The sequence below is a fragment of the Cupriavidus sp. PET2-C1 genome (assembly GCF_054515855.1).
The window spans coordinates 2156230-2213900 of the sequence record NZ_CM137260.1 but is presented as its reverse complement, the minus strand read 5'-3'; the positions used below and the strand labels follow the sequence as shown (position 1 = coordinate 2213900).

48 protein-coding genes and 1 pseudogene (2 of these 49 only partly in view) are annotated in these 57671 nt (G+C 66.5%); 28 read left to right on the top strand and 21 right to left on the bottom strand.

Annotated features, from left to right (window positions below; translation table 11 throughout):
- A protein-coding gene (locus tag ACX12D_RS29950) for a transporter (RefSeq protein ID WP_459374658.1) crosses the window boundary here: on the top strand, positions 1–532 show its 3' end. It extends 803 nt beyond the left edge of the window; the window shows 532 of its 1335 coding nt (coding positions 804–1335); its start codon lies beyond the left edge, outside the window; its stop codon occupies positions 530–532.
- A 58-nt stretch (positions 533–590) separates the two neighbouring features.
- Here ACX12D_RS29950 and ACX12D_RS29945 read toward each other — a convergent pair whose 3' ends face one another.
- From ACX12D_RS29945 to ACX12D_RS29935, 3 genes are all read right to left on the bottom strand, one after another.
- A complete protein-coding gene (locus tag ACX12D_RS29945) occupies positions 591–1961 on the bottom strand; it encodes a sigma 54-interacting transcriptional regulator (RefSeq protein ID WP_459374657.1) in 1371 nt (456 codons plus the stop codon).
- 125 nt (positions 1962–2086) lie between these two features.
- Complete coding sequence (locus ACX12D_RS29940; protein WP_459374656.1) at positions 2087–2557, bottom strand: hypothetical protein; 471 nt, start codon at positions 2555–2557, stop codon at positions 2087–2089.
- 591 nt (positions 2558–3148) lie between these two features.
- Positions 3149–4501, bottom strand: coding sequence for an NCS2 family permease (locus ACX12D_RS29935; RefSeq protein ID WP_459374655.1), 1353 nt, complete (start codon positions 4499–4501; stop codon positions 3149–3151).
- Between the two features lie 388 nt (positions 4502–4889).
- Here ACX12D_RS29935 and ACX12D_RS29930 point away from each other — a divergent pair, with 388 nt between their 5' ends.
- Positions 4890–5093: a cold-shock protein gene (locus tag ACX12D_RS29930; protein ID WP_006159057.1), complete on the top strand. Its 204-nt coding sequence runs from the start codon at positions 4890–4892 to the stop codon at positions 5091–5093.
- A gap of 1689 nt (positions 5094–6782) precedes the next feature.
- Complete coding sequence (locus ACX12D_RS29925; protein WP_441632574.1) at positions 6783–7877, top strand: replication protein RepA; 1095 nt, start codon at positions 6783–6785, stop codon at positions 7875–7877.
- Positions 7878–8097: 220 nt separating this feature from the next.
- Here the strand turns inward: ACX12D_RS29925 and ACX12D_RS29920 are convergent, their stop codons facing one another.
- Positions 8098–8301, bottom strand: coding sequence for a cold-shock protein (locus tag ACX12D_RS29920; protein WP_043352637.1), 204 nt, complete (start codon positions 8299–8301; stop codon positions 8098–8100).
- A gap of 365 nt (positions 8302–8666) precedes the next feature.
- Between ACX12D_RS29920 and ACX12D_RS29915 the strand changes: the two genes are divergently transcribed.
- Positions 8667–9326 carry an AAA family ATPase gene (locus ACX12D_RS29915; protein WP_006159055.1) on the top strand — a complete coding sequence of 220 codons (660 nt, stop codon included), beginning with the start codon at positions 8667–8669 and terminating at the stop codon, positions 9324–9326.
- A gap of 2 nt (positions 9327–9328) precedes the next feature.
- On the top strand, positions 9329–10342 hold the full coding sequence (locus ACX12D_RS29910) for a ParB/RepB/Spo0J family partition protein (protein ID WP_459374653.1): 1014 nt from the start codon (positions 9329–9331) through the stop codon (positions 10340–10342).
- A 61-nt stretch (positions 10343–10403) separates the two neighbouring features.
- Here ACX12D_RS29910 and ACX12D_RS29905 read toward each other — a convergent pair whose 3' ends face one another.
- Positions 10404–12119, bottom strand: a complete 1716-nt coding sequence (locus ACX12D_RS29905) for a phage integrase family protein (RefSeq protein ID WP_459374652.1) — start codon at positions 12117–12119, stop codon at positions 10404–10406.
- Between the two features lie 499 nt (positions 12120–12618).
- On the opposite strand from ACX12D_RS29905, the gene ACX12D_RS29900 reads away from it, so the two are divergent.
- The 13 genes from ACX12D_RS29900 to ACX12D_RS29840 all read left to right on the top strand — a co-directional run bounded on the left by ACX12D_RS29900 (position 12619) and on the right by ACX12D_RS29840 (position 29274).
- Positions 12619–13479, top strand: coding sequence for a response regulator transcription factor (locus ACX12D_RS29900; RefSeq protein ID WP_459374651.1), 861 nt, complete (start codon positions 12619–12621; stop codon positions 13477–13479).
- Positions 13480–13712: 233 nt separating this feature from the next.
- The gene (locus ACX12D_RS29895) at positions 13713–14162 is read left to right on the top strand and encodes an ANTAR domain-containing protein (protein WP_441632583.1); all 450 of its coding nucleotides are present in this window, start codon (positions 13713–13715) and stop codon (positions 14160–14162) included.
- A gap of 99 nt (positions 14163–14261) precedes the next feature.
- On the top strand, positions 14262–14573 hold the full coding sequence (locus tag ACX12D_RS29890) for a hypothetical protein (protein ID WP_459374650.1): 312 nt from the start codon (positions 14262–14264) through the stop codon (positions 14571–14573).
- Positions 14574–15235: 662 nt separating this feature from the next.
- Positions 15236–15904: a phosphatase PAP2 family protein gene (locus ACX12D_RS29885; protein WP_459374649.1), complete on the top strand. Its 669-nt coding sequence runs from the start codon at positions 15236–15238 to the stop codon at positions 15902–15904.
- A 126-nt stretch (positions 15905–16030) separates the two neighbouring features.
- Positions 16031–17440 carry an undecaprenyl-phosphate glucose phosphotransferase gene (locus ACX12D_RS29880; protein WP_459374648.1) on the top strand — a complete coding sequence of 470 codons (1410 nt, stop codon included), beginning with the start codon at positions 16031–16033 and terminating at the stop codon, positions 17438–17440.
- 127 nt (positions 17441–17567) lie between these two features.
- The gene (locus ACX12D_RS29875) at positions 17568–17819 is read left to right on the top strand and encodes an acyl carrier protein (RefSeq protein ID WP_043352647.1); all 252 of its coding nucleotides are present in this window, start codon (positions 17568–17570) and stop codon (positions 17817–17819) included.
- Entirely contained in the window at positions 17816–19015 is a 1200-nt protein-coding gene (locus ACX12D_RS29870) for an acyl-CoA dehydrogenase family protein (RefSeq protein WP_459374647.1), read from the top strand. Before ACX12D_RS29875 ends, ACX12D_RS29870 begins: the two co-directional genes overlap by 4 nt.
- A gap of 10 nt (positions 19016–19025) precedes the next feature.
- Positions 19026–20027: an amino acid--[acyl-carrier-protein] ligase gene (locus ACX12D_RS29865; protein ID WP_459374646.1), complete on the top strand. Its 1002-nt coding sequence runs from the start codon at positions 19026–19028 to the stop codon at positions 20025–20027.
- Positions 20027–21019 carry a DUF1839 family protein gene (locus ACX12D_RS29860; protein ID WP_459374645.1) on the top strand — a complete coding sequence of 331 codons (993 nt, stop codon included), beginning with the start codon at positions 20027–20029 and terminating at the stop codon, positions 21017–21019. Before ACX12D_RS29865 ends, ACX12D_RS29860 begins: the two co-directional genes overlap by 1 nt.
- 11 nt (positions 21020–21030) lie before the next feature.
- Positions 21031–23655, top strand: coding sequence for a glycoside hydrolase family 2 protein (locus tag ACX12D_RS29855; protein ID WP_459374644.1), 2625 nt, complete (start codon positions 21031–21033; stop codon positions 23653–23655).
- Positions 23656–23935: 280 nt separating this feature from the next.
- On the top strand, positions 23936–24658 hold the full coding sequence (locus ACX12D_RS29850) for a Crp/Fnr family transcriptional regulator (RefSeq protein ID WP_459374643.1): 723 nt from the start codon (positions 23936–23938) through the stop codon (positions 24656–24658).
- Positions 24659–24699: 41 nt separating this feature from the next.
- On the top strand, positions 24700–27108 hold the full coding sequence (locus ACX12D_RS29845; RefSeq protein WP_459376562.1) for a polysaccharide biosynthesis tyrosine autokinase: 2409 nt from the start codon (positions 24700–24702) through the stop codon (positions 27106–27108).
- A gap of 315 nt (positions 27109–27423) precedes the next feature.
- Complete coding sequence (locus tag ACX12D_RS29840) at positions 27424–29274, top strand: alpha/beta fold hydrolase (RefSeq protein ID WP_459374642.1); 1851 nt, start codon at positions 27424–27426, stop codon at positions 29272–29274.
- 94 nt (positions 29275–29368) lie between these two features.
- Here ACX12D_RS29840 and ACX12D_RS29835 read toward each other — a convergent pair whose 3' ends face one another.
- The 4 genes from ACX12D_RS29835 to ACX12D_RS29820 form a co-directional block, all read right to left on the bottom strand.
- Positions 29369–31612 (bottom strand): polysaccharide biosynthesis tyrosine autokinase, encoded by a 2244-nt coding sequence (locus ACX12D_RS29835; protein ID WP_459374641.1) that lies wholly within the window; start codon positions 31610–31612, stop codon positions 29369–29371.
- Positions 31609–32073, bottom strand: a complete 465-nt coding sequence (locus ACX12D_RS29830) for an arsenate reductase/protein-tyrosine-phosphatase family protein (RefSeq protein WP_459374640.1) — start codon at positions 32071–32073, stop codon at positions 31609–31611. The genes ACX12D_RS29835 and ACX12D_RS29830 overlap by 4 nt, the downstream gene beginning before the upstream one ends.
- 11 nt (positions 32074–32084) lie before the next feature.
- On the bottom strand, positions 32085–33179 hold the full coding sequence (locus ACX12D_RS29825; RefSeq protein WP_459376561.1) for a polysaccharide biosynthesis/export family protein: 1095 nt from the start codon (positions 33177–33179) through the stop codon (positions 32085–32087).
- 360 nt (positions 33180–33539) lie between these two features.
- Positions 33540–34481: a response regulator transcription factor gene (locus ACX12D_RS29820; RefSeq protein ID WP_459374639.1), complete on the bottom strand. Its 942-nt coding sequence runs from the start codon at positions 34479–34481 to the stop codon at positions 33540–33542.
- An 889-nt stretch (positions 34482–35370) separates the two neighbouring features.
- On the opposite strand from ACX12D_RS29820, the gene ACX12D_RS29815 reads away from it, so the two are divergent.
- The 7 genes from ACX12D_RS29815 (at position 35371) to ACX12D_RS29785 (ending at position 43580) form a co-directional block, all read left to right on the top strand.
- Positions 35371–36231 carry a class I SAM-dependent methyltransferase gene (locus tag ACX12D_RS29815; RefSeq protein ID WP_459374638.1) on the top strand — a complete coding sequence of 287 codons (861 nt, stop codon included), beginning with the start codon at positions 35371–35373 and terminating at the stop codon, positions 36229–36231.
- On the top strand, positions 36228–37415 hold the full coding sequence (locus ACX12D_RS29810) for a glycosyltransferase (RefSeq protein ID WP_459374637.1): 1188 nt from the start codon (positions 36228–36230) through the stop codon (positions 37413–37415). The genes ACX12D_RS29815 and ACX12D_RS29810 overlap by 4 nt, the downstream gene beginning before the upstream one ends.
- 63 nt (positions 37416–37478) lie before the next feature.
- Positions 37479–38759: a hypothetical protein gene (locus ACX12D_RS29805; RefSeq protein ID WP_459374636.1), complete on the top strand. Its 1281-nt coding sequence runs from the start codon at positions 37479–37481 to the stop codon at positions 38757–38759.
- Positions 38756–39799 (top strand): glycosyltransferase family 2 protein, encoded by a 1044-nt coding sequence (locus tag ACX12D_RS29800; protein WP_459374635.1) that lies wholly within the window; start codon positions 38756–38758, stop codon positions 39797–39799. Before ACX12D_RS29805 ends, ACX12D_RS29800 begins: the two co-directional genes overlap by 4 nt.
- The gene (locus ACX12D_RS29795) at positions 39796–40968 is read left to right on the top strand and encodes a glycosyltransferase family 4 protein (RefSeq protein WP_459374634.1); all 1173 of its coding nucleotides are present in this window, start codon (positions 39796–39798) and stop codon (positions 40966–40968) included. Before ACX12D_RS29800 ends, ACX12D_RS29795 begins: the two co-directional genes overlap by 4 nt.
- Positions 40962–42302 (top strand): hypothetical protein, encoded by a 1341-nt coding sequence (locus ACX12D_RS29790; RefSeq protein WP_459374633.1) that lies wholly within the window; start codon positions 40962–40964, stop codon positions 42300–42302. Before ACX12D_RS29795 ends, ACX12D_RS29790 begins: the two co-directional genes overlap by 7 nt.
- An 84-nt stretch (positions 42303–42386) precedes the next feature.
- Positions 42387–43580 (top strand): glycosyltransferase, encoded by a 1194-nt coding sequence (locus tag ACX12D_RS29785; protein WP_459374632.1) that lies wholly within the window; start codon positions 42387–42389, stop codon positions 43578–43580.
- Between the two features lie 37 nt (positions 43581–43617).
- Here the strand turns inward: ACX12D_RS29785 and ACX12D_RS29780 are convergent, their stop codons facing one another.
- The 10 genes and pseudogenes from ACX12D_RS29780 to ACX12D_RS29735 all read right to left on the bottom strand — a co-directional run bounded on the left by ACX12D_RS29780 (position 43618) and on the right by ACX12D_RS29735 (position 53296).
- Entirely contained in the window at positions 43618–44880 is a 1263-nt protein-coding gene (locus ACX12D_RS29780; RefSeq protein ID WP_459374630.1) for a WcaI family glycosyltransferase, read from the bottom strand.
- A gap of 100 nt (positions 44881–44980) precedes the next feature.
- Entirely contained in the window at positions 44981–46063 is a 1083-nt protein-coding gene (locus tag ACX12D_RS29775) for a glycosyltransferase (RefSeq protein WP_459374629.1), read from the bottom strand.
- Between the two features lies 1 nt (position 46064).
- The gene (locus ACX12D_RS29770) at positions 46065–47012 is read right to left on the bottom strand and encodes a GDP-L-fucose synthase family protein (protein WP_459376560.1); all 948 of its coding nucleotides are present in this window, start codon (positions 47010–47012) and stop codon (positions 46065–46067) included.
- A gap of 91 nt (positions 47013–47103) precedes the next feature.
- Positions 47104–48324, bottom strand: coding sequence for a GDP-mannose 4,6-dehydratase (gmd, locus tag ACX12D_RS29765; RefSeq protein WP_459374628.1), 1221 nt, complete (start codon positions 48322–48324; stop codon positions 47104–47106).
- Positions 48311–49735 carry a mannose-1-phosphate guanylyltransferase/mannose-6-phosphate isomerase gene (locus ACX12D_RS29760; RefSeq protein ID WP_459374627.1) on the bottom strand — a complete coding sequence of 475 codons (1425 nt, stop codon included), beginning with the start codon at positions 49733–49735 and terminating at the stop codon, positions 48311–48313. Before ACX12D_RS29760 ends, gmd begins: the two co-directional genes overlap by 14 nt.
- Before the next feature lie 235 nt (positions 49736–49970).
- The gene (locus tag ACX12D_RS29755; RefSeq protein ID WP_459374626.1) at positions 49971–50303 is read right to left on the bottom strand and encodes a hypothetical protein; all 333 of its coding nucleotides are present in this window, start codon (positions 50301–50303) and stop codon (positions 49971–49973) included.
- Between the two features lie 509 nt (positions 50304–50812).
- Positions 50813–50908, bottom strand: a pseudogene (locus ACX12D_RS29750) (ABC transporter ATP-binding protein); the annotation flags it as partial.
- Positions 50909–50991: 83 nt separating this feature from the next.
- The gene (locus tag ACX12D_RS29745; RefSeq protein ID WP_459374625.1) at positions 50992–51738 is read right to left on the bottom strand and encodes a GntR family transcriptional regulator; all 747 of its coding nucleotides are present in this window, start codon (positions 51736–51738) and stop codon (positions 50992–50994) included.
- Positions 51696–53108 carry an AtzE family amidohydrolase gene (locus tag ACX12D_RS29740; RefSeq protein WP_459374624.1) on the bottom strand — a complete coding sequence of 471 codons (1413 nt, stop codon included), beginning with the start codon at positions 53106–53108 and terminating at the stop codon, positions 51696–51698. Before ACX12D_RS29740 ends, ACX12D_RS29745 begins: the two co-directional genes overlap by 43 nt.
- On the bottom strand, positions 53105–53296 hold the full coding sequence (locus ACX12D_RS29735) for a DUF4089 domain-containing protein (protein WP_174425783.1): 192 nt from the start codon (positions 53294–53296) through the stop codon (positions 53105–53107). Before ACX12D_RS29735 ends, ACX12D_RS29740 begins: the two co-directional genes overlap by 4 nt.
- 493 nt (positions 53297–53789) lie before the next feature.
- On the opposite strand from ACX12D_RS29735, the gene ACX12D_RS29730 reads away from it, so the two are divergent.
- Positions 53790–53915 carry a hypothetical protein gene (locus ACX12D_RS29730; protein WP_441632642.1) on the top strand — a complete coding sequence of 42 codons (126 nt, stop codon included), beginning with the start codon at positions 53790–53792 and terminating at the stop codon, positions 53913–53915.
- A gap of 77 nt (positions 53916–53992) precedes the next feature.
- Positions 53993–54436: a cyanase gene (gene cynS / locus ACX12D_RS29725; protein WP_459374623.1), complete on the top strand. Its 444-nt coding sequence runs from the start codon at positions 53993–53995 to the stop codon at positions 54434–54436.
- Positions 54437–54598: 162 nt separating this feature from the next.
- Here cynS and ACX12D_RS29720 read toward each other — a convergent pair whose 3' ends face one another.
- Positions 54599–55048 (bottom strand): nucleoside deaminase, encoded by a 450-nt coding sequence (locus ACX12D_RS29720; RefSeq protein WP_459374622.1) that lies wholly within the window; start codon positions 55046–55048, stop codon positions 54599–54601.
- A gap of 149 nt (positions 55049–55197) precedes the next feature.
- On the bottom strand, positions 55198–55803 hold the full coding sequence (locus tag ACX12D_RS29715; RefSeq protein WP_459374621.1) for a response regulator: 606 nt from the start codon (positions 55801–55803) through the stop codon (positions 55198–55200).
- A gap of 383 nt (positions 55804–56186) precedes the next feature.
- Here ACX12D_RS29715 and ACX12D_RS29710 point away from each other — a divergent pair, with 383 nt between their 5' ends.
- Positions 56187–57671 carry the 5' portion of an ATP-binding protein gene (locus tag ACX12D_RS29710; protein WP_459374620.1) on the top strand. It continues 570 nt past the right edge of the window, so 1485 of the gene's 2055 nt are visible here — the first part of the coding sequence; its start codon is at positions 56187–56189; its stop codon lies beyond the right edge, outside the window.

The following is a 57671-nucleotide window of genomic DNA, read 5'->3' as shown; positions in this document are numbered from 1 at the left end:
GCGCGCGCCCACCGGGCGCTCGCCGTTCGGCATCAAGCTGGTGTCGGCGAATGCCAATAACAACAACCTGATCATCGCCGACCAGTTGCCCACGGGCAACGGCGTGTGGGCCGTGACGGCCGGCTTGTCACTGCTCAAGACCTATGACCCCGTGGTGCTGTTCGTCAATGGCAGCTACACCTACAACATCAAGCGCTCGGTGAGCGATATCTCCTCGGTGCAGGGACAGGTCACGCCGGCCGATGTGAAACTGGGCGACACCATCGGGTTTGGCGGCGGCCTCGCGCTCGCGCTCAACGACCGCACGTCGATGTCGATGGCCTTCAATGCCGCCATCTCATCGAGCACGCAGGTCACCGCCGCGGGTGTCAAGCAGACTGTGATCGGCAGCCGGGCCAACATAGCCACCATGACATTCGGCTTCAATCACGTGATCACCAAAGGCTTGTCGGTGAGCACCGCGATCGGCCTCGGACTCACCCCGGATGCGCCGAACTACACGGTGACGCTGCGTTTTCCCTATACGTTCTGAACACCCCGAGGCCGGACAAGAAAAGCGGGCCGTAGCCCGCCTGTCCTTCGCCGGCCGGCTATTCGCCGGCGCCGGGATGCGCTTCGATCCGGATATTGTGCTTGTGCATCAGCCGGTACAAGGTGACACGCGAAACGTTGAGCTCGCGCGCGGCAGGTACCACGTGGAAGCCGTGGCTCGCCATCACGGTACGGATTGCCTCGCGTTCTGCCTCCTCGCGGATCGCATCCAGGGTCTTGCGTGGCGAGTCGCTGCCGCCGTGCAATTGCAAGTCCTCCGCGGTGATCTTGCGGTTATCGGTCATCACGATCGCGCGCCGTACCCGGTTGATCAGTTCGCGCACATTGCCCGGCCACTCGTATTGCATCATGGCCTGGGTGGAACATGGCGAAAATCCACGAATGCGCCGATGGGCCTCGTGGCCATGCTCGGCAAGCACCGAGTTGGCCAGCAGCAGGATGTCCTCGCCGCGCTCGCGCAATGGCGGGATCGACAGGGTCAGAACGCATAGCCGGTGGAACAGGTCGGCACGGAAGCGTCCGTCGGATTGCGCCGCCACCAGGTCCACGTGCGTCGCCGAGATGATGCGCAGATCCAGCGGGATCGACTGGTGCCCGCCAAGCCGGGTGATGGTGCCTTGCTGCAAGAAGCGCAACAGGGCTACCTGGCTTTCCAGCGGCAGGTCGCCGATTTCATCGAGAAACAACGTACCGCCCTGCGCCTGCTCGATCCAGCCGATCTTGCGCTGGTTGGCACCGGTGAACGCCCCCTTCTCATAGCCGAACAGCTCGGATTGCACCAGGTGCGGCGGAATGGCGCCGCAGTTGATCGCCACGAACGGGCCTTTGCGCCGGCTCGAGGCTTCATGGATGGCTTGCGCCGCCAGCTCCTTGCCGGTGCCGGACTCGCCGGAGATAAAGACGGGCGCCTCGTTGTGCGCGACCTTGGCGAGCGAGCGGAACATGCTGCGCATCGCCGCGCACTCGCCGATCATGGGGCCGTGGCCGACCAGTTCGTGGCTGCGCGCGCCATGCAGGCAGGCCATGCCGTGGGCATGTTTAAGCGTGTAGAGCAGTTCGCTGAACGAAAACGGCGTGCGCACGTAGTCCACGCAGTAGTCGCGTATCAGCCGCCTCACGCGTTCGTCCTCCAGCATGCGCGACGACGTGATCGCCACCCACATCACGTGCAGGTATTGCAGGCTCTGCTCGAGCTGCATCAGCTCGGCATCGCTGTATTCGGTCTCGAGATCGAGCACGCCGGCCATTGGCGCGCTGCCCCGCACCACCCGGCTTAGGTCCCGGATCTGCTGGATGTGGCGAATCTCCCAGCCGGAGCCGAACTGGGCCGGATCAAATCCATAGGGTTCGTGGCGAGATACGACCAACACCTGTGCGGTGCGTGTCGCCGCCTTGCACAGTCGGTCCATAACGTTCTCCCTGACATTGGGCATCTTGACTATTCCGGCTTGCACCGCGATCCCGCTCTCGTGCGGGCTCTGTGTGCGGTCAAGCTGAGTCGGTTGGGGGAGTTCCCCCACGCGCAACGTCGGCATTACGGCTTGGACAGACTGCGGGACTGCTCGCCAAGAATGGCGGTGTGGTCGCTACCGGCATGGAGCTGGTCGCGAATACGCCGGCGTACCTGGTCTTTTTCGCGCATCAACTCAGTGCGTGGCGCTTCGGGCGATTGCCCGGAATACCGGTAATAGAGCGCCTTGTAGGTCAACTGGCTGAGAATCCATTCCTGCAGCAGCGCGCGCTGGCGGGACAGCTCGCCATCCATCGATCGCTGCCGCTGCAGCACTTGTTCGATCGCGTCACGCACGTACGCCGGCAACGCCTGGTCCTGGCTCAGGAACGCTTCGACGGTACTGGCGGCAGGGTCGCCGCGCTCGCTGACGCGGCTTCGGCGCGGTGGCTCGGCGGCGGTTTCTCCCAAAGCCGCCCAGCCACGGTGAATGGAAAGACTGGCGGACTCGCTGATGGGCCCCGTGGAGGGCCGCCGGATTTCTCCTGCAGTCATGATTGATCCCCGTTGAACAACACCCCCGGCACTACACGTTCGCGATTACCACTTTTGTTTAGTCTTATTGTTTGCTCTTGTCGGGCGGGCGTGTCTCCGCGCGCTCCTTTCGTGGTGGCGAAGCCATCTTGGCGATGGTCTGCTCATTCAGTCCCTGCCCTCTTATTTAAGGTGGACTTGTTGTTGTCGCTATTGCAGGCCTGAAGACGCTGAGCCAGCTGGCGCGGCCCCGGAGTGCCGGAGTCAAGAAGGGGCGCCCTGAAGCGCCCCGCAATTTGCCACGCCTCTAGTTCAGTGCATTTAGGCCAGTTTGTCCAGTCCTCAGTATGGGTACTCAACCGAATATCATCCTTTAGTATGAGCACATTGGCACACACTATCTGCCATGCGAGGTAATTGGTCACTTACATTCCGCGCAGAAATGGGTACGCGAGTGTCATGCCTCAGTGTGCGCCGGACACGCAGAAACGGGTACGGCGCCGTCTGGAGGGGAAGGACAGGAGGGCCACGCCCAGCCACGCAGAAACGGGTACGCTTTTCTCGTCACCCGGCAAACGCTCGCCAACGCGGTCCTTCAAGCGGGTGTCAGGCTCAATGCCCCGGCAGGTAATAGAACTTGAAGATGAAGACCGCCGCGATGATCCACACCATGATTGGGACGCTCCTGGCACGTCCAGTCAGCAGCTTGAGCCCGGCATAGGTGATGAAGCCGAAGGCCACGCCGTTGGCCACCGAATAGGTGAAAGGCATGCCAAGCGCCGTCAGCACGGCCGGCACCACCTCGGTCGCATCGCTCCAGTCCAGATCCACCAGTTCGCGCAGCATCAGGCAGGACACGTAAAGCAGGGCCGGCGCCGTGGCGTAGCCCGGGACCGTGCCCGCGAGCGGCGAAATGAACAGGCATGCAAGGAAGAGCACGCCTACGGTGACGGCGGTCAACCCGGTGCGCCCGCCTGCCTGCACGCCGGAGGCGCTCTCGATGTAAGCGGTGGTGGAGGAAGTGCCCAGGAACGAGCCCGCCATGATCGCCGTGCTGTCGGCCATCAGCGCCTTGTTCAGCCGGTCCATCTTGCCCGCCTTGAGCAGCCCGGCGCGATTGGCCACGCCCATCAGCGTGCCGGTGGCATCGAACAACTCGACCAGGAAGAACACCAGCACCACATTGATGATGCCGATCGACAGTGCGGCGGAGATATCCAGCTTGAACAGGGTCGGCGCAATCGAGGGCGGGGCGGAAAACACGCCGTGGAAAGTGTTGTCGCCCACTGCGAAGCTGAGGAGGGTGGTCAGCAGAATGCCAATCAGGATGGCGCCTTTGACCTTGAGGTGGTCTAGCGCGACGATCACGAAGAAACCGACGATCGCCAGGATGGCAGGGGTCCGGTGCAGGTCGCCAATAGTGACAAGGGTAGCGGGGCTCGCGGTGACGATGCCGGCGTTCTTGAGCGCGACGATGGCAAGGAAGAGCCCGATGCCTGCGGTAATCGCCACCCGGATCGAGTGCGGGATGCCATTGACGATCATCTCGCGCACACGGAACAAGGTGACGAGGAGGAACAGGCAGCCTGAGATGAAGACGGCGCCAAGCGCAGCCTCCCAGGGAAATCCCATGCCCTTGACGACCGTGTAGGCAAAGTAAGCGTTCAGTCCCATGCCCGGCGCCATCGCGATCGGGTAGTTGGCATACAGGCCCATGATGAACGTGCCGATCGCGGCCGCCACGCAGGTTGCCACGAATACGGCGTCCTTCGGCATGCCGGCATCGCCCAGGATGCTGGGGTTGACGAAGATGATGTATGCCATGGTCAGGAACGTGGTCAGCCCCGCCAGGAGCTCGGTGCGCACGTCGGTCTGGTGCTCGCTGAGCTTGAACCAGCGTTCCGCCAGTGAAGTGCCGGCGGCGGCGGGTGGCGTGGGCTGGCTGATGGGTTCCTGTATCGGCATGGGGTCTCCTGTTATCGTGGTCGCTCCGTGCTTCCGGCTTGCACATGCGGCTGAGGTTGCGGGCCGTGCACCTAGGCCCGCCGAGCGTACTGTCGGGCAATTTCGCCCTCGGCACAGTACTAGCGGCGAATAGGAATCATCTGAAAAACGTGATGACCCGACGATGGCTCGTAGTGGATCCAGGCAGACATCCAGAATGACCCTACCTTGACGCTGACGCTAATCCGCCGTATAAACCCCGCTAGATTCAAGCGACGAGGCAACAGCACATTCGTTAGCCACCGTCATGGTACTTCCGTTGTCCATGGTGTCCTTTCCTTGAGTTGCTTTGCTCGGATATGCGTGAGCTATCCGTTTCTTTTAAATTTTTCCCAGGAAAAGCAATACCATGCAAACCGGTATCGTTAAATGGTTCAACGACGCCAAGGGCTTCGGTTTCATCAAGCCGGACGCTGGCGGTGACGATCTCTTCGCGCACTTCTCTGAAATCCGCTCCGACGGTTTCAAGTCGCTGCAGGAAAACCAACGCGTGTCGTTCGAAGTCAAGAACGGCCCGAAGGGCCTGCAAGCTGCGAACATCACGCCGCTGTAAGCAGTAGACTGGCACCCCACTAGGGGTGCGCCCAGTCAGGAAAACCCCGCCTCTCGAGGCGGGGTTTTTTTTTGTCCGGCAATCTTCCTGGCCTCGCCCGGACCCCGCGCCGCAGCGAGATCGCCACAGGGACGGCGCCGCTGCTCCCACCTGGCAGCGCAGTCGGCCTCCCCCCTCAAAAGCCACGCAGAAATGGGTACGCTCCGCTCTCTGCCGCGGCTTTGGCTCTGGAAGGCTTCCGAAATCCCGCGCAGAAATGGGTACGCACCCTCCCGGGACCGTGATTTCTTTAACCCGTAGCCGCCTCTCCTGACGCCAGGCAGCCACCAGGCACGCAGAAACGGGTACGCACTGCTTGAAATTCCACCGCGTGTTGGCATTCGGGCGCTACGAGCACCTCCGCAGGCATCTCGCAAGGGGGTGACTGACGCAATATCACAACGCAGAAACGGGTACGCCCCGCTTTTTTTTCTTTTCGCCGCCCAGTAGCTCAAACACCGGAGATCGCGCAGAAACGGGTACGCGCAACGACCGGAATCGCGTTTTCCGGCATTCAGCCGGCCCCTTCATGCGGCCCCTCGACCGCATTCCCCGTCTCCTCCCCTCCCAAATTCCTCGCCCAGGAAGGAATTTGCCTTTTCCCCGCAGAAATGGGTACGCATAGCGCCCCTCTCGGCCCTGTCACGGCCGCAGAAACGGGTACGCACACCCGACTGGTGCTCGCAGCAGATGCCCGTGCCGGTGACGGCCCGATCGGAGGCATACGCAGAAACGGGTACGCCTGCAAAAGTCCTTTTACTTATTTGCTTTTTTTGAGTGCAAGCACTCGCTTTCGATATAAGTCTTGTGTATAATAGAAAGAAGGAAATTCTGCGCGCAAGACGACCAACTCCGATGTCGCAGAAACGGGTACGCGAAGAGGAAAACGAGGTCGCAGCAGGTACGCAGAAACGGGTACGCTTTTGGTGCCGCGAGATTCGGAATGCAGGTTCGCAGAATTGGGTACGCCGCAGAAACGGGTACGCTTCGGGGCAGCGAACCCCGAAAAGTCTGTTTTCAAATGCCGCAGCGCAGAATTGGGTACGCAAATGGAACAGCGAGGGCCTTCGCTACGCAGAATTGGGTACGCAGGGCAGCAGAAGAGGCTTTGGTAAACCTGGGGGCGTACCAATTTCTGCGGGGATAACTACTCCGGAATGCCGGTTTACGCGGTATACGTGGCTGAAAACGCTCGGCGTGCGCAGAAATGGGTACGCTTTTGGTGTCCCCAGCTGTGGAAAAGCCTGTGGGAACAGGGAGTTATCCACGCAGAAACCGGTTCGGGCTTTGCGCTGAAACGGGTTCGGTATACCGCAGAATCTGGTACAGCACTTCGCAGAATCGAGTACGGTTTCACGCAGAATCGGGTTCGCGGAGGGTGTTTTTCCTCATACAAATCAAGGCCCTGAGTCTCCCGTATACGGTTTACAAGTAGTTAACCCATACTCTTAACGTTTACCGGTAGCTGATGGCTGGCCTTCCGTGGACAACCCTTCGGGATTGCCCACCGTAGTCCACCATGCAATCAGCCATGAGACCCAGCACACCCAAAACACGCGGCATTGCAGGAAATTCGTCTACCGAACCCGTTTCTGCGTGACAAGGCGGATTGCTTCGCGTAAAAAGTCGTGTATTCCGAAGCACGCCAATATGCCCATCAAACGCAACCAGACCATCCTTGGGTCCCGCGGTCCAGCCGATCTGGACAGTGAGCCCTCCCGCATCATCGTTCCCGGCGACGAGAACAGTCTGGTTCCGTCCGAGAAGTTCCAGCGCCTGTTCGACGAAGCCCAGGCCATGGAGCGGGAAGATGCCTGGCAAAGTGGCGAAGTCGGCTTTTTGAGCCGGGCCAGCGTGCAGGTCACCTTGCCTTACCGGGCGCCCAAAGGTGCACCGCCCGTATGGACGCGGACCAGCGGGAATATTTCGCTGATGATCCAGCCTGGATACTTCACGCAGCAACGTTCAGAAAAGGCCAGCAACGGTCGCCAGAAACTGGTGTCCGAAACGGTCTCGCTCGGCTATCCCTATGGCTCTTATCCGCGCCTGATGCTTGCCTGGATCGGCAAGGAGATCATGGCCAAGAAAAAGCGCGGCGAGTTTACCGGGACGGTCGAGGACCGCCGGATCTCGTTGGGCAATTCGCTGTCCGAGTTCATGTACAACCTGGGCATTCCAATGGCCACAGGTGGCAAGCGCGGCACCATGACACTGGTGCGGCAGCAGATGATCCGCCTGTTCTCCGCCACCATTGCCATCGTTCAGAACAAGTCCACGCCAAGCCAGAATCAGAACCAGAGCCATGAGCCGCTTTCTATCGATCGCGTCGGCTATCTGCTGGCAGACCAGCTGTCGACCTGGTGGGATCCCATGCAGCCGGGGCAGGGCTCGATGTTCGAGAGCTTTGTGGTGCTGTCCGAGCCATTTTTCAATGAGCTGGTTAACCGGCCCGTCCCGGTCGACATGCGCGCGCTGAAGGCACTCAAGCAGTCGCCGTTCGCGCTGGACGTATACTCCTGGCTGACCTACCGCTTCTTCACGATCCAGCGGCGTACCGAGATTCCGTGGGAGGCCCTGCAGATGCAGTTCGGCACCGAAACCGAAAGTGAGCGGAAATTCCGTGCACTGTTCCGCAAGGCGCTCAAGGATGTGCTGGTTGTCTATCCGGGCGCCAAGGTGGATGCGGATTCGTCCAAGGCCCTGATTCTGCAGCCTTCCCGTACGAGCGTTCGCAAGCTCGCCTGAGCCTGGGCACATGCATTGTCGAACCCGCCTGCTGAATGAGCTGGCGGGTTTTTCGTTAAAGCCCCCCTGGAAATGGCGCGAAGGTGCCTGGATGCAGAGCAGACGTTGTCGCACCGCAAGAAGCACAAAAGGCAAGCGTGAAACGCTTGCCTTTTGCTTTACTCACCACGTCAAGCCCGAAAGCCCGGCGTAGTTTGCGATTTCGGCGTGATTCGTGAGATCAGGCCGGCTTGATGGCGGATGCCTGCAAGCCTTTCGGGCCCTGCTTTACTTCAAACGTGACGCGCTGACCATCTTTGAGCGTCTTGAAGCCCGAACCTTGGATTTCGGAGAAGTGCGCGAACAGATCCGCACCGCCGTCATCCGGGGTAATGAAGCCAAAGCCTTTGGTCTCATTGAACCATTTGACCGTACCGGTTGTCATGTGAATTTCCTTTCGAAGCAAGTTCTTGTACACAACGCAAACAACGCTAACAACCGTTCAAGCACGCTAAGTTCTCGTAGTTACCGAACGGACGCCGACGAGGTGACACGACTTGACTCGACTGTTGCGGGCATCATAACCAGTTTGTCTAGTTGTGTCATGTGCGTCGAAAGACGCACTATCGCTACTTTAGGCGTATTCCGTGCCGTATTTCAAGTGGAAATCTATCGTTTCCATAACGCGAAATATCTTCGCTAATATTATATTTAAAATATAAATTCAAAAAACAGTTGAGCCAGCACGTCACTTTGACTAAAGTTGCGGCTAGCGATAATCGCGCTTTCAGCGCTGAAAGAGAGGTCGTAGTGCCAGCTAAAATCATCACGGTCTTTAACCAAAAGGGCGGGTGCGGAAAGACCACGGTCAGCATGCATCTCGCAGGTACGCTCGGATTGCGCGGCGCGCGGTCGATGCTTGTCGATATGGACGAGCAGGGCACGGCAACGCGCTGGGCCGCGCAGGCAAGCGACGAGCGGCCTTTTCCTGCTTCCGTGATCGGCCTGGCGCCGTCCGGTGGCGCAATGCACCGCGAAGTCAGGAAATTCATCCAGGACTACGATTACATCGTGGTCGATTGCCCTCCGGCGGTACATTCGGCTGCGCCCTCGAGCGCCCTGTTGATTTCCGATCTGGCAATCATCCCGGTTGTCCCATCGCCTCCCGACCTTTGGGCGGCGGTGGCCGCCAAGACCCTGGCCCAACACGCTCAGGTCCAGAATGAAACGCTGCGGATCCGCGTCATGGCGAACATGGTGCAGCGGCGCGTTTCCATTGCGCGCCAGGCGATTGAGATTTTGGGGGACGATCTGGAAATCCCGTTGATGCAATCGATGATCGGTTCGCGCTCGCCATTCCGCGAATGCCAGGCGATTGGTTGCACCGTGCACGGCGTGGCCGGCGCGCGCGAGTCCGTGCAGGAAGTCGACATGATGGTCGACGAAGTATTGTCTTTGATTGAGCACTAGGTATGGCGACAAAATTGAAAAGCCTCAAGGCAGGCATGTTGGCGGGAATGGCGGCAGAAAAAACACGAGGGGACGCGATTGATCGCTTTGCCCGCGCCGAAGCGGCAATTTCGCAGCACCCCAACGGATTGCTCCAGGTGCGCGCCCGAGAGCCGAGCCCCATTTTCAGCGCTGAAAGTGAGTCCGAGGAGGAGGGTGGCCGAATCCTGATGAAGGTGCCGCTGGCGCAGCTCCACGACAATCCGTTCAATGCCCGCCGCATCTACGACCCTGTGGTGGTGCAGGAACGCGCGGCTTCGATTGCCACCCACGGCCAGAAAACGCCGGGCCTGGCTACGCCGGATCTGGCCCGGCCGGGGCACTACATCCTGATCGATGGCCACTACCGCAAGCGGGCGCTGGCCTCCGCGGGCAAGCTCGAGATGGAATGCTTCATCGAGAGCAACCTGAATGACCTGGATTTCTACCGGCTGTCGTTCCTGCTCAATGAGCAAAGGTCCGACCAGTCGGCGCTGGACAACGCGATTGCCTGGCGGCAACTGCTCGACGAAGGCAAGGTCCAGAAAGAGGAAGACATCTGCGAACTGACAGGGATGTCAGCCGGCACGGTCAACAAGACACTGGCGTTGCTGAGATTGCCCGAGTCCGTCCTGGGCGTCATGCGCGAGCGTCCCAGCGCAATCGGAATTGCCACCGGCTATGAGCTGACGCTCTATTGCAAGATCGTTGGAGAGGACCGCACACGGGACCTGGCCACGCGCATCATGGCAGAGGGCTTGTCCAGCCGTGAGGTCGAGGCGATTCGCAAGCACGCGCAGGAAGGCAAGGCACGCAAGATCAAGGAGATCAGCCGCCAGTACAAGATCCGCAGCGACGCTGGGCAGTTGCTTGGCACGATCAAGGAGTGGGATTCCGGGCGCGTGGTGCTGGATGTGCAAGTGAGCGACCGAGGCGCGCGCGAAGCGCTGGTCGAGACCCTCAAGGCGCGTTTTGGCCTGGAAAAGACCGCTAGCTGACAGCTACAGCTTGCATAGTCGGAGTCGAGGGGGAAGGGCAGCGATCACCCACCCCATCCGGTCACTCCAGGGCCGGAACGACATGAACATCATCCGCTGTGCCGGCCCCGGAAGCCTCAGGGGCCATGACTTCCGCCCCGCCCGCCCCAAACCGTTTCACCCGGGTTCTTCGCCCGGCAAGGTCGCGTGGCGAGCGGGCCGCGAACTCGGCATCCTCGGCCTCCCGATATCGCTCGATCACCTGGCTCAGCAAGGCATGCAATCCCCTGACCGAGTAGCCTGCATCCGGAGACCTCTCCGCCTTGCGCCTGGCACGGCCGGTAGGCGGAAGCCGGGGAGGGCCGACGAGCACGATCGGCTGGCCGGCCTGCCTGCTCCAATCCAGCCCGCGGTCCTGCCAGTGACGCTCCAGTGCGCTGCGAGCGGTCTCGCTTAGACCCTCACCCTCGCCGTGCCCATCCTCGGCACAGGGCGTACCAACTTCTTCATGCGTACCAACTTCTTCGTGCTTGCCAAGCTTGTCGCGCGTGAACGTCGCCAGGCTCGCAAATCCGATGGGCTGCTCTTGCAACAAGCGGACTGCCGCTTCGGCGGCGCGATAGCGAATGCCTTCGGGATCCCGGCCCTGGGCCGCTAGCCAGGCAAGGAATCTGGCCATCGATTCGGACTCAAGGGTGGTCCCGGCAGCCACGGGCACAGCCATGCGCGGCGCCATCCTCTTCGACTGGCTCTCGGGCTGCCAGACGTGCTCCGCCACATGTCCCTGGCTTTGCAGCCATTCAAACAGCGCGCCCAGGATGCGCGAAGCATGGAGCACGCTGCTCTCCGACAGCGGACCGGTGAACGGGCGCCATGCCGCCGACTCCCTGGGCGCACGCGGACCGACCCACAGCCGCACGGGAGCAGGATGACGAAGGAACGCCAAATAGTCCTGGCGATCCTGCCGATCCAGCATGGCCAGCGGCTTGCATCGCGCCATCGCCGTCCAGAGCAAAAGCCGCTCGGCCTCCTTGCGGTAGGCCAGCCAGGTACTTTGCTGCGCCTGATTTGCTGCGAGCCAAGCCCGAACGGCGGCGAGATCGCTCCTAAAAGAGCCTTTTAGATCACTATCGGGTGAAATCGCCGTCACCGTACCCGATTCTTCTTCGCGCATCAGCTCAAACGGCACCAGTTGGCGCAAGCGCGGGCCAAGTGTGGCTTCGGCCAAGCGGCCTCGCGCGAAAACGTGGTCCCGCAGCAAAGGTTCTCCCCGCTCATCCCGCACGACATCGCGATGATCGGCCAGCCACCGGTTGATTGCCGCTCCGGCAAGGGCGCCGATGCGGGGCACCGAACGCCACCACGCATTGCCATGGCGGTTGGCAAGATCCACCAAAATATGCAGATTAGATATCTTTTGCGCCCGCAAGCGCCTCGCCAGGGCGGGGGAAAACCAGAGCTCGATGCCATGATCGGCGCGGGGCTGGGCGGTACCAAGCCGTTCCAGCTCGGCCAGCGCTTCGACCCGGCGGTCCATGCCCCGGTTGGAGCGCCCGGGGCCACCTTCCAGCAGTTCAGCCAGATCCTGCCGGCAATGCAGGTGCGCCAACTGCACCATGCGGTCGCGCAGCCCGAGCAACAGCCGCAAGGCGGATTCGCCGCCTGCATCATCGTCGTCGTTGTCGTCAGAGAGGTAGCGCCCGGCTACCATGGCGGCCGGCATGCCTTGCACGTAGGCCCGCACAGCGGCAAATTCGCTGCGGGTGAGACTCAGGCTAGGGGCCTTAGCGGGTTGCATGACAACGTTCGATTTGGTCGCTAAGATCTTGATTCATAAGGCACTTAATCAATCGCTAAATGCATCCGGGTGTAAATGCATAGTGAAGTTCAATGCCGATAATTATACCGGCAAAATCCCCCATTTTCGCCAGTTTGCCACCTGTGGTAGGCCGATCCGGCCGCGCAGCCCAACGCCGCTGGCATTGCACGACCTGCTTCGCCGGGTGTAACCCTGACTTGCATTCACCCCCGCCAGTGCATATCCTGAGACCCAGAGTTAGACTTCTTTAACTCTGAATTAAGAAACATCTACAGCGTAAGAAAGCGCAAACGGGGCGATTCGAGAGCGACTCCACGGGATGGTCAGTCGGGCAGCGGGACCTGGACGGGTACGCTGCCACGGCCTGGAGACGAAACGGATCGTATGGAAATGCAACCGCAGCATAGTGGGGCATTTCCGTTAGCATGTGCGGGTTGTCGCGGGGCTCGCCATGCCGTAACAAAAAAAGAGAGCGGCCATGGCCACAATCCTCTTGATCGAGCCTCATCCCCTCCTGCGCCTGGGTCTGCGCCATTTGTTGACCCAGGCCGGCCTCCACGGCGACCTCGTCGATATCGATCCCGGCGCCCTGCCCTATCCAGCCGAGTGGCTCTGCCATGCCGACCTGATGATCTACGGGTTGTCGGCGGACCCGGCGTTGAGCTGGCAGGAACTGGATCAGGCCTGCCAGACACTGATGCCCAAGCGGGTCCTGGTGCTATCCGAGCAGATCTTGTCGCCGCAGAACGGTGCCTCCATGCCCGACAGCGTGCGCGGCCTGTTGTCCAAGGCCTGCAGCGCCGACATGCTGGATGCGGCGATCCGCCTTGTCCTTGCCGACGGCGAGTGCTTTCCCGCCCGGGCCCAGGCGGCGCGCGCCGACGCGAGCCCTGTGCCGTGGCCCGCGATTCCGGCCAGGCCGTCGCTGGCCACGCTGCATATGCACGCCGGACCGACCCAGGTCGATGGCGAACATGACGCTGCCGTCCAACCGGCACAGCACCTGCCGGGCGATACCGCCCCCGAGCCGGAAACGCCTTCGGCCGGATCGCACCTGCTTAATATTACCGAGCGCCAGTACGAGGTGCTGGCGCTGCTGGCGCGCGGCTATCCGATCAAGACCGTCAGCCGTCTGCTGAACATCTCGGTGGCTACCGCCAAGACGCATGCGTGCACCCTTTATCAGCGGCTGCACGTGCGCAACAAGGGCGAGGCGGTTTACGTAGCGCTGCAGCGCGGCGCGAAGCTGAGCTGGCCGGGCCCGGCAATCGCTGCCGTGCCGATCCGCGGCGCGGGGCCGTCGCCGGTCGAGCTGGCCGGTGTCTGCCAGGCGGCCTGATTGTTAGTCCCGCCGGGCGCGCGCAGTGGCGCCCGGCGGCCCAGAGCACCAGCGACTCCATTCTCGACTCCATCCTCTGCAACACGCTGCCTCATCCGAATGCACGAGGCGGCGTAGTGCTGCACTTGCTACCCTGATCAACAAACAAGTGGCTCTCGCGGGAAGCCGGTCCCGGCACTCGCTGGCTTAGCGCACCTCGCGCAACCAACGCAACCCGCTGTCGCCCACAGCCGATGACAACGCTCCTGCTTGCCCACAACATGATGCTGCGACGAGGTGTGTTGCGGCACCTCCGCGAGCTTGCCGCGCTCGCCCCCGTGCTATCGCATACCCCCGAATGGCTGCTGGAGGCGACCCCAGCCGAATTACCTCCGGGGCCCATCGATTTCGCGCTGCTTGACTGCAGCGGCACCGATACCGATTCGTTCCGTCTGCTCGATGCACTGCACTCCCGCCTGGCGCCCCGGCGCTGGCTGGTCATGTGCGAGACCCCCGACCCCGAGTTCGCGCGCTACGCCGCTGGCCTTGGCGCTAGCGGTTGCCTGCCGGTGCCAGCCTCGCCCGAGCAAACGCGGGCTGCGGTGGCGCTGGTGCGCGCCGGGGGGCAGTGTTTTCCGCGCCGGGCCTTTGCCATGCCACCGTCCTCCCCCATCTGTTCAGGTGGGTCTACGGCAAGGGGATGATGCGCGCGCCAATGCGGCTACCTATGCTGATAGTGCGCGGATAACGAAGCCGGAACGCTCAATGTCAAGCCGGCCGCCGCGCGCTGCACAGGGGGTCGTATGGAAAACGGACTGGATATCCTGGTCGTGCGCGGCTTTGCCGTGCCGGAGGGCCGGGGCAAGTGGGCGTGCTGCTACGAAATCAGGCTGACTACCGGGCGCGACGAACCGCTGCTGTATCGCGGAGAGTTGCATGGCAGGCGCTACGCCTGCGAGGCTGCCGCGATCGCGGCAGCTACCTTTGCCGGTGAGCAGGAAGCACGCAGGCAGGTGGCATCCGTGCGGGCCGGACTGCTTGCTCGCCACGAGTACTGCGTGGTGGTGGCAAGCGAACCGGCGCTGGAGAGCGTGCATGAGCCGGCGGCCGGCTAGGCCGTGGCCGCTAGCCAGGGCATCCCGGTAGCAGTGTGGGATGCCACCGGCTCTTCATCCGCCACAAGACAACGAGAGTAAGGCAAGAGGGGGCGACGACGAGCGCGTGTTCGGGGGACCGGAGCTTTTCCGGTGCGCATGCCGGCAGGGATGCGCGCACGCGTGTTTCGGCCGCAGCGCATGCTGCGCCGGATCTTGATGGCCACGGTTGAGCCGGCTGGCAGAGGCGGCAAACCGTGGCCTGTTTCTTTTCCTGCCCGCGCTGGCCGCCCGCAAAATTGCCGAAATCCGAAGGTGCAGCACAAAAAAAGAGTCCGCCGACCGGGGGACCATGCGGACTCTAAAGTGGCCAGCTCGATTCCGCTCGGCGGGCCACTCTCCGACGATAGCCAAACACCCGCGGTAGCTGTATCGACCAGAAGATGCAACTGCCACATGGCTGAAGGGATTGCCCGCCAGTGCCCTGGGAAACCCGCCAGCCCAGTGCGTGCTTCGCATCGCCGCATGGCCCGCGGGTGGCACCTTGGCCGCCTCATGCTTCTGGCTGGGTTGAAGCCGGCCAGAAGGCCCGCGCAGCGGGCAACCCTGCGGGGAGGCCTGTGGGGAAGGCTGTTATGCAACTGTGTTACTTTGCTCGCGTGCTCGACCCTCTAACAGCCATCATGATTCCCTGGCACCTCATCTCCCGCTTCGGCGAAACCTCCCTGCTGCTGCCCTGCGCCGTGTTGATCGCCGCATGGCTGTTCCATGCCGGCGCCGTTGCCAGCGCACGCCGCTGGGTGCTGAGCTTCGGCGTGACCGCCGCGGTGGTGCTGGCCTCCAAGCTGGCCTTCATGGGCTGGGGCATTGGCTGCGCGGCGCTCAACTTCACGGGGTTTTCCGGCCATAGCATGATGTCGGCGTCGGTATTGCCGGTGCTGTTCTACCTGATCGTGTCGGCGCGGCATCCTCGTCTTGCCGTTGGCGCCGGCGGGATCGGCCTGTTGCTGGCGTTGCTGGTGGGCGTCTCACGGCTGAAGCTGCAGGCGCATTCAGGCTCGGAAGTGCTGAGCGGGCTTGCGCTCGGCTTTGCCGTCAGCCTGAGCTTCATCTTCTGGGGCCGGCGGCCGGCCCGCTCGGCGCCGGCCCTGGCAGGCGTGCTGGTGGTCGTCCTGATGCTGGGCGTGCCGGCGGTTGGCGTCGCCGCGCCCACGCATCACTGGCTCGAAATCATTGCCGCCCGGCTGGCCGGGCGTGACAAGCCGTTCCAGCGCGGGCAATGGCGCGAATGGGCTGGCCAGCGCGAGGGATCCGCGGTGCTGGCCTGCCTGCCTCCCGCCCCGCCCCGCTGAGCCGGGAGGCCCGGCCCGCCAGCACGCGCCCCGAGCCCGTCTGTGCGCAAGCAAACAGACGGTAGCGCTGCCGTGGCGCAACCATGATCTGCATAGCAAGTCCGGCTCGCCGGATGGAGGCAGATCATGTCGACGGTTCGCGCATTCGTTGCAGAGAGGCAGGCCGCCCTCCAAATCCTGTATCGCTTCGCCGATGCGGCCATCGTTGCCGCCTGCGGCGCGGTGGTAGGCGAACTGCTGTTCCCCCACGGCCTGCGTGGCGCGGCGCCGGTCCATGGCTTCATCACCGTGTTGTGCTCGGTCAGCACCTTGCTGGTGTTCCCCGTCTGTGGCTTGTACAACTCCTGGCGCGGCCGCAGCCGTGCCGCGTTGGCGGTGCGCACGCTCGCGGCCTGGGGCGCGGTGTGCATGCTGGGCCTGGTCACTGCGTACCTGATGCACCAGTCGGCCGCGCTGTCCCGGCTCTGGTCGATGGGCTGGGTCCTGAGCGTGGCCGTCATGCTGCTGGCCTCCCGGGTGGTGCTCTACGGCATGCTGGGCAGCGTGCGCGAGCTTGGCATCAATGCCAAGCGTGTGGTGATCCTGGGCTATGGATCACTCGGCCACGAGATGTACCAGCGCGTACGGAACAATCGCGGCGCGGGCTACGACGTGGCCGGCATCTACGACGAAGGCACGGAGCAGCCGGTGCCCGCGGGCGTAACGCGGCTGGATTCGCTGGAGCAGGTCTGCACGTTCGTGCGCAACAACGGCGTGCGCGAGATCTGGCTGACGCTGCCGATGGCTGCGTGCCGCGATCTCTATGACGTGGTCTCCCACTTCCGCAACGACCTGATCGACATCCGCTGGGTGCCCGACATCATGGCGGTCGAACTGCTCGGCCATCGCTTCAGCGACTTCCTTGGCCTGCCGGTCATCGACCTGAACAGTCCACCGCAGTCGGGCATCACGGGTTTGCTCAAGGGCAGCTTCGACCGCGCTTTTGCGCTGGCGGCGTTGGTCGGGCTGTCGCCGCTGCTGCTGGTGATCGCCGTGCTGGTCAAGCGCTCGTCTCCCGGCCCTGTCCTGTTCCGCCAGACTCGCCTGGGCATGGATGGCCGGCCGTTCCACGTCTACAAGTTCCGCACCATGGTGCAGCACCAGGACGCGGGCTGCGTGACCCAGGCCGTGCGCGGCGATGCACGCGTCACGCGCGTCGGTGCCTTCCTGCGCCGCACCAGCCTGGACGAGCTGCCGCAGTTCATCAACGTGCTGCGTGGCGAGATGTCGGTGGTGGGCCCGCGCCCGCACGCCATCGAGCACAACGAGCTCTACAAGGAAGTCATCGATCGCTACATGCTGCGCCACCGGGTCAAGCCCGGCATCACCGGCTGGGCGCAGATCAACGGCTTTCGCGGCCCGACCGACACGGTAGAGAAGATGCGCCAGCGCATCGAGTTCGACATCTTCTACATCCGCAACTGGTCCTTCCGCCTGGATCTGCACATCATCTTGCGCACCGCGCTGCATGGCTGGACGGGACGCGAGGCGTTCTGAGCCTTTCGCCCCCAGTACATCCGCGCCGCTAGCCTACATGCAAAGTTGGTGGGCCAGCGCACCGAAACCGGCCGGTAGCTGCGGCCCAATGATGAAACCCGAGCATCCTCACCGAGGAGAACCAGAGATGAAGGCAACCATTCGACAAATTCTTGCCGATGTGGCGCGGCTCGACGTGTCGGTAGACGCGCTCGACGACCAGGCCGATCTTTACGAAGCCGGATTGTCATCCCTTGCCACCGTTCATGTGATGCTGGCAATCGAAAACGCATTCAATATCGAGATCCCGGACGCCATGCTGACCCGGCAGCTCTTTCGCAGTGTCAACTCGCTGGCAGCGGCCGCCGAGCAGCTAAGACAGCAACAGGAGGCAGCATGAGCCCCCCCTTAACCAGCGTGGACCTGGCACGCCCGATGGCTGCGCACAGCACCGCCACCGAGCTGATGGCGGCGGCGCAGCTTGCCGCGCTCGAAGCGGCCAAGCACGCCGATCAGGTCGACCGCGACGCAGCGTTCCCGCACGACGCGTTTGCTGCAATCCGGCAGCACCGGCTGCTCAGCGCCATGGTGCCCGCGGCGTACGGCGGCGCTGGCGCATCGCTCGCCACGGTCGCGGCCATCTGCCGCGTGCTGGGCGCGGCCTGCTCCTCGGCCGGCATGGTCTACGCCATGCACCAGATACAGGTGGCCTGCATCGTCGAGCACGGATCGGGCAACCCCTGGCATGAGCAGTTGCTGGAACGCATTGCCTCAGAGCAATTGCTGCTGGCCTCGGCCACCTCCGAGGAAGCGATTGGCGGCGCCCTGCGCAACAGCGGCTGCGCCGTCAATGTCGAGAACGACCGATTCCATCTGCTCAAGATGGCGCCCACGATTTCCTACGGCGCGCAGTCCGACGCCATCCTGGCCACCGCGCGCCGCCATGCCGATGCCTCGCCCTCGGACCAGGTCATGGTGTGCCTGCTCAAGGACGACTTCACGCTGCAGAGCCTCAGCACGTGGGACACCCTGGGCATGCGCGGTACCTGCAGCAACGGATTTCGGCTGGAAGCGCGCGGCACCTGCGAGCAGATCCTGCCGGTGGCGTTCGGCGAGATCGCGGACGGCACCATGACGCCGGTTTCGCACATCCTGTGGGCCGCCTTGTGGACCGGCATCGCCGGCGATGCCGTGCAGCGCGCCAAGGCCTTCTTCCAGGGGCAGGCGCGTGCGCGCCCGGGGTCGCTGCCGCCCTCGGCCACGCGGGTGGCCGATGCGGTGGCGATGGTGCAGATGATGGAAGGGCGGCTTGAGCTCGCATTGGAGCACCAGCGCCAGCGTCACGCGGGCCTCTCGGTGTCGGCACTGTTCTCGCTCGCCGCGGAGATGAACGGCCTGAAGACCAGCGTGAGCACGATGGCGATCGAGGTGGTGCAGCAGGCGATGATGATCTGCGGCATGGCCGGCTACAAGCAAGGCACGCCTTACAGCCTCGGGCGTCACCTGCGCGATCTCTGGTCCGCGCCGCTGATGATCAACAACGACCGGATCCTGACCAATACCGCTAGCTTGCTGCTGGCCGAGCGTTCCAGCTAAGGAGCACGACATGGATGCCAACGTCAGCGTGGAAGATCGCGCCAGTTCCGCGCCCGCGGACGCCGCCGCCTCGGCCGCTACGCCTTCGTACAGCGATCCGCAGGCAGGCCAGCGGCGCTACCAGCAGGCATTGATCGAGGCGGGCCTGCTGATCCCGAGCGGGGTCGATGGCGTCTATGGCCGCAGCGCAGTGTTCGAGGCCATCGCGGACGGCCTGAACGTGGCCGTCACCGCGCTCGGCGCCGACCAGCGCGCGGAAGTGATGCGCTTTCCGCCCGCCATGTCGCGCGAGGATTTCGAGGCTAGCGGCTACCTGAAGAGCTTTCCGCAGCTGGCCGGCACCGTGCACAGCTTTTGCGGCAGCGATCGCGACCATCATCGCCTGCTTGCACGGATGGAGGCAGGCGAGGAATGGGCCGACGAGCAGCGGCCGACCCGCGTGGTGCTCACGCCGGCCGCGTGCTACCCGATCTATCCGGCGCTGGCGCGGCGCGGCCCGATGCCGCCGCAGGGGCTGGTGGTGGACGTGCTGTCATATTGCTTCCGCCACGAGCCTTCGATCGATCCGGCGCGCATGCAGATGTTCCGCCAGCGCGAGTACGTGCGCCTGGGCAACGCCGGGCAGATCATCGCCTTTCGCCAGTTGTGGATGGAGCGCGGCCAGCAGCTGGCCACCATGCTCGAGCTCCCGCACGAGGTGGAGGTGGCCAATGACCCGTTCTTCGGGCGTGGCGGCAAGATCGTGGCGGACTGCCAGCGCGAGCTGAAGCTCAAGTTCGAGTTGCTGGTCCCGATCAACGAGGGCGCCCCGCCCACGGCGTGCATGAGCTTCAACTACCACATGGACCACTTCGGCCAGGTGTGGACGCTGCGCACCGCCGACGGCGAGCCGGCGCACACCGGCTGCGCGGGATTTGGCATCGAGCGCCTGACGCTGGCGCTGCTGCGCCACCACGGCTTCGACCTGTCGCTGTGGCCCAAGGACGTACGCGCCACCCTGGGAGGGCTGTAATGCTCGTTGACCCACGGAACCTGGAGCGCGGCATGCACGTGTCGCACGCCTTGCACAATGGCAATCCTGTCTGGCCGCAGACCAACTGCTATGTGGACTTGTGGATCGAGCTGCTGCACGGCTGGGAGCTGGACCCGGTTGCGGCGCTCGGATTCACCGTGTCGCAGGATTTCGAGGGCGATCAGTTCACCTTCTTCAAATACCCGCCGGACGATCTCGAACGTCTCTACGGCGTGGTGGTGCAGGAGCTGTCGCTGTATGAGTCGATGGAAGACCGCGTCGCCGGGCAGACCTGCCGCGGCCACGTGGTGCTGCTCGAGGTGGATGGCTTTTACCTGCCGGACAACCGGGCTACGTCGTACCGGCGCGAGCATACCAAGACCACCATCGGCATCGATGTGATGATGCCCGAGGCGCAGTCCGTGGGTTACTACCATAACGAGGGCTATCACGTGGCCACCGGCGAGGACTACGCCGGGCTGTTCCGCCGCCTGCCCGTGCTGGCGGACGACGTGAACCTGCTGTTTCCCTATGCCGAGGTGGCGCGCCGCCGGTTCCCCTCGCTGGAAGGGACGATGCTGGTGCGCGCCTCGCTGGCGCTCTTGCGCAAGCACCTGGCGCGCCGTCCGCGCCAGAATCCCATCACGGCATTCCGCACGGCGTTTCCCGCGCATCAGGAAGCACTGATGGCCGGTGGCGAGCAGACCTTCCATCCCTACGCCTTTAGCGTGCTGCGCCAGCTCGGCGCCAACTTCGAGCTGCTCGGGCAGTACCTGCGCTGGCTGGCGCAGCATGGCCAGCCGATGCCTGAGAGCGTAGCGGGCGCGTGCCAGAAGCTCGCGTCCGAGGCCATGGTGATGCAGTTCCGCCTGGTGCGCTCCATCATCAGCCGCCGCGTGGATCGCTGCCGGGATTGCCTGGACCAGCTCGAGGCCTCCTATGAGGCGGCGGTGCCGGCGCTGGCGGGCTACGTGGGCGAAGCCGAGTATTGAGGGCGCCTGCCATGCATGCGCCGCTTGGCTTGACACCCGTCCCCGGGCGGCCCGTGCACCGGCAGCCGCTCGCCGGCGACTGGGCCTTGCTGGAGACGCCCGCCGGCGCCGTGGCATCGCCCGCGGCGCTGGCCGGGCGCGGCCCGTGGATCGCGGCCCAGGTGCCTGGGACGGTGGCGCAGGCGCTTCAGGCTGCGGGGCAATGGCAGGCGGCGGCACCGCGGCCGCTGCACGACCACGACTACTGGTACCGCGTGACGGTGTCCGGCGCGGGCGCGTACCGGCTGCGCCTGCACGGCCTGGCCACCGTGGCCGAGGTCTGGCTGGATGAGGTGCGCGTGCTCGACGCGCAGAACATGTTTACGGCGTTCGAGGCCGAGCTCCATCTCGATGGCGAGCATGTGCTCTGCCTGTGCTTCCGCTCGCTGCACCGCTGGCTGCGCGCGCAGCGCGGCCCGGTGCGCTGGAGGCCGCGCATGATCACGCCGCCCGCGTTGCGCCTGGTCCGCACCACGCTGCTCGGCCACATGCCCGGCTGGTGCCCAAGCGTGCACACGATCGGGCCCTGGCGCGGCATCGACCTGCTGGCGCTTGCCACCGACGCGAGCCCGCTGCTGACGGCGCGCCTGGACCTGCAGGCAAGCCTGGCCGCCGATGCCGCGCAGGGTGGTGTCATCCGGCTGCGCCTGCGCGACGTGGCATCGCTGCCGCCGGCGATGACGATCATGCTGTGCGCCGATGGCCGCGAGGCACCCATGAAAGCCGTGGACGCGGGCACCGGCGGCATCGCCTACGAGGGCGAGCTGGCCGTGCCCGAGCCGCGCTTGTGGTGGCCGCACACGCATGGCGAGCCCGAGCGCTATGCGGTGCATCTGCGGCTGGGCGAAGAGCGCATCGCGTGCGGGCAGGTTGGCTTTCGCCGCATCGAGCTCGACCGAACCATCCATGGCGGCACCGACGGCCTGGCGGACCGAGACGAGGACGCCCAGGCGTTTGCGCTGCGCATCAACGGCGAGCGCATCTTCTGCCGCGGGGCCTGCTGGACCAGCCACGACCTTGCCGGCCACGCCGATGCGCCCGACCAAGTGCAGAAGTGGCTTGCGCTGGCGCACGGCGCGGGCATGAACATGGTGCGCGTGAGCGGCGTCACCTGCTACCAGGGAGAGGCCTTCTTCGACGCGTGCGACGCGCTTGGCCTGCTGGTCTGGCAGGATTTCATGTTCGCGAACTTCGATTACTCGGCCAGCGCCGAGGCCGCGCGCCCGCTGATGGCGCAGGCCACGCGCGAGGTCACCGAGTGGCTGGCGGCGCATCGCCACCATCCCAGCGTGGCGGTGCTGTGCGGCGGCAGCGAAGCCGAGCAGCAGGCCGCGATGATGGGCACGCCTGCGGCCAGCTGGCGCCAGCCCTTGTTCGACGAGATCATTCCGGCGTGCATTGCGGCCTGGCATCCCGACGCGGTCTATGTGCGCAACTCGCCGTGCGGCGGTGCATGGCCCTTCCAGGCCGACAGCGGCGTGACGCACTACTACGGCGTGGGCGCGTACCAGCGCCCGATTGACGACGCGCGCCGCGCCAATGTGCGGTTTACCTCGGAGTGCCTGGCGTTTTCCAACGTGCCATGCGCACGCACCCTGGCGGACGCGCTGGCGGTGCCGCCCGTGCATGATCCGCGCTGGAAGGCCCGTGTGCCGCGCGATGCCGGCAGCGGCTGGGACTTCGAAGACGTGCGCGACTTCTATTTGCGCGAATTGTTCAAGGTGGACCCGCCGCGCTTGCGCTACGAGGACACGGCGCGCTACCTGGCGTTGTCCCGCGCCGTGGTGGCGGAGCTGATGACCGACGTCTTCAGCGAATGGCGGCGCGCGGGCTCGACCTGCTCGGGCGGGCTGGTGTGGCAGTTGCAGGACCTGCTGCCCGGCGCGGGCTGGGGCATCGTCGATGCGCTGGCCCGGCCCAAGTCGGCCTGGCATGCCTTGCGCCAGGTGTGGCAGCCGCTGCAGGTGCTGATCACTGACGAAGGCCTCAATGGCATTCACCTGCACTTGATCAATGAGCGCGCCACGCCGCGCAATGTGCGCCTGCAACTGCAATGCTGGCGCGGCGGCGAGACCGCGTTGCTCGATGTCGCGCGCGATGTGTGGCTGGCCCCGCGCTCCACGCAGCACATCAGCGGCGCCGCGCTGGCAGGGGCCTTTTTCGATTTCACATACGCGTATCGCTTCGGGCCGTGCCTGCATGACGTGGTGCGCGCCGCGCTGGTCGATCCCAGCGACGGCGCCCTGCTGAGCCAGGCCTGCTACCTGCCCGAGCGCAGCGCGGCCGCGCTCGAGCCGCCGGAGCTGACGGTGGGCGTGGCGCGCGAGGATGGCGATTGGTGGCTCACAGTATCGACCCGGCGCTTTGCGCGCTGGGTGCACATCGACGATATCGCCTTTCGCGCGGAACACGACTGGTTCCATCTCGCGCCCGGTAGCCAGCGGCGCGTGAAACTCTTACCCGATAACGGCCAGCAAGGAGGAGGCCGTGAAGGCGCGCAGGGTGTAGGCCGTGCGCAGGCAGATCCCATCCCGATGGGGGAGGTCCACGCGCTCAATGCGCGCCGCGCGATTGCCTACAGCGCGCCATGCGCCTGAAGAGGCGGAAAAACGCCAGGCGATGACGGCGCGAAGCGCCGCCTGGGTGTCATTGCCGCGCACCGGCGACGCGGCCCCGGCCGCGCTCTCACACCTACCGAAGGATGATCAGGTTTCAGCCGTGCGGCTACTGTTGGCAGGGCCACATATGGCACTTAATACAAGCACAAATGCCGTGCGAACCAAGGTCAAAGAATAGGTGGTCGGTGCCGGTCCTCCGGATCACGGCGGTCCGGCTTCGGTCGAGGTTTTTCGTACGGCTGGTCACGGGGAGAGAGTCATGATCAGTCAGCGTTCGGATCTGCACGTCAATCATGTGCTTGGCGCCTTGCCGCGCAACGATTGGGAAGCACTGTCCTCGCATCTTGAGCTGGTACGCATGCGCGCCGGGCAGTTGCTGACCGATTCCGGCCAGCGCATTCATCATGTCTATTTCCCCACGACGGCCATCGTCTCGATGCTGTCGCTGCTGGAGGACGGCGCCACCGTCGAGATCGCCGCCATCGGCAATGAAGGCCTCGTCGGCATCCCGGTGCTGACCGGTGGCGACACCATGCCCTGCCGCGTCGAGGTACGCACGCCGGGCTTTGCCTACCGCCTTTCCGCCGCCACGCTCAAACAGGAATTCACGCACTCCCCGGCCATCCAGCGCGTCACCTTGCTCTATGTGCAGGCCGTGCTTACCCAGATCGCGCAGACCGCCGTGTGCAATCGTCACCACTCGCTCAACAAGCAGCTTTGCCGCTGGCTGCTGCTGGCCCTCGATCGCATGGCGTCCAACGAGCTGGTGATCACCCAGCAGGTCATCGCCAACATGCTGGGCGTGCGCCGCGAAGGGGTGACGGAGGCCGCCGGCAAGCTGGAGGACCTGGGCCTGATCCAGCACAGCCGCGGGCACATCACGGTGCTCGACCGGCATGGGCTGGAGGCACATTCCTGTGAGTGCTACAAGCTCGTCAAGCGCGAGTTCGATCGTTTGCTGCCGGCGCTTGCCAGTGCTTGAGGCGGGAGCGGGGTTGGGTCAGGGAGATTGCCGTGAACAGGTTGACCTTTGCCGGTGCGTCGCCGGCTGCAAATGAGCCGGCGAAGCCGCGAGCGCATGGCTCGCGCGCACTAGTCGATCACCTTGGCTGGATCGTCGCGCTGACGCTCGCCGGTGGCGCCATCGGTGCCCTGGTCGCCCTGTCCATGCCGCAGCGCTATCGCGTCGAGGCGCTGGTGCAGGTGGAGCCACACGACGCAGGCCAGAATGCCGGCGCGCGCGGCGCGGCGCAGGCCGGCCCCGCCGCCCCGTTCGATGCCGGCATGCTGACCAGCCGCGCAGTGGTCGGGCCCGTGGTGGAGCGGCTGCACCTGGACATCTCGGCGGTGCCGTTGCGCGCGCCGCTGGTGGGTGCGCTGGTGGCGCGCTTTGCCGAGCCAGGGCAAGCCATGGCCGCTTGGCCGGAAAGCCTGGGCTATGCCTGGGGCGGCGAGCGCATCCAGATCGACAGCCTGGCGGTGCCCGAGCGCCTGCTTAACGTGCCGCTGATGCTGGAGGTCCAGCCGCAGGGCCACTATCGCTTGTATGCCGGCAGTGCGCTGCTGTTCGAGGGCGTGGCGGGCGAGCCGGCCGCGGGCAACGATGTGGAGCTGCAGGTGGCCAGCCTCGACGCGCAGCCGGGCACGCGCTTCGAACTGATCCGCCATGATCCGCTTTCCACCGTGGATGCCATCTCGCGCGAGCTGGTGGTGGACGAACACACGCGCGACGCCGGCACGGTTCGCATCTCCTGGCGCTACCCCGATCGCAAGCTGGCCGCCGCGCTGGTCAATGGCGTGGCGCAAGCGTATATCGACAGCCAGACCACCCAGCGCCGCGACGATGCGGCCGGCAGCCTTGCCTTTGTCACCGGCGAGCTGCCGCGCGTGCAGGGCGAGCTGGAGCGCGCCGAGGCCGCGCTCACGCGCTACCGTACCCGTAGCGGCACCATGGCGCCGACCCAGGACGCGCAGTCGTACCTGAACGGCAGCATGGACTACCAGCGCCAGATCGCCGCGCTGCGGCTGGAGCGTACCCGCCTGCTGCAGCGCTTTACCACCGACAGCAATGAAGTGCGCACGGTCGACACCCAGATCCAGGAGCTCAGCAAGGTGCGCCGCGACATGGACTCGCGCATGCAGAACCTGTCCGAGACGGAGCGCGAGTCCGTGGCGCTCACGCGCGACGTGAAGGTGGCCGAGGACATGTACATGACGTTGCGCAACCGGGTGCAGCAGCTCTCGCTGGTGCAGTCGGATCGCACCAACAACATGCGTATCGTCGACGCGGCGCTTCCGCCCGCCCGCCCCGACGGGGTTGGCCCGTGGCCGCTGACCGGCGGCGGCGCGCTGCTTGGGCTGTGCCTCGCGCTGGCCGGCGTGGCCGCGCGGCAGCGCTACAGGCCCTCGGTGGCCGACGCCGCCGATGCCGAGGCGCGGCTGGGCATGCCCATGCTCGGCGAGATCGCGTTCAGCAGCGAGCAGACCGAGCTCGAACACCAGTCCGAGGTGCATCGCCGCCTGGGCATGATGATGGGCTTCGCCGCCCAGCCCACCCCGCGCCTGTATGCGCCCGCGCCTGGCAGCGCCTTGGCCGAGCCCGGCGGGTTCTCCAGCGGCGAGGCCGATCGGCTGCTGCGGTGCGGGCTGCATGACCGCTTCCTGCTGGCGCGGCGCTCGCCGCACGCGCTCGCGGTGGAGGGCCTGCGCAGCGTGCGCGCGGCCTTGCATTTCGCCGTGCGCAACGCGCCCGATGCGGTGCTGGCCGTGACCAGCCCGGCACCGGGCACTGGCAAGACCTTTGCTTCCGTTAACCTGGCCGTGCTGTTCGCCGAGGCTGGCCAGCGCGTGCTGCTGATCGACGCCGACCTGCGCCGCGGCAAGGTTGCCAACTGGTTCGACCAGGCCGCCGAGCCGGGGCTGGCCGAACTGCTCGCGGGCCATGCCGAGCTCGCGGCGGTGATGCGGCCCACCGTGGTGTCGGGGCTTTCGGTGATCACCGCCGGATCGATGCCACCCAATCCCTCCGAGCTGCTGATGATGCCGGCGCTGGCCGAGACGCTGCAGGCCTGCAAGGCGCGCTTCGACCTGATCATCATCGACACGCCGCCGGTGCTGGCCGTGGCCGATGCCACCCTGGTCGCCAACCTGGCCGGCTCGACGCTGCTGGTGGTGCGCGCCGATGTCACGCCCGCCGCGCAAGTGGACGAGACGCTAAAGCGCCTGGCTCGCGCCGGGGCGCGGCTTGCCGGCGGCATGCTTAACGGCGTCACGCGCCGGCGCAGCAACCGCGCGGACTTCGCCGCGATGAGCCCGTACCTGGGGCTGCCGCTGCCGGCCGCGCAGCCTGAAGCGCTGGCGCTGGAGTCGCGCCCCGCACGGGACGGCACGGCAGAGCAGCAGCCGGGCCGTGGCTCCATGCCAGCCGCCTGAGAGCCGGGGATGCCAGGGAAATCTCCATGAGCGTACCCGTTTCTGCGTGCGCCCGGACCTTGTGAAACGCCGCCTCGCAACCTGCGCGCAACGTGCCCCGCACGTTGCGCGTTGTCATGAAAATCGCAGCCTGTGGTGGCCGATCAGGGCCGTTGGGCGGGCCGCGGCAAGGATTTTGATGGCTTGTGCCAGGTCGGTAGCCGCCGGCGGGCATGGCACACGAACACGAACTAACAACATCAGAAGGCAAAGCGTACCCGTTTCTGCGTGCGCCAATGCCTGGGGCCAATGCCTCATTTTTCGCTGGGAGAGGTCATGAAACCGGTCTTGTTCGAGGGCTGTGCCGGCTGGCTGCACGAGGCGCCAGGCACCACGGGCGTGGTGCTGTGCAACCCGCATGGCCACGAGGCGATGTGGTCGCACCGGGCGTTTCGCCACCTGGCCACAGACCTCGCCGCCGCGGGCTTGCCGGTGCTGCGCTTCGACTATCCCGGCACCGGTGACTCGGCCGGTACCGATGCGGATGCCGAGCACATTGCCTGGTGTGTGCATGGCATCCTGGCCGCGGTAACCACGCTGCGAGAGCAGGCCGCGGTGAGCCGGGTCGTGCTGTGCGGCCTGCGCCTGGGGGCCACGCTGGCCGTGCTCGCCGCCGAGGCACTGGCCGCGCGCGAGCCCGGTGCCGTGGCCGGCCTGGTCCTGCTGGCGCCGGTGGTGAGCGGGCGCGCCTATCTGCGCGAGCTGCGCGCGTTGCACACTAGCTGGGTCAACAACGTCATCCCCGACATCGAGCTCACGCCGCCCACCGACGGGTCGCTCGACGTGCTGGCCTATCGCTTCCAGCCCGACACCGTGACGGCGCTCGAAGGCCTGCGCCTGGCCCGCCGCAAAGGCTGCCCCGCGCCGCGCGTGCTGCTGCTCGACGCCTGGCCGGGCGCCACCTCCCCCGTCGCAGAAATGGGTACGCTTTATCGCGGCTCGGGGGCTGAAGTCACGCTGGGCACCTTTGGCGAGTATCCCGGCATGATGCAAGCCGCCGAGTACGCGCAGGTGCCTGAGAGCGCCTGGCAAGAGGTGCTGGCCTGGGTGCGCCCGGCCATCGCCGCCGGGCGCCGCGGCGCCGCGCCCGGCCGGCCTGCGCCGGGCAATGAGAGCCTCGCGCTGGAGTGCGAGGTGGACGGCGTGCGCGAGCAGCGGGTATGGCTGGACCGCGGGCGCCAGTTCGGCATTCTTTGCCAGCCCGCGCGGCGCGGCGCGAGCGATGTCGCGGTGCTCTTTCCCAATACCGGCGGCAACCATCATGTGGGCGACGGACGGGTCTTCGTGAGCCTGTCGCGCGAGCTGGCCCGGCACGGCGTCACCGCATTGCGCCTCGATCTCTCCACGCTGGGCGATAGTCCGGCCCCGGCTCGCCAGATGAGCATTCCCGCGGTCTACGCGCAGAGCGCCTGCGACGATGCCAGTGCTGCCGTCGACTGGCTGCGCGCGCAGGGATACAAGCGCATCGTCATGGCCGGGGTTTGCTCGGGCGCGTTCATCAGCTTGCATGTGGCGCTGCGCAATCCGGCGGTCAACGGCCTGGTCCTTGCCAACCTGGCGAAATTCCGCTGGGACGATGCTGACACCGCCGCGGTGAACGAACGGGTGCAGTCCATGCGGGGCTACGTGGCGGCCGTGCGCCGCGCGCAGAACTGGCAGCGGCTGTGGCGCGGCCAGGTCAAGGTCTGGCCGATCCTGTCCGGCTTCGCACGCCGATGCACGCGGCGCGCGCTGCAACGCGGCGCAGCCGCCGTGGCGCGCTGGCGCGGCAGCGACGACACCACCACCGTGACCGGCTTCGCGCGGGCCGCCATGCGGGAGCTCGACCGGCGCGGCGTGCAGACGGATTTCCTCTACGGCATGAGCGATATCGGGCTGGAAGAAGCCAAGGACCGCTTTGGCGGCAACCTCGAAGCACTGCAAGGCCTGGGCAACATCCGCGTGCGCACCCTGCCCACGTTCGATCATTCGCTGTTTCTTGCTGACAGCCGCGCCGCGCTGGCGGCACATCTGGTGCGCTACGTCGAGGCGCAGCTGGCGCGTGGCGAGCCGGGCGAGGTGAGCGAGGCGGACGAGGACAGCTCCGGCGCGCTGGCGGAAGCGGTGTCAGGCACGGCGAGCGCCTGAGCGCGGGCGGCAAGGCCCCGCGGCCCCCGTGCAACGACAGAAAAAGAGGCGCCGGAATCCCGGCGCCTTCGATTGCGCGCTGCGCGGGGCAGCCCTAGCGGCTCTGCACCGTATCCACGTCCTGGTACCGATAGTTCAGATACCGGTACTTCCCGAAGTTGTAATGCGCCCGATACCACCGCCCTTGCACATTCAACCCGTTGAACAGCACGCCCTTGACTTCCCCGCCGACCTGCCTGATCGCCCTGCCCGCGGCTTCCAGTTCATCCACGGTAGTGGAGTCCGCCCGGGCCACCATGAAGACCGCATCCGCCTTGGTAGCGAGGATTCCGGTATCCGAGGCGGCCAGCACCGGCGGCGTGTCGATCAGCACGATGTCGTAGTTCGCCTTTAGCGCGTTGAGCAGCGCGTCCATCGCGGGACTCAGCAGCAGGTCCGCGGGATGCTCGGGCAGCGTCCCGGTGGGAATGAAATCCAGCCCGGGCACAACCTGCCTGCGCACGGCGGGTTCCACCGGCGCGCCCTGCAGCAGCTCGGTCAGGCCGGGGCCGCGGTCAGTGTCGAAACGCCGGTTCAGGCTGCCCCGCCGCAGATCGGCGTCGATCAGCACCACACGCTTGCCGCCGGCGGCGAGCACCGCGGCGAAGTTGGCGCAGATGAAGGACTTTCCGACACCGGGCGCCGGGCCCGTCACCAGCACCACCGGATGGCGGTTGCCAAGCAGCGAGAACTGCAAGGCGGTGCGGAAGCTGCGCAAGCTCTCCATGGCGGGATCGTCAGGCATCTGGCAGGCCAGCAGCGCGGCTTTCGGGTTGCCCTGCGTGGCCAGGCGCGACTGTTCCGGGCTGAACGGGATGGTGGAGTACACCGTGAACCCCGTCAGGTTCTCGATATCGTCGGCCTCGGCGACGCCGCCGTCCAGCATGTGGCGCAGGGCCACGACGATCAGCGCGCCCACGGTGCCAAGCATGGCCGCGAATATCACCAGCAGCGACCGGTTGGGCCGCACGGGCTGCAAGGGCACGTCGGCCGGGTCGACCATGCGCGCGGTCCCCACCTTGCTGGCCTTGGTCAGCTTGAGCTGCTGGGCGTCATTGAGCAGCGACTGGTAAAGCTCGGTGCTGACCTTGACATCGCGCAGCAGGCGCAACACGTTTTGCTCCACTTCGGGCAGCTTCTGGATACGCGTGGTCACGCCGGCGAGCGCGGCGTTCAGGCTGCCGATCTGCTCATCGATGATGCCGATGCTGGGATGGCTGCCGGTAAAGCGCGTCACCAGTTCCTGGCGTTTCGCGCGCAGCTCCTGCAGGCGCGTCTGGATCTGCACGGACTGCGAGAGGATCAGCTTCGACTCTTCGGTCAGGTCGATCGTGCCGCGCTGGTTGCGCAGCGCGTTGTAGCGCGTCTCGGCGGTTTCCACCTGCTGCTTGACCTGCGGCAGCTGCTGGTCGAGGAAGGCCAGGGATTTCTCGGCTTCCTCCGCCCTGCGGCGCACGTTCTGGTCGACATACTCGCTGCCGATCTCGTTGAGCGTTGCCGCGATCAGGTCCGGGTCCGGGCCTTCAAGGGTGACGCCGATCACCCCGCTCGACTTGCCACGCTCGGCAATCTGCAGGGATTGCTGCAGCCGCGCGATGGCAATGGCCCGAGGCAGCCGCGTCACGTTGAAGGTGGCGCCAGGGTTGCCTTCCAGTTCCGTAATGAGGATCTCGACGTTGCCGCGCGAGGTTGGCACGACCAGCGGCTGGCCGACGGTGCCCGTTGCCATGGCCTGCTCGCCCTTGACTTTCAGCCGGTACCGTTTGCCGTCAAGGGCCGTCACCATCATCCTGGTGCCCTCCAGCCGCGTCGGCATGTCGAGGCGGTCCACCGTTATGCGCTCGTCGCCCCAGACGAAGCCGCCCCAGCCGAAGAGGCCGGGTTCCGACAGGCCAGGGTTGTAGCGTGCCAGTGCCTGGCCGATCACCGGAAAGTAGCTCGGCGTGGCATCGATGAACAGCTTCAGGCTTTCCACGGCCTTGCCCACCACCATGCGCGAGTGCAGTAGCTCGATCTCCGCGGCGGCGGCCGGCTTGACGTCGAAGACCGGCGCCACGCTGCCCGCGAGCTTGCTGTTGGCGTTGTTCCCCGTGTCTTCCACTTGCACCACGATATCGGTACGGTAGACGGACTTGGTGAAGAACGCGTAGGTCGCGCCCAGGGCGAAGACCGTGCCCGCGATCAGGATGAAGGTCCAGCGGTAGCGCATCAGTATGTCGAGATAGCCGGTCAGGTCGATCGATTTTTCCCGCTGAGCGCGTCCCGCCGGCAATGCCTCGTTTGGATTGAACGTGTTCATGCGACCTCCCCGTGACATTGATCCTGTGCAATGGCGCGAATGCGCACCGTCCATGAGTCGACCCCTTGCTTGATCAGGCCCAGCACGATCCTGAACATATTCTGCGAACAGCCATAGGGGTCGGGCACGTCGGCGTGCATGAATTCGCAAAGGCGGTAGACCTTGCCGCGTGCCTGCGGATACTGGTGCTCAAGCGCCTCTTTTTGTTCGGTGTCCATCACCAGCACCAGGTCGGCGCCGTTGATCATGTCCCCGTCCACGGTGCGCGCGCGGTGCCCCGAGAGATCGAGGCCGTCCTCCTCGAGCAGGCGCACCGTGTGCGGATCGGCGGCGGCGCCCTCCAGCGGGGCCAGCCCGGCGGAACTCACCGTGCAGCCGGGCAGCGCGTGGCGCAGCAGGCCCTGCGCCATGGGGCTGCGGCAGGTATTGCCGATGCACACAACCAGGATTGAGCGGATCATCGCGGCCTCGCTTACTTGACCACGCTGGCGGCGCTGAACGCACCGCTCGTCGATGGCAACAGCAGGTTGACCACGCGGCTCCAGCGCACCAGTTCGCGCGCGTCGACATACACCACGTCCTTTGCCTCGAGTTCGAAGCCTTCGGCAATGGCCAGGGCCACGGGCGATGTGCCGTCCAGGTGAAACACCTTAGGTTCGCCGTCCGCCGCCTTGCGGATCACGAAGATCTGCTCCGCGTTGGCGGTGTTCGGATTCACGCCGCCAGCGTCGCCAATGGCCTCGTTAAGCGTCATGCGGCCATTGCGCATCAGCAAGGTGGTGGGGCGCACCACCTCGCCGGTGACGAAGATCTTGCTGTCCTCGCGCTGTTCCACGCGCACGATGTCGCCGTTCTTGAGCATGATGCGCGAGGGATCGATGCCGCGCGCGAGCAGTGCCGGGATGTTGACATGCCAGCTGCGCTCGCCGCGCGTGATGCGGATGCGGCTGTTGTCGCCTGTCAGGTTGAGCACGCCGCCCGCGCGGTTAAGCGCCTCGATCAGCGTCATCGGCGCGTCGTCGATCGGTTGCATGCCAGGCGTGCGCACTTCGCCATCCACGTAGATGCGCTGGCTGCGGAACGCGAGCACGCGCACCGTCATCTGGGGATCGCGCACCACGCGCGAGAGCACCTTCGCGATCTGGTCGCGCACGTCGTTCGCCGTCCTGCCGGCGACCTTCATCACGCCAGCGTAGGGAAACTGGATATCGCCCTGCGCGCTCACCACATAGCCGGGCACATTGGAGCCGCCGCCCACCGCGGGGATTTCATACGCGGCGCCGATGCTGTAGGTCTGGTTGGGGAAGACCAGTTCCGGGTGATCCCACACCACCACCGAGACGATGTCGCCCGGGCCGATCAGATAGGGCTGCGGCTTGCCATAGAGCTCGTCCAGCTTCTCGACCTCGCGCTGCGCCATGGTGCGCTGGTTGCGCACCACCTCCAGCGTGATCGGCGTGATGTTGGGCATGGCATCGGGTCCGACCGCGCCGACCGGCGCCTTGGGGTCGAAGTGCATGCCTGGGGAGCTTGCGCAGGCGGCGAGCAACAGGGTCGCGCATAGCATGGCCAGGCATGCCAGCGGCCTGCCTTGGCGTTGCGTGTTCCTGTGTTGCCCGTCATGGTCGGTGATCTTGTTCACGGCAGCCTCCGGCATTGGGCGACGGGGACATCGCAACCGCTGCGACAATCCCCCGATGCTGCCATCCTAGGAGGCGAGAAGGGACCAATCGGTGCGCTGTCACACATTGCACTGCGATGCCGGAACCAGCGCGCGCAACGCGCCAGGGCGAACGAACGGGGCCTTCCCCTGGGCGGAGCGAAGACACGCGACGGCTGCTGGAAAGCGTGCCCCGCGGCCCGGAAAAAAGACAACGGCGGCAGGCTTGCGCCTGCCGCCGCCGGTTGGCTGCGCCGCAAGCGCGCCTCAGCGCATCGCGGCGGAAACGCCCGTGCCGTACTCCGCAACCGTGCGTACCGGCCTGGTGCCGGCAGACGGCGCGTTGCGCGCCGCCGTGCGCGGCGCAGCCTCGTCGCCGCTGACCCATTCCAGTGACGCGCCGCGCTGCAGCGCCGCGTAGACCGCCTCGCCCTTGTTGCGCACCTTGAGCCGCTGGTACAGGGTGCAGGCATGGCTCTTGACGGTCGCCACCGAGATATTGAGCATGCGGCTCACAGTCTTGATGGGATGTCCGCGCGCCAGCAGCACCAGGACCTCATATTGCCTCGGGGTGATCTGCAGCATCTCGGCTTCGTCGTACGCGGTCTCGCTGTGCCCGCCGGTGCTACCGGCCTCGGCCGGAACAGCGCTCTGGCGAGACACGGCGCCCAGGGACTCGCGCGAGGATGGCGCGGCCTGGATGCGCATGCCGGCGGGGTTGCATGGCGCGCCGTCAGCCAGCGGCGCCAGCACGGGAATGCGTCCACCTACAGGATAGTTGCCGGCCGAGAGGCCCGGTGATCCGCTGCTTGACGCGCCGGCCTGGCGGTTGTTCTGGCCGCGCACGTATTGCCCGCCAACCATGGCCAGGCGGATGCCGGCTTCCAGCACCGCCAGCGAAGCGGATTTCGGCAGGCAGCCGCAGATCCCTTGCGCCATGGCGAGCGCGGGAATCTGCAGCGGGATCATATCGGCGAGCAGCAGCAAGCGATCGGCCGAGAGCACGGAGCGCACCTTGTTGAGCAGTTGCCATCCGGCGTCGGTGTCGGCCGGCATGCCGAACACGAGCAGGTCGCAATGATTGCCTTCCAGCAGGGCGACGTCGGCCGGGTCGACGGTGATGACGTGGTCGACGCCATGGATGCGCTCGAGCATTTGCAGCAGCCCGAGACGCAGCAGTGGGTGACCCTCGATGAGCAGTGCGTTCATGTTGTTATTCCCCCCGTATGATTGCGGTAGGAAACAGGTTGAACGCAGCGGAATAATGACCTGCGCGACCCTCGTGGTGCTCCACGCGCGCCGCCCCAATTTATCCCCGTACCACCGCCAAGCTGGAGCGCCCGTTCTTATTGCCGGGAACTGACCGCGAGCCGGAAGGCTGACCCCCTGAACCCACCCCAAAATGCCATTCGTCTTAAAACGAATTAAGGTCATATTATGGTCTGATCTGCACGAAATCAAGTTGCTTTGGCGGCGCTCTAATTGGGTTGGAGAGGTTTGTTCTCATCATCCGGAAAGCCTTGGTGGTGGCCGCATGGCGGGTTACCCGAATGGGTGATGGATAATTACCGGGATTATGTTTCAAGACTGAAACAGTTATTGGCCAATATAGTTTCACAGCTGCAACGGAAAAGGGGTTTGCTAGCGCATTTATGGCTTTTCCGGGGGGCGCGCCCGCTTGGCGAATCAATCTTGAAACGCGCGCCGAGGTGGAGTCCGCGACCCACTTGCGCCTTCGGAATGAGCCTTGGGCGAGCGCCGCGCGACAAACGGATGAGAGCCATCTCAGCCATCAGGATGAGGGGAGAGCGCCAGCCGGCACGCGAGCATGCCCGCGGTGCCGGATGCCCCCCTTGCGCTGCAGGAAAGCGATGCTGGCGGTACCCCGCCGCCGCGCCTGAACAAGGCCCCGCGTATCCCTCGCGGCGCACGCCGGTCTTGCCTGTTCCCGGCGTGCCGACGCGTGTGTGGCAACGTACAGAAACCCGAATTCCGCCCCGGCATCCTCACCGCAGGCAGACCGGTCATCCGCCCGGCAATGCATGCCAGCGGCACGGCTGCGCTTTGGTCCAACGTTGCTCATCTTCACGAGGATGTCATGGCTTCAGGCACGGCGCAGGATCGCATCAATCAACACGCATGGCGTAGCTGGGGCGCGCGCCGGTGGTTCGGCACCGCCAGCGATTGGACCGACCCTGGCGAGGCCGCGGCGATCGCCCGGGTGGCGGACGAAGTGCGGGGCCAGCCCATCCTCGACGTTGGCGTGGGCGGCGGGCGCACCGTGGCGCTGCTGCGCGCGCTGAGCGACGACTATACGGCGGTCGACTACATGCCCGAGATGGTCGAGATCTGCCAGCGCAATCATCCCGGCGTGCGGGTGATGCAGATGGATGCGCGCAACATGTCGCGCTTTGCGGACAGCAGCTTCGCGCTGGTGATGTTCAGCTTCAACGGCATCGATGCGGTCGACTACGCGGGGCGCGTCGCCATCCTGCGCGAGTTCGCGCGTGTGCTGCGGCCCGGCGGCCTGATGCTGTTCTCCACGCACAACATGCGTGGGCCCAGCTATCGCGAGAATCTCTCGCGCTTCGTGCGGCTTCCGCATCTGTCGGCCAACCCTATCGCGGTTGGCATCGATACCGCGCGGGTGATCTGCAACCTGCCGATTGCCACCTTCAACTATCTACGGCACTCGCGGCTGAACCGCGAGTTCGATGGCTATGCCATCCGGGTTTGCGCCGCCCACAAGTTCGGCATCGTGATCGTCTATACCGAGTTCGCCGCGCAAAAGCGCGCGCTCGCGGAGCTAGGGCTGCACACCGATGTGGTGTTCGGCAACCTGAACGGCGAGCCGCTGCGCGAAGGCCAGGACCTGCGCGACGTGTACTGGTTTCATTTCATCGCGCGCAAGCCCGCGTCCGGCGACGCGTCACCGGCGGCCCCCGGAACCCGGCAATGAAGATCCTGCACGTGATCTCGTCGATCGATCCGGGTGGTGGTGGCCCCATCGAGGGCGTGCGCCAGCTGCGCGCGCCGCTACGCGAGCGTGGCGTGCTGGTGCAGGTGTGCTGCGGCGACGCGCCCGATGCGCCCTGCGTGCGCGATAGCGAGCTCGACGTCATCGCGCTGGGGCCGTCATCGCTCAAGTACGGCTTCAACCGGCGCATGGTGGCCTGGCTGCGCGCGCATTGCGAAGAGTACGACGCGGTCATTGTCGAAGGCCTGTGGCAGTTCCACGCGCTGGCCGTGTGGCTGGCGCTGCGTGGCAAGCGTGTGCCGTATTTTGTGTTTACACACGGCATGCTGGACCCCTGGTTTCGCGACCACTATCCGCTCAAGCATCTGAAGAAGAGTCTCTACTGGCTGGTCGGCGACTACTGGGTCCTGCGCCACGCGCGCGGCGTGCTGTTCACGTGCAGCGAAGAGAAGCAGCGCTCCAGCGGCGCGTTCTGGCCATATCGGTGCCGGGAGGTGGTGGCAAGCTACGGCACGGCGCAGCCACCGCAGGACAGCGCGCCGTTGCGTGAGGCCTTCCTTAGCGCCTTCCCGGAGGTGCGCGGCAAGCGCATCGCGCTGTTCCTTGGCCGGATCCACGAGAAGAAGGGTTGCGACCTGCTGGTCGACGCCTTCGCTGGCGTGGCCGCCGCGCATCCCGCGCTGCATCTGGTGCTGGCCGGACCGCACGACACCGCGTTGCGCGCGATGCTGGAGCAACGCATCGCCGCGCATGGGCTGTCCGCGCGCGTGAGCTGGACCGGCATGCTCAAGGGCGAGCTCAAGTGGGGCGCGTTTCATGCGGCCGAGGTGTTCTGCCTGCCTTCGCACCAGGAGAATTTCGGCGTGGCGGTGGCCGAGGCGCTCGGCTGCGGCGTGCCGGTGCTGATCTCCGACAAGGTCAACATCTGGCGCGAGATCGTCGCCGACGGCGCCGGGCTGGTGGGCCCGGACACGGCGCAGGGCGCCGCTGCCTGCCTGCGGCAGTGGCTGCAGGCCGAGCCCGCCGCGCAAGCGCGCATGCGTATCGCCGCGCGGCAGTCCTTTGCCCGGCGCTTCCATGCCGGACAGGCCGCACAGCGGCTGTTGGACATCCTCCATGGCGCCACCGAGGCTGCGCAGCCTGTCCACCACGCGGCGGCGGGATAGAGGAGACAAGACCATGGTCGCGCCGTCATGCCACAGCGTCATTGAGCGGGGAGCGGGACCGCCGTGAAGCTGCTCGGATTCCTCGTCTATGCGGTGCTTTCGCAGGGGGTCGGCGCGGTCACCGGCCTGCTGCTGGCCCGTTGGCTTGAGGTGGGCGACTACGCCATCTACACCGTGGTCGGCCTCATCATGGGCGCCATTGCCATCGTCACCAAGGGCGGCATCCAGCTTGGCCTGAACGCGCTGCTGGGCAAGACCTGGCCGGACCGGGAGCGTGCCGCGGAACTGGCCTGCGCGGCCATGGGCCAGCGCTGGAAACTCTCCGCCTGGCTATTGCCGGTGGTGCTGGCGATCGCCGCGTGGCTGCTGTATCGCAACCATGCCGGCGTGATCCTGATCGTGCTGCTGCTGGCGCTGTTGCTGGCAACGTGGTACTTCGACATGCAATCGCGCGTCGTGGACCAGGTGCTGCTGTTTGCCAACCGCGCGCCCGCGCTGCAGGCGCTGGATACCGGCCTGTCCGTGGGGCGCCTGGTGCTGTCGTCCGCGCTCTACGCGCTGGGCCTGCTCGGCGTGCTGGGCGCGACCCTCGTCAACGTGCTGTTCGCGGGACTGCGCGTGCCGGTTGTGCGGCGCTGGATCGCGCGTGAGATACCACTGGCGGCACATGCCGGCAGCGCGGGCAAGGCGGAGGACAGCCAATACATCGGCCGCATCATGCGGCGGCAATTGCCGCTGGAGGCTTTCTACTGCGTCCAGGGGCAACTGGTGTTTGCCATCGTCGCCTATCACGGCGCGGTCGGGCAAACGGCCTCGCTGGGCGCGCTGTCGCGCATCGGGCAATTGCTGATGCCGGTGGGCGCCGTGGTCGCCGCGTACGTGATTCCGCGCTTCGCGCAAGCGCGCGACGGCGTGCTGCGGCGCTTTGCCGGGTGGGTGGCGCTGGCTTGCCTGCCTGCGGCCGCGCTGGTGCTTCTTGCCGCGACATGGCCGGGGTTGCTGCTGTGGCTGGTGGGGCCGAACTATGCCTCGCTGGGCGCCGAACTGATGATCGCCTGCCTTGGCGCGGGCGTTGCCAGCGTGGTCGGCATCGCCTGGCAGTTGCTGGCCAACCGCGGCCTGAATCATTTCGCCTTCGTGCAGGTGCCGGTGGTGCTGGCCTGGTGCGCGGCTGCGCCGCGCTTTCTCGATCTCACCACGCTCGATGGCGTGCTGTGGTTCCAGCTCGGGCTGTCGTCGGGGCTGGCCGCGGCCATTGTCTGCGAGCTCACCGCGGCCGTGCGTGCCGGACGCCTGCTGCCAAGCGACGAGCGCCTTGCCCCCCATGGAGGAAGCACGCAATGAGCGATGCGCCCAGCGTTACGCTGATGGTCCCGACCTACCGGCGCCTGGACATGCTCCAGCGCTGCCTGCAGGCTGTCGCCGCGCTCGTGCCGGCGCCGGTTCAGCTGATCGTGGTCTGCCGCGGCGCGGACGATCCCGACACGGCGGCGTGGCTGGCAAATACGGCGCAGGCTTGCTATCCGGCGTTGCGGGTAGTCAAGGTGATCGAGCCTGGCGTGGTGGCTGCCATGAATGCCGGCCTGCCGTACGCAACCGGCGAGCTGCTTGCGATCCTGGACGACGACGCGCTGCCGCGCGCGGACTGGCTGGCCCGCTTGCTGCCCCACTTTGCCGATGCCGCGGTAGGCGGCGCTGGCGGCCGTGATGTCGTGCGCAGCGCCGATGGCGCGCCACTGGCCGTGCCGGATGTGCCGCTGGCCGGCTATCGCGACGGCTGGGGCAGGATCATCGGCGAGACCCATCGGGTGTGCGGCGCGCCGCGCGCGGTGGAAACGCTCAAGGGCTGCAACTGGATCCTGCGCCGGACGGCACTGGGCACCGCGCGCTTTGACGAGCGGCTGCAGGGGCAGGGCGCGCAGCCCGGCAACGAGACGTGGATGTGCCAGATGCTTCGCCACGCAGGATGGCGCCTGGTGCTCGATCCCGGCGCCATCGTCGATCACTATCCGGCCGCGCGCTACAACTACGAGCGCCAGAGCTATGCGCGCAGGCGCTGTTTCGAAGAGACCTGCAACATGACGGCGATCTCGATGGCATACGCACCGCCGGCGATGCGCCTGCGGTTGCTGCTGTTCCAGCTGCTGGTAGGGTCGCGCAGTTGCCCGGGCGCTTACTTCCTGGCGCACAGCCTGCTCAAGCGGCCACGCAGCCTGCCCGGGCAGTTGCTGGGTGGCTGGGGTGGCTTCGTGCAGGGCGTGCACCTGGCGGGCACGCTGCGCATGCAGCCACCCGGCCGGCCCACGCGCTGCGCCGGGCTGCCCGCGCAAGCCGTGCCCGCGGGGGCGCGGCTCGATGGCCCCCCAAGGGGGAGCGAAGCATGAAAGCCCTCGTCACGCATCCCGGCCTGCAGCATTCGCACCAGATGGCACAGGCGCTTTATGAGCATGACATGCTCAAGCAATACTGGTCCGGTGTGCCGGTGCGCGCCCCGGGCGAGGCGCCGCCCTGGTGGCTGCCGGCCGGATATCACGCCAAGGTGCGCGAGGTCGCCATCCCCAAGGCGCTGCGGCGGCACCCGGTGTTTTTTCCCGGTGTGCTCAAGCTTGGACTCAATCGCTATGTCGGCCGCTCCGGGTCGGCTTACGCGCACCGGATCTTCCATCTGTTCGACCAATGGGTGGCCGCCCGGGTGGAGGCGGTGCGCCCGGATGTGGTGGTCGCCTACGAGAACTCCGCGCTGCGGACCTTCCAGGCGGCGCGGCGCATTGGCGCGCGCTGCGTGCTGGAGGCGCCCGCCGTGCATCATCGTGCGGCCGAAGCCATGGTGCCGGTCGAGGACCGCACCTACCTTGCTCAGATCAATGCGCAAAAAGATGCGGAGATCGCGCTGGCGGACATCATCATCACCTGCTCGGCGTTTGCCGCGCGTACCTACATCGACGCCGGCGTGCCCCCGGCCAAGCTCAAGCCGATCCTGCTTGGCGCGACGCTGCCGGACGGCGTCCGCCGCCAGTGGCTCGCCGGCGGCCCGCGCTTTGTGTTCGCCGGGGCGGTGCGCGTGGGCAAAGGCATCGATCTGCTGCTTGACGCGTTCGCGCGGTTGCGGGAGCGGGTGCCGGAGGCGGAGCTGGTGCTTGCCGGCGCGCTCGTAGAGCCGGAGCTGGGCGGGCGCATCGCTGCCATGCCGGGCGTGCTGCAGCTTGGCGCGTTGCCGCAGCCGGCGCTGTTCCAGGTATTTGCCGATGCCGACTGCTTCGTGCTGCCGTCGCGCTTCGATTCCTTCGGCATGGTGGTGGCCGAGGCCCTGGCGTGCGGCACGCCGGTGCTGCTCTCGGATCGGGTCGGTGCGAAAGAAATCATCGATGAATTCCCGCAGGCCGGGTGGGTGGTGCCGCTTTGCGCGGACGCGCTGTACCAACGCATGCTGGCCCTGGCGACAGATCGCGCGCAGCTGGAGCACGCGCGCGCCCATGCCCGTATCGCCGGGCAGAAGTACACCTGGGCGAGGTACCGCCTGAGTGCAGCCGAAACGGTAGGCGCGCTATGCTGAGCCATTCCCTTCCCTACGCGAAACCCGCCGTGCCAGCCCGCCGGGCGCGCGTCACCGTGTTCGGGCGGATCTTCCTCACCGTCTTCGTGATTGCCGTGTTCGAGGGCGCCGCGCGCAAGTGGGTCTCGGATTCGCTCACCATGCCGCTGATCCTGCTGCGCGACCTGATGGTGGTGTATGCGCTGTACCACGCGGTGCGCTATTCAGGCTTTACCCCGGCGCGGCGCACCGTGCGCATGCTGCTGTGGTGGTCGGCCATTGTTTGCTTCTGGGGCTTGCTGCAGCTTGTTGCGGGCGTCAACTCGCTGCCCATTTTCCTGATCGGCGTGCGCTTCTGGCTGCTGTACCTGTGGTTTGCCTACGCCGCGGCCGAGCTGCTCGAGGAGCAGGACCTGGAAGCCATCGCCAAGGCCGCGCTTGTCATGCTGCTGATCATGGCTCCGCTGGCACTGGTGCAGCATTTTCAGCCGCCGGAGAGTTTCCTCAATCGCCAGATCGAGGGCGATCCGGATACCGTCTTCCGCGTGACGGCCGACGTGGTGCGCACCACGGGCACCTTCTCGTTCACGCTGGGCTACACCTTGTTCCTGGCGATCGTCAGCCCCTTCGCGCTGGAGGCCGTGCTGGGCGAGCAGAAGCCGGGGCTCTGGGGCAAGCTGCATTCGCTTGCGGTCATCGGCAGCCTGTTCATTGCCTCGCTGGTCAGCGGGTCGCGTTCGGCCATCCTGCTGTTGCCGATCGTGTTTGGCATCGCGCTGCTGGCAAGCTTGCGCTACGGCAAGGGAAAACGGCGCAGGGCGGCGGTGTCGTGGGGCATTGTTTCCATCCTCATGAGCGTGGTCATCGTGCTGTTCGTCAGCTCGGCGGTGGACGCGACCTTGGAGCGCTTCAATTCCGCGGCGCAGATGGAGAGCTTCGGCGACCGGGTGGAGTCGATGTTCTTCGGCGTCAATGATGTCTCGGCCGAGCAGAGCCTGCTTGGCAGCGGGCTCGGGCTTGGCAGCAACCTGGCCAACTACTTCCTGCAGACCGGCCTGCTGTTCGTGATCAGCGAAACCGAGACCGGCCGCGTCATCGGCGAGATGGGCCTGGTCGGCTATCTGAGCATCTTGCTCAAGGCGCTGATCTTCATCAACGGCATGTGGCGCGCATTGCGCGTGGCCAGGCGCACCGGCAGCGCTTTTCTCATCCTGATGTGGACCATTGCCATCTTCGGGCTGACCTCCTGGCCGATAGTCGGGCAACTCACGGCCAACGCGCTTGGCTTCGTGTTTGCCGGCATGACGCTGGCGGCCACGCGGCAAGCGAGCCAACGCTTGCCTCACCCCGGCTAAGCCCGGCTCCGGATCGGCATAACGAAATCAGGACATAAACATCGACACGGCAACGACCTGCTATCCGCACATTTTTCAATCGCCATGAAAATCATCTTGTTGGGTCACCCCGCCTTCTTCGGCAGCCACAGCATGGACCGCTTTGCCGCGATGATCATCGACGGCATGCGCGCGCGCGGCCACCAGGCTGAACTATGGACCCCCGCCGCCGTGATGTGCCGCCTGCCGGCGCGCGGCGGGCTGCGAAAATGGCTGGGCTACATCGATCAGTACATCCTGTTCCCGATGCTCGCGCTATGGCGTCTGCGCAAGGTCGACAAGGACACCTTGCTGGTGCTGGCCGATCACGCGCTGGGCATCTGGATGCCGCTGCTGCGCCATCGTCCGCACGTGGTGCATTGCCATGATTTCATTGCCTTGCGCACGCTCGCTGGCGAGTTCCCCGAGCACGGGCTTTCGGCCAGCGGGCACACCTACCAGTCGCTGATCCGTTGGGGCCTGTTGCAGGGAAAGGCGTTTATCGCCGTCTCCAACAAGACCATGCGCGACCTGCGGCGCCTGCATCCGTGCGCGCCCGAGGCCGCGTGGGTGGTCTACAACGGGATGAACTATCCGTTCCACAGGATGGGCACCACCGAAGCGCTGGCCTGCCTGCAGCGCGCTGGCGTGCCGGCCGATCCGCAAGGCATGCTGGTGCATGTCGGCGGCAACCAGTGGTACAAGAACCGCGAAGGCGTGCTGGCGCTCTACCACGCCTATTGCCGGCAGTGCCGCGATCCACTGGCGCTGTGGATGATCGGTGGCGACCCCACCGCGGAAATGCGCGAGCAGGGCGAGCGGGCAATCGCCTTTGGCGGCAGCGTGCGCTTCCTGACGGGGCTGCCCACCGAGGCGGTGCAGGCAGCCTATTCACTGGCCGCCGTGATGGTGTTTCCGAGCCTGGAAGAAGGCTTCGGCTGGCCCATCATCGAAGCCATGGCATGCGGCGCGCCGGTGCTGACCACCAACCGCGCGCCGATGACCGAGATCGGTGGCGACCAGGTGCAATTGCTTGAGCCGATGGCTAGCGGTGACATGGAAGGTTGGGCGCAACGCGGTGCGGACATGCTGGCCGCGATGCTCGCATGGCCGCAAGCGCGGCGCGCCAAGGTGGCCGCGCGCTCGATCGCATGGGCCGGGAACTTCTCCGCCGAGAAGGCCATGGACCAGTACGAGAGCATCTATCTCACGGTGCTGGCAGCGGCTTCGGTGGAAGATCGCGTGTCGGTGGACGCCTGATCACCTATACACCTGAACACCTGAACGGTGGCGCGTGCTATTCGCTGCCGACCCCGGCGGTGCTGGGCGCGCCGGCAGGCTGGTGCCTGATCAGCGCGAACAGCGCCTTCTCCAGTTCGCCCAGCACCATGTCGCGGTCCAGGTGCTGCTCGGCCCAGCGCCGGCCCGTGCTGCCCAGGTGCGCGCGCAGCGCGGGCTGCGCCGCCAGCGTGTCGATGGCGGCGGCCAGCGCGGCCGCGTCGCCCGGCGGCACCACCACGCCGCATTGCGCAACCACGCGGCCAAGTTCCGTGTCCGGCTCCGCGGTGGCGACCACCGGGCGAGCGCTGGCCAGCATGCCGGTCAGCTTCGAGGGCATGACCAGGTCGGCGGCGCCGGCGCGTTGTGGCAGCAGGTGAACGTCGGCGGCGGCCAGCAACGAGGCAAACATGCCGGCGGGCTGCAAGGGCAGGAAGCGCACCTGTGACAGCTCCGCGCAGGCGGCCTCCAGCGCGGGACGCCCGGCGCCGTCGCCGCAGAAGATGAAGTGCAGGCGTTCATGGCCATCGAGCAGGCGGGCGGCATCAGCCATGACATCCAGCCCCTGCTTGGCGCCCATGTTGCCCGAGTACAGCGCCACCACGGCATCCGCCGGGATGCCCAGCGTGCGGCGCGCCAGCGTGGCGCTGCCGGCGCCGATTTCCCTCAGGTTGACCCAGTTGGGCAGCAAGGCCGCGCGCCCGGGTTCCGTGCCCTTGCCGCGCGCCAGCGAGACCATGGCCTGCGAGATCGACGAGACCCGGTCAAAGCGCGTCATCAACTGATGCTCCACGCGGTGCGCCACGCGGCGCAGCCAGGGCCGGCGGAGCAGCCCCAGCGCAAACGCCGCGTCGACCTCGTAGTCCTGCACATGCAGCCAGGTCTTGCAGCCGCTCCAGCGCGCGAACAGCAAAGCGGCCGGCGCGCACATCAGCGGGGGCTCCACCACGAACAGCACATCCGGGCGCCAGCGCAACTGGGCCATCAGGCTGGGCAGGCTGGATACGGCAAAGCTTGCCAGGTGCAGCAGCCGTGCGATGCCGCCTGGCTTGCGCGGTACCCACAGCGGCGCGCGATACACCTCCACCCAGTGCCGCCGCTCGCGGCTGTATTGCCATGCGCGATAGCCCTCGCCCACGCGCCACGCCGGATAGTACGGCGGCGCGGTGACCACCCGCACCTCATGGCCGCGCGCGGCCAGCCACTCGGCCTGCTCGCAGGTGTACTTGCCGATGCCGGTCAGCTCGGGCGCATAGTTCAGGCAGTACATGAGTATCTTCATGGCAACGGTAGCGTCAGTGGCATCGATGCTCTGTATGGGTACGCAGCCGTCACGCCCGCTGCGGTGCGCAGGGTGCGTGCCGGCATATGCCGGCGTGCGCCTAGTCCGCGGCCATGATCCGCACGCAGCCAGCCGCCATGGCCCTGCCCGCGGAGGCAGGAGAGTCCTCCAGCGCGGCGGCCTGGCAGCGCTCGGCGGTGGCGGCGGCATCCGCAAAACGCGTGGGCACCTGCACCAGGCACCTGGCCAGCGCACCGGCGTCGCCCGCCTTGAAATACAGGCCGGTGACGCCGTCGCGTATCAGTTCGCCGGCGTCGTCGTTGTTCACGCTCACCACCACCGGGCAGCCGTAGCTCAGTGCCTCGCGCACCAGCGGGTGCCAGCGCTGCGCGGCGTCGGGCAGCACCAGGCAGCTCGCCTTGCGGTACTCCACGGCGCAGTCGGCCGGCGCCATCGCGCCCAGGAAGCGTACCGACGGCCCCAGCCCGAGCGCGTCGGCCATGGTGCGCAGCCGGCCATAGGCGCGGCCGGTGCCCACCAGCGATAGCGTCGCCGCCGGCCACGCCTGCCGCGCGCCGGCAAAGGCATGGAGCAGCAGCACCAGAGCCGGATCGTGCGTGAGGGCGCCAACATGCAGGAAATGCGGCGCATGCGGCGGCGCAGCGCGCTCGACCCGCTCGCGCCGTTCGGCGGCGGCATCGAATCCGTCCGGCAGCACGGCCGGCGGGCGGCAGGCAAAGATCTTGCACGGGGGAACGTCGGCGGCAATGGCGCGCGCGCAGCCGCGCTCGCTGCCCACGAAGACGCCCTGGCAATGGCGCAGCAATACCGCGTCTGCCAGTGCGCCAAAGCGTCCAGGCACGCTGGCAAAGGCGGCCCCGTGGAAGAAGGCCGCGCGCCGCCGTCCCAGCGCCATGCTGGCCAGCAGCATGGCCCAGTTCTCTAGCCGGCTCTGGCCCGCCAGCACCACCAGCGCGCCGGGGCTGAGCGAGATGGCGCGCATCTGCTGCAGGCAGCGCCGCCACAGGCCCGCATCCGCGCTGCCCGTGGGAAAGATGACCTGCCCGGGCCAGAGCGCGCCGGGACACGCTGCCGCGCCGCTGGCGGCCGAGGTAGCCGACGTTGCGGACGCAGTGGCCTGTGGCTGCGCGCGCTTGCCGGGATGGCGGAGCAGGGGTTTCATGTCAGGCCTCCACGTGTTGTGCCGGTGCTGTGCCATGCGCCAGCCTTCCGCACTGCAGTGCATCCAGGTAGGCCAGCCGCAGGCCGTCGCGCAGCGCCACGGCCGGTTGCCAGCCCGTGGCGGCAAGGGCCGTGCAGTCGAGCCGCTTGCGCGGTGTGCCGTCGGGCTTGCCGCTGTCGAAGACGATGTCGCCGCGAAACCCCACGGTCTGCGCCACCAGCCTCGCCAGCTCGCGCACGCTGACTTCCTCGCTGCTGCCCACGTTCAGGAATCCGGCCGGCGCGATCTGGCGGTACACGTCCTCGGGCAGCGCCATCACATGCAGGCATGCCGCGGCCAGGTCGTCCGCGTAGAGGAACTCGCGCAGCGGCGTGCCGCTGCCCCACACCGGCACGTGCTGGGCGTGCGCCATGCTGGCTTCGTGGAAGCGCCGCAGCAGGCCCGGTATCACGTGGCTGTTGTTGGGGTGATAGTTGTCGCCCGGGCCGTAGAGATTGGTCGGCATCACGCTGCGGTAGTCAGTGCCGTACTGGCGGTTGTAGCTCTCGCACAGCGCAATGCCGGCGATCTTGGCCAGGGCGTAGGGGGCGTTGGTGGGTTCCAGCGGCCCGGTAAGCAGCGCGGCTTCGCTGATGGGCTGGGGTGCGAACTTCGGGTAGATGCAGCTCGAGCCGAGGAATAGCAGGCGCTTCACGCCCGCGCGCCAGGCTTCGTGGATGACGATGGCCGCGATCATCAGGTTCTGCTGGATGAACTCGGCGGGAAAGGTGTGGTTGGCGTGGATGCCGCCTACGCGCGCGGCAGCCAGGTAGACCGTGTCGATGCCCTGGGTGGCGAAGAACGCGCGCACCTGCTGCTGGTCGGTGAGGTCGAGCTCGGCGTGGCCGCGCGTGACGATGTCGGCCTGGCCGCGCGCGTCCAGCGCACGCACGATGGCTGAGCCGACCATGCCGCGGTGGCCCGCCACGAACACCCGCGCTTGCCGCGCTGGCCGGGACGCGGATGACGGCGCGGGGTCGCTTGACACTGCGGTGCCGGCGTCACTCATGATGGTCATAGGCCCGGAAGCCAGCCAGCTTGACGAACGCATCGCGCCGCGCAGCGGCAAAGTCCGCTTCCATCATTTCCCGCACCAGGGCCCCGAAGCTCGTGCGCGGCGACCAGCCCAGCTGTTCGCGCGCCTTGCTGGCGTCGCCCAGCAACGTCTCGACTTCGGTCGGGCGGAAGTAGCGCGGATCCACCCGCACAATGATGTCGCCCGGCTTGCAGCGCGCTGCCACCGGGCAGGTGGCGGCATCGACGCGGGCCACCACGCCCACCTCGCCGGCGCCTTCGCCCTCGAAGCGCACCGCGATGCCGAGCTCCAGGGCGGCCAGCTGCACGAACTCGCGCACGCTGTGCTGCTCGCCGCTGGCGATCACGTAGTCCTCGGGTTTGTCCTGCTGCAGCATCAGCCACTGCATTTCCACGTAGTCGCGCGCGTGGCCCCAGTCGCGCAGGGCCGACAGGTTGCCGAGATAGAGCGTGTCCTGCAGCCCCAGCACGATGCGCGCCATCGCCCGCGTGATCTTGCGCGTGACAAAGGTCTCGCCGCGCACCGGGCTCTCATGGTTGAACAGGATGCCGTTGCAGGCATACATGCCGTAGGCCTCGCGATAGTTCACCGTGATCCAGTAGGCGTACAACTTGGCGGCTGCATAGGGGCTGCGCGGGTAGAACGGCGTGGTCTCCATCTGTGGTGTTGCCTGCACCAGGCCGTACAGCTCGGATGTGGACGCCTGGTAGAAGCGCGCTTGCTTCTCCAGGCCAAGGATGCGCACGGCTTCGAGCAGGCGCAGCGTGCCCAGCGCGTCCGTGTTGGCGGTGTATTCCGGCTCCTCGAACGACACCTGCACGTGGCTTTGCGCCGCCAGGTTGTAGATTTCGTCAGGTTGCGATTGCTGCACCACCCGCACCAGGCTGGCGGCGTCGGTCATGTCGCCGTGATGCAGGATCAGGCTGCGCCTGGGCGCTTGCGGATCCTGGTACAGGTGGTCGATGCGCTCGGTGTTGAACAGCGAACTGCGGCGCTTGATGCCGTGCACCTCGTAGCCTTTGGCAATCAACAGCTCACACAGGTAGGCGCCGTCCTGGCCGGTGATGCCGGTGATCAGCGCGCGGCGCGGGCGTTGCGCCCCTGCGCTGCCGGTGTTGCCGCTTGCCTCGGGCTGCAGCTCGGCGGTCGCGAGCCGGCCGATGGGTTCGAGCTCATGTGCGCCCATAGATATCTGCCATCCGGATGATGTCGTCTTCGCCAAGGTAGGAGCCGGACTGGATCTCGATCAGTTCGAGCGGGATCCGGCCGGGGTTTTCAAGGCTGTGCGCCTCGCCGATCGGGATATAGGTGGATTGGTCTTCAGTCAGCAGGTACTCGACGTCTCCGCGGCGCACGCGCGCCGTGCCGGACACCACCACCCAGTGCTCGGCACGGTGGTGATGCAGTTGCAGCGAGAGCTTGGCGCCGGGTTTGACCGTGATGCGCTTGACCTGGTAGCGCGTACCGTGGTCCACCGCGTCGTAGGCGCCCCAGGGCCGGTATACCTTGCGATGCTGGGTGGCCTCGGGGCGGCCCTGGGCGCGCACCGTTTCCACCAGTTGCTTCACGTCCTGGCAGTGATTCTTGTGGACCACCAGCACCACGTCCGGCGTTTCCACCACCATCACGTCGTCCAGGCCGGCGACCGCCACCATCCGGTGCGAGGCGTGGACGAGGCAGCCCTGCGCGTGGTGCGTGACCACGTCGCCGATGGCCACGTTGCCATCGGCGGTCTTCTCGGCGGCCTTCCAGACCGCATCCCAGGAGCCCACGTCGCTCCAGTCGGCGGCTAGCGGGGCCATTTGCGCGTCACGCAGGTGCTCCATCACGGCGTAGTCGATCGAGTCGGAGCGGCAGGCGGCGAAGGCGTCCGTGTCGAGCCGGAAGAAATCCAGGTCGCGGTGGCCGCGCACCATCGCCTCTTGCGCGGCCAGCAGGATGTCGGGGGCGAACCGCTCCAGCGCGGCGAGATAGACGGAGGCGCGGAACAGGAAGATGCCGCTGTTCCAGAAGCAGTTGCCTTCCTGCAGGTAGCCGGTGGCCATTTCCAGCGAGGGCTTCTCGACGAAGCGCGCGACCGACAGCAAGTCGGCCGTATTGCTGGGCACCGCCTTGATATAGCCGTAGCCGGTGGCGGCAAACGTGGGCACCACGCCCAGCGTCACCACCACGCCCGTTGCGGCCACGGCGCTGGCCTGGCACACGGTCTGCGTGAAGGCGGCGCGGTCGCGGATCAGGTGATCGGAGGGCAGCACCAGCAGCACCGGGTCCGCGCCGCCGCCGCACGCTTGCAGCGCGGCCACCGCCGCGGCGGGTGCGGTATTGCGCGGATGCGGCTCGAGCACGATGGCGGACAGCGCGCAGCCTGCCTCCCGCGCTTGCTCGGCCACCACGAAACGGTGCGCTTCGTTGCTGACCAGGATCGGGGCTTGCGCACCGGGAATCTCCCGTACCCGCAACAGGGTGTCCTGCAGCAGCGAGTCCTGTCCGAGCAGGCGCAGGAACTGCTTGGGATAGCCGTCGCGCGACAATGGCCACAGCCGCGAGCCTGCGCCGCCACACAGGATGACCGGTACGATCTGCTTGTCGTCTGCCATGGCATGTCTCCTTCACGCAGCACGAAGCCTGGCTCGCGTTTGTGGGGAGCCGGGTGACGGGTAGTGAGGTGACTGTAATGCCGGGCCGCGGGGGGGACTGTTGGCTAGCACACACTCGATGGCGTGCTGGCGCGGCGTGCCGGGTGCGCTATGCAAGCACAAAAAAACGCCGTCCCCGCGCAAGGCGGGGACGGCGTACGTGGCTACCTTGCCGGGCCGGATCGGCCTGGCCGGTTTAGCGGGTCCAGTAGCCGGGCCGCATCACCCAGCCGCCGTGCGGGCTTTGCACCCAGCGCTCGGGCACATAGCGATGACCCGGGCGTTCGCGTTGCCAGTAGCCGCCGCGCCAGGCATAGCTGCCACCGTTGGCGCTCCAGTGCCCCGGCACCCATGCCTGGCCGGGGCGGCCCGGTGGGCGCGGCTCATAGCGCGGCGGAGGCGGCGCGGGGCGCAGGTGCGGGTTGCCGTGGTAGCCCGGCGGGTAGGCCTGGGCCTGGGCTGGCGAGATCAGGCCAAGCGCAGCGCCGGCGGCAAGGGTAGTGAGGGCGAGCAGCAGTTGGCGTTTCATGATTCAACTCCAGGGATGCGAACGATGCGTTGGATTCGGGGGTAGCGAGTGCGTGTTACCTGCGGCCGCTCAATAGCGGTCGTGGTAACGGTACGGCGGCGGGCCGCCACGCGGGGGCACCACGATGCAGGCGGACAGCAGGGCCGCTGCGGAGGAGAGCAGGACAACCAGGGCGATGGCGCGTTTCATGTTGGGGACTCCGTGACTGGCTTCGCGTTGAACATGGCCTCACTGTAGCCATCGGGCCCGCGCCGGTGTGCTTGTACTTGTAAGGCGCAATCACACTTTCAAGGGCTCAGGCTTCACCTTTGGCGAGGCCCTCCGGGCCCTTGCGCGTCACCCGCCAGGCCTTGCCGGCGTTGGGCGCACGGGTGGTGGTGCAGGGCTGGCCGCAGCCTCGAAAAGAAAAGGGACCGTGGCCGGTCCCGTAATGTGGCGTTACATCGGAAATATCTCTCGCAAGGATTTGCCTGTGCAGCGGCCCGTTTGCGCGCGTCTCAGCGTGCCCGCACGTCGGCCACGCGCGTGGGCCGGCGCGTCAGCAGCAGGATGCGGTCAGCCAGGAAGACCGCGTCTTCCAGGTCGTGCGAGACGATCACCATGGTGATCTCGCGACTAAAGGAGTGGAGGGAAAAAATCAGGAGACGCCCGGTAGCGCCGCGCCCAGGTGGGGCTATCGCGGTGCACGTCAGGCGCGTGTGCGCGCGCCGTCGGTGCGTATCGTCTGCAAGCGGTGCAGCGTGATCTTGCGCACTTCGGCGCGGCTTTCTTCGATATGGCTGGACAGCAGCAGCACGGCCTGCTCCGCGCGCTGGCGCTGGATCTCGCGCAGGATGGCGGCGTGCTCGTCGTAGGTGGCGCTCACGCGCGCGGCGTAGGTGAAATCGAGCCGGCGGATGATGCGGATGCGCTCGGTCACCTGCCGGTGCACGCTAGCGATCTCGCGATTGCCCGCCGCTGCTACCAGTGCCGCGTGAAAGGCCTCATCGTGTTGCGCCACCAGGCGGCCGTCGTCCAGGCGCGCGTCCTGCGGCACCTGCCAGAACTGCGCAAGCTGGGCCAGCGCGCCGTGATCCACCGTGGGCGTGGCGTGCATGCACAGCATGCGCACGGCGTTGACCTCGATCAGCTTGCGCAGCTCGTAGAGCTCGTCGAAGCGTGTGAAATCCAGTGGCACCACCTCCCAGCCGCTGCGGAAATACACCTGCACCAGCGCGTCGGATTGCAGCCGCTGCAGCGCCTCGCGCACCGGCGTGCGCGACACGCCCAGGCGCTGGGCGATCTCGCCTTCGGTGAAGCGGTCGCCGGGAAGCATCCGGAACTCGAAGATGTCGTCGCGCAGCTGCGCGTAGACCGCTTCGGCGCGTGAAACCACACGGACCTCGGCGCCGCTCATGCCGCGGCCCGCGCGAGCAATGCGGATGGCCGCGGGCATGCGGCCACACCTGCAGCCTCCAGCGCCTGGGCGGCTGCAAAGGCCAGGTCCTCGCGCCACGGCGGCGCGATCAGTTGCACGCCTAGCGGCAAGCCGTCGGGGCCGGCCAGCGGCACCGTGAGCACCGGCAGGCCGATGCACGAGATGGGCTGGGTCAGCAGGCCCAGGCTGGCGCGCGCTGGCAGTATCTGGCCGTTGATGTCGATGCTCTCTTGCCCGGCCAGCGGCGCAGCCACCGGCGTGGCCGGGGCGATCAGCAGCTCGGCGCGCGTGAAGGCGTCGAGCAGTTCCTGGCGAAAGGCCGCGCGCACCTGCTGTGCGCGCACATACCACGCGGCCGGCAGCACCAGCCCGGCGGCCAGGCGGTCGCGCGAGAGCGGCTCCATCTGTGCGTACTGGTGCCGCAGATGCTCGCGGTGCAGGTGCCCGCCCTCGGTGCCGGTGATGACGAAGGCGGCCGAGCGGGCGGCCGCCGCGCCCGGCAGATGGATCACGCCCGTGGCTTCGAGCGCTTCGGCCACGCGCTGCGCGGCGGCGCGCGCATCCGGGCCGGCCATGTCGTCGAAGTAGCCGCCCAGGCGTGCGGCGCGCACGCGCATCGGCGCCTGCCCGCTGACGGCTTCGAGCGGGCGGCGCGCGCAGGCCGGATCCCGGGTGTCGGCGAACTGCAGCATATCGTAGGCCGCCGCGAGGTCCGCCACCGAGCGTGCGAAGGGGCCGACGTGGTCCAGGCTGTGCACGAACGGATAGCTGCCGCGGCGGGACAGCCGCCCATAAGTGGGCTTGAGCCCGAAGATGCCGGTGAGCGCCGCCGGCACGCGGATCGAGCCATTGGTGTCCGAGCCGAGCGACAGCGGCACCAGGCCCGCGGCCACCGCCGCCGCGCTGCCGCCGGAGGAGCCGCCCGCCACGCGGGCCAGGTCGTGCGGATTGCGGCAGGTGCCCCGATGCGCGTTCTCGGTGGTGAAGCCGTAGGCGAACTCGTCCATGTTGAGCGTGCCCACCAGCACCGCGCCCGCCTCGCGCATGCGCGAAACCAGCACCGCGTCGCGCCGGGCCGGTGCGGCGCCGGCCAGCACGCGAGAGCCCGCCAGCGTGGTGAGGTCCGCCACGTCGAACAGGTTCTTCACGGCATAGGGCACACCCGCCAGCGGCGGCAGCCGCGCGCCTTGGGCGCGCAGTGCATCGATGCGGCGCGTCTCGCCCAGCGCGCGCTCGCGCGTCACCGCGGTGAAGGCGTGCAGCAGCGGGTCGCAGGCCTCGATGCGCGCGAGCGTGGCGGTGGCCACATCCAGCGCGCTGCGCGCGCCGGTGTCGATGTCGCTGCGGATCGCCAGCGCGGAGTCGAACAAGGGTTCGCGCGCGTTCATGGCCGGTACACCGGAGCCGGCTCGTCGTGCGCATCCAGCGGGTGCGCCAGCATGGGCGCCGCGACCGCGGCCACGCGCAGGAATTGTTCGATCACGCGCGCCTCGGCGTCCTTGGGCAGCTCCAGCCCGTGCAGCTTGAGCGCGCTGCGGGCGTAGTGCGCCAGCGTCTCGTCGCAAAGTTGGGTCATGGCATTTCTCCGGGAGTGCGTGGGTCTCAGGCCACGGCCGGCAGGGGGGGCGCTGTGCGATGGGCGCGCCGCGCGGCCGTTGTGCCCTGCTTGTATGCGATCTTGTATGCAAGCAATGGCTGTGCCACCTGCGGCGCGGCGCGATGCACGGCATGCGGCAGGATGCCACCCGCCGCGCTGCACCGCTTGGGGGCGAGGGTGCCATGCCAGGTGCGCACGCGCGGCGTGATTCACCGCGGCAGTGCGTGCGCCGCAGCGGCCTTGGTGTGCCTGCGTGTTGCGCCCGCGCTTGCATGCACCACCTGGCGAAGCGTCAAGTGTCCCGTGCAGTGGCATGAACCTTGCGCGGAGCGCTTCGTCACGGGAGCGCGCGCGTGGTCATTCTGGCGATGCGCGCAACGATCCATGCTGGCACGCGGTGACATGGCCTGATGCATGCCTGAAGCGTGCCGGACGCGTCACCATCGAGTGCGCATGAACCTGCGGAGGTGCGATGCCGATCCTTCTTGTCGTGTTGGCGCTGCAGGCCCTCGTGCCGGGTGCAACGTCCTTTGCCGCGCTGGTGCGATACGACAACGCGCGCACCGCGGCTTGCACGCGGCTGGATGGGCTTCCCTGACATCGTCCGGCGCTGGTGCCGCCCCATCGCGGCATCCGCCCCCAAACCAATCCGGAATCCAGAGGAGCGCAAATCCAATGAATCGCAGCGATATCACTGACCTGATCATCGAGGCCAAGGTCACCAAAGGCATCCGGTGGTCCGATGTGGCCGGGAAGGTCGGCAAGAGCAAGGAGTGGACGACCGCCGCGTGCCTGGGCCAGATGGCCTTCGACGCGCCCGGCGCGCAGGCCGTGATGGAGATCTTCGGCTTGCCGCCGGAGGCCGAGCCGTGGCTGCGCACCGTGCCTTACAAGGGCTCGCTGCCCACGCCCGTGCCGACCGATCCGCTGATCTACCGCTTCTATGAACTGGTCAGCATCTACGGGACGACCTTCAAGGCCCTGATCCACGAAGAGTTTGGCGACGGCATCATGAGCGCGATCGATTTCCGCATGGACCTGCAGCGCGAGGCCGATCCGAATGGCGATCGCGTGAAGATCGAGATGTCGGGCAAGTTCCTGCCCTACAAAACTTACTGACCGGGGCTGGCGCCCAGGCGCTTTGCGCCACGCAGAAACGGGTACGCCCCCTGTTTCGGCCCGCTGAGACTCACGCAGAAACGGGTACGGAGCGGCCTCTGACGGCCACGCAGAAACGGGTACGCTTTGCTTTGCGGCCCGTTTTTGCGCATGGTTTTCGCCCTATGCCCCATACAGTTGCGCTGCTGTCATCCCCGCCGACAGGCGCGTGAGCGGCAGCGGCGGCGGCGGCGGATCCAGCGGCAGGCGCAGCGCCTGGTAGGCGGCCTCGCTCGAAAGCCCGTAGGGTGCGGCGTCGGCATTGTCGAAGGCGTAGTACACCGCCTCCACGCCGGTCATGATCAACGCGGCCAGGCACATCGGGCATGGATGCCCGCTGGCGTACACCACGGCACCCTTGAGGCTCGGCCGGCCGAGCTTGCGGCACGCGGCGCGGATGGCCTGCATCTCCGCGTGCGTGGTGGGATCGAAGCTGTGCACGATGTCGTTGACGCCGGTCGCCACCTGCTCGCCATCGAGCGTGAGCACCGCGCCAAAGGGGCGGCCGCCGCGCGCGCGATTGGCGTGCGCCAGGCGTACGGCTTCCTGCAGGTGTTGTTCATGGATGGACATGGGGATCTCCGGGAAGGGGGGTGTGGCTAGAGCAGATAGCCCTTTGCCGCACGCGATGCGCGTAAATATGAAACTTCGCGCATCCGGGTATTTGAAAAAAATGATATACAATGGCGACGCTGAATCCCGCCATTGCGCCTGTCCAAATCCTAGGCTGGCGTGCCAGGGCCGACCTGCAAGGTCACCACCAGCGACTGCAGCACGGACATCGGGATTGGCTTGGAAAAGACACGGATATGCGCGGGAATGCCGCCGCGGTCCGCAATGGCATGCTTGTCCAGCGAAGTCACCACGACGATGCGCGTGGCAGCAAACTCTTGCTGCGCGTCGATGGTCCTGCACAGGCGGAAGCCATCGATGCCAGGCATGATCAGATCCAGGAGGACAAGGTCGGGTTTGCTGCTGCCAATGAGCAGCAGGCCGTCGTATCCGTTCGTCGCCTCGAGTATCTCGACCGACGGGTTGAGGGCTTCCAGCGCCATGCGGTAAATCTGCAGCAGGTGTTCGTCGTCTTCCACCAGCAGTACGCGAAATGCCTTTCCCGCCGGGGCGGCTGCCGCTGTCGTGGGCGCGGCGGTCTGGCTGCGCTGGTCGGCCACCATGCGGTCGACCGAATCGGCCGGGATCCTGCGATGTCCGCCGTCGGTCTTCCACGCGGGCAGCCGGCCATTTTCGACCCAGAGCTGGACCGTGCGCAGGGAGACGCCCAGCATCTCGGCAGCGGTCCTGGTGGAATAAAAGCGCAGATCGGTCATATGGCCTCTTCAACTGACGCAACGCGCGCCGGGCGAGGCCGCGGCGTTACGTATCGTATTGTTTTCATTATTCTTCGGAAAGCTGCCTAAGCGCAACTTAATGCCAGGAAAGCACGCAATTATGATAAAGCATCGCTGAACCGTTGAAGTTAACGCTTCGCGATGCACCTGGCCGGCTACGCCGGATGTCCCGGGGCGATGGGACAGTGCGAGCGGACTGGCGCAGCCGAATAGATCATACTGTGAAGTTTTGCCGTAAGCAGGCTGCCTTCAGGCAGCGGCACCCGGGGGGGTGCACGGGGCGCACGCACGCGCGGACTAGTATCGAAGGCTGCGATTCACGGCTGTGATGAACAATATATTCGTTTTTTGGTAGCTTTCCCATGAGGCTGGAAATCTACCGACAGGCATTGGCAGGCACGCATCGTTCCGCGAGACACCCGTTCTGGTCAGGCATTGTCATCGTGGCCTGCATCTGGTGCGCGCTCGCCGGCTTGGGGCTATGGGACCGCGCGGCCGAATTGCGGCACGTGCATGCTGGCCTGGCCCGCGTGGCCGGGCTGCTCGGCGAGCACGCCGAGCGCACGCTGGCCGAGGCCGACCAGATCGCGTCGCTCGTTGGTGGCGCGGTGGTGGAGCGCGGGCCAGCCCTGCCGCTGGCGCAATGGAAGCGTGGCGGCTACCTTGCCATCGACCCCTTTCTCGATGTATCCGTGCTCGACCGTGCCGGCATGCTGCGCGCATCCACCAGCGCTGGCTTCGAGTCGCTGGACCTGAGCGGCCGCCAGTATTTCCGCGTGCACGAGAGCCGTGCGCTGCCGTCGCTGTATGTCGGCATGCCGCTTGTCGGGCCTGTCAGCGGCCGCTGGTCCGTGCAACTGTCCCGGGGCATCGTGGGCGCCAAGGATGGCCGCTTCGCGGGCGTGGTGGTGGTGTCGCTCGACCCCGGCTACCTGTCGCGGGTCTACGCCAAGGCGGGCCTGGGGGATTCCGGCACTGTGCTGCTGGCGGGCACGGACGACTTCGTGGTGCGCGCGTGCTGGAGCCAGGAAAGCTGCCAGCCGGGGCAGGTGCTGATGCCCGGCTCCGCGTTGCGCGGGGCGCTGGCCAGCGCGCAGGACAGCCTCATCACGGCCGCCAGCGGGTTGGATGGCATTCGCCGCATCTACGCCATCCAGCGCTTGCCCGGGCACAATCTCGCGGTGCTGGCAGGCATCAGCAGCGATGCGGCCCTTGCCAGCTATCACGACCGCCTGCGCGCCGGGATCGCGATCGCCGGCATGGTCACCGTGCTGGTCATGTTCTTCCAGGTCAGGCAGTTCGTCGCGCTGGGCCAGCTCGCCGCGCTGGCCGACCGCGAGACCGTGGTGCGCGATATCCTGGCCGAGAAGAAGCAGCATTTGCGCGGGCTGTTTCTGGCCATGCCCGACGGCGTGGCGGTGTTTGGCCGCGATCGTGTGATCGACGAGACCAATACCGCGCTGTGCGAACTGCTGGGCGTGTCGTTGTCGCGGCTGCGCGGCGCCACGCAGCGCGAGTTTGTCCACTGGCTCTACCGCGGCCGGCGCGCGGCGCGGCAGGCCTGCCGCGCCGAGCAGCTCCTGGCGGAGCTGGACCGGGCCGAGCCGGCCGGGGAGTTCGCCGGCATCGTCGAGTTCGACATGGCGGTGTCGCCCGCCTACGAGGTGCGCATCGTGCATGCGGCCAGCGGCGGCGGCCTGGTGCTGGTGCTGCGCGACGTGACGACGCAACTGCGCCATGACCGCATGAAATCCCATTTTGTCTCCGCGGCCGCGCATGAGCTCAAGGCGCCCGTGGCGGGCATTGCCGGCTATGCCGAACTGCTGAGTGCCGATGTGGTGCCGGTG

Coding starts and splice junctions, on each gene's coding strand:
- ACX12D_RS29735 (WP_174425783.1), bottom strand. CDS start 53,296: ATGACCCAACTTTGCGACGAGACGCTGGCGCACTACGCCCGCAGCGCG.
- ACX12D_RS29850 (WP_459374643.1), top strand. CDS start 23,936: ATGATCAGTCAGCGTTCGGATCTGCACGTCAATCATGTGCTTGGCGCC.
- ACX12D_RS29860 (WP_459374645.1), top strand. CDS start 20,027: ATGCTCGTTGACCCACGGAACCTGGAGCGCGGCATGCACGTGTCGCAC.
- ACX12D_RS29740 (WP_459374624.1), bottom strand. CDS start 53,108: ATGAACGCGCGCGAACCCTTGTTCGACTCCGCGCTGGCGATCCGCAGC.
- ACX12D_RS29940 (WP_459374656.1), bottom strand. CDS start 2,557: ATGACTGCAGGAGAAATCCGGCGGCCCTCCACGGGGCCCATCAGCGAG.
- ACX12D_RS29840 (WP_459374642.1), top strand. CDS start 27,424: ATGAAACCGGTCTTGTTCGAGGGCTGTGCCGGCTGGCTGCACGAGGCG.
- ACX12D_RS29760 (WP_459374627.1), bottom strand. CDS start 49,735: ATGGCAGACGACAAGCAGATCGTACCGGTCATCCTGTGTGGCGGCGCA.
- ACX12D_RS29880 (WP_459374648.1), top strand. CDS start 16,031: ATGTCGACGGTTCGCGCATTCGTTGCAGAGAGGCAGGCCGCCCTCCAA.
- ACX12D_RS29900 (WP_459374651.1), top strand. CDS start 12,619: ATGGCCACAATCCTCTTGATCGAGCCTCATCCCCTCCTGCGCCTGGGT.
- ACX12D_RS29895 (WP_441632583.1), top strand. CDS start 13,713: ATGACAACGCTCCTGCTTGCCCACAACATGATGCTGCGACGAGGTGTG.
- ACX12D_RS29855 (WP_459374644.1), top strand. CDS start 21,031: ATGCATGCGCCGCTTGGCTTGACACCCGTCCCCGGGCGGCCCGTGCAC.
- ACX12D_RS29720 (WP_459374622.1), bottom strand. CDS start 55,048: ATGTCCATCCATGAACAACACCTGCAGGAAGCCGTACGCCTGGCGCAC.
- ACX12D_RS29935 (WP_459374655.1), bottom strand. CDS start 4,501: ATGCCGATACAGGAACCCATCAGCCAGCCCACGCCACCCGCCGCCGCC.
- ACX12D_RS29830 (WP_459374640.1), bottom strand. CDS start 32,073: ATGATCCGCTCAATCCTGGTTGTGTGCATCGGCAATACCTGCCGCAGC.
- gmd (WP_459374628.1), bottom strand. CDS start 48,324: ATGGGCGCACATGAGCTCGAACCCATCGGCCGGCTCGCGACCGCCGAG.
- ACX12D_RS29930 (WP_006159057.1), top strand. CDS start 4,890: ATGCAAACCGGTATCGTTAAATGGTTCAACGACGCCAAGGGCTTCGGT.
- ACX12D_RS29945 (WP_459374657.1), bottom strand. CDS start 1,961: ATGGACCGACTGTGCAAGGCGGCGACACGCACCGCACAGGTGTTGGTC.
- ACX12D_RS29745 (WP_459374625.1), bottom strand. CDS start 51,738: ATGCCCGCGGCCATCCGCATTGCTCGCGCGGGCCGCGGCATGAGCGGC.
- ACX12D_RS29905 (WP_459374652.1), bottom strand. CDS start 12,119: ATGCAACCCGCTAAGGCCCCTAGCCTGAGTCTCACCCGCAGCGAATTT.
- ACX12D_RS29825 (WP_459376561.1), bottom strand. CDS start 33,179: ATGCTATGCGCGACCCTGTTGCTCGCCGCCTGCGCAAGCTCCCCAGGC.
- ACX12D_RS29790 (WP_459374633.1), top strand. CDS start 40,962: ATGCTGAGCCATTCCCTTCCCTACGCGAAACCCGCCGTGCCAGCCCGC.
- ACX12D_RS29875 (WP_043352647.1), top strand. CDS start 17,568: ATGAAGGCAACCATTCGACAAATTCTTGCCGATGTGGCGCGGCTCGAC.
- ACX12D_RS29870 (WP_459374647.1), top strand. CDS start 17,816: ATGAGCCCCCCCTTAACCAGCGTGGACCTGGCACGCCCGATGGCTGCG.
- ACX12D_RS29810 (WP_459374637.1), top strand. CDS start 36,228: ATGAAGATCCTGCACGTGATCTCGTCGATCGATCCGGGTGGTGGTGGC.
- ACX12D_RS29715 (WP_459374621.1), bottom strand. CDS start 55,803: ATGACCGATCTGCGCTTTTATTCCACCAGGACCGCTGCCGAGATGCTG.
- ACX12D_RS29910 (WP_459374653.1), top strand. CDS start 9,329: ATGGCGACAAAATTGAAAAGCCTCAAGGCAGGCATGTTGGCGGGAATG.
- ACX12D_RS29865 (WP_459374646.1), top strand. CDS start 19,026: ATGGATGCCAACGTCAGCGTGGAAGATCGCGCCAGTTCCGCGCCCGCG.
- ACX12D_RS29820 (WP_459374639.1), bottom strand. CDS start 34,481: ATGAACGCACTGCTCATCGAGGGTCACCCACTGCTGCGTCTCGGGCTG.
- ACX12D_RS29800 (WP_459374635.1), top strand. CDS start 38,756: ATGAGCGATGCGCCCAGCGTTACGCTGATGGTCCCGACCTACCGGCGC.
- ACX12D_RS29730 (WP_441632642.1), top strand. CDS start 53,790: ATGCCGATCCTTCTTGTCGTGTTGGCGCTGCAGGCCCTCGTGCCGGGT.
- ACX12D_RS29890 (WP_459374650.1), top strand. CDS start 14,262: ATGGAAAACGGACTGGATATCCTGGTCGTGCGCGGCTTTGCCGTGCCG.
- ACX12D_RS29835 (WP_459374641.1), bottom strand. CDS start 31,612: ATGAACACGTTCAATCCAAACGAGGCATTGCCGGCGGGACGCGCTCAG.
- ACX12D_RS29785 (WP_459374632.1), top strand. CDS start 42,387: ATGAAAATCATCTTGTTGGGTCACCCCGCCTTCTTCGGCAGCCACAGC.
- ACX12D_RS29755 (WP_459374626.1), bottom strand. CDS start 50,303: ATGAAACGCCAACTGCTGCTCGCCCTCACTACCCTTGCCGCCGGCGCT.
- ACX12D_RS29780 (WP_459374630.1), bottom strand. CDS start 44,880: ATGAAGATACTCATGTACTGCCTGAACTATGCGCCCGAGCTGACCGGC.
- ACX12D_RS29885 (WP_459374649.1), top strand. CDS start 15,236: ATGATTCCCTGGCACCTCATCTCCCGCTTCGGCGAAACCTCCCTGCTG.
- ACX12D_RS29770 (WP_459376560.1), bottom strand. CDS start 47,012: ATGGTCGGCTCAGCCATCGTGCGTGCGCTGGACGCGCGCGGCCAGGCC.
- cynS (WP_459374623.1), top strand. CDS start 53,993: ATGAATCGCAGCGATATCACTGACCTGATCATCGAGGCCAAGGTCACC.
- ACX12D_RS29920 (WP_043352637.1), bottom strand. CDS start 8,301: ATGACAACCGGTACGGTCAAATGGTTCAATGAGACCAAAGGCTTTGGC.
- ACX12D_RS29795 (WP_459374634.1), top strand. CDS start 39,796: ATGAAAGCCCTCGTCACGCATCCCGGCCTGCAGCATTCGCACCAGATG.
- ACX12D_RS29775 (WP_459374629.1), bottom strand. CDS start 46,063: ATGAAACCCCTGCTCCGCCATCCCGGCAAGCGCGCGCAGCCACAGGCC.
- ACX12D_RS29815 (WP_459374638.1), top strand. CDS start 35,371: ATGGCTTCAGGCACGGCGCAGGATCGCATCAATCAACACGCATGGCGT.
- ACX12D_RS29925 (WP_441632574.1), top strand. CDS start 6,783: ATGCCCATCAAACGCAACCAGACCATCCTTGGGTCCCGCGGTCCAGCC.